This is a genomic window from Streptomyces sp. NPDC104581 (genome assembly GCF_055583685.1).
In genome coordinates this window covers 173,078-230,748 of record NZ_JBVJNN010000003.1, presented here as the reverse complement: position 1 = coordinate 230,748, position 57,671 = coordinate 173,078, and the positions used below count along the sequence as shown (strand labels likewise).

The 57,671-nt window shown below is 72.9% G+C and carries 41 protein-coding genes and 1 riboswitch (1 of these 42 cut by a window edge); of the genes, 13 read left to right on the top strand and 28 right to left on the bottom strand.

The window, feature by feature from the left end; translation table 11 throughout:
• The 5 genes from ACZ61E_RS04290 to ACZ61E_RS04270 form a co-directional block, all read right to left on the bottom strand.
• Nucleotides 1-987, bottom strand: the 5' portion of a protein-coding gene (locus ACZ61E_RS04290) for a DUF5954 family protein (RefSeq protein ID WP_469697421.1). Its footprint begins 192 nt before the window's first position; the window shows 987 of its 1,179 coding nt (coding positions 1-987); the start codon lies at nucleotides 985-987; its stop codon lies beyond the left edge, outside the window.
• Nucleotides 988-1,153: 166 nt separating this feature from the next.
• On the bottom strand, nucleotides 1,154-2,143 hold the full coding sequence (locus tag ACZ61E_RS04285; RefSeq protein ID WP_469697419.1) for a malate dehydrogenase: 990 nt from the start codon (nucleotides 2,141-2,143) through the stop codon (nucleotides 1,154-1,156).
• 379 nt (nucleotides 2,144-2,522) lie between these two features.
• Nucleotides 2,523-3,581 carry an XRE family transcriptional regulator gene (locus ACZ61E_RS04280; protein ID WP_469697418.1) on the bottom strand — a complete coding sequence of 353 codons (1,059 nt, stop codon included), beginning with the start codon at nucleotides 3,579-3,581 and terminating at the stop codon, nucleotides 2,523-2,525.
• Nucleotides 3,582-3,937: 356 nt separating this feature from the next.
• On the bottom strand, nucleotides 3,938-4,597 hold the full coding sequence (locus tag ACZ61E_RS04275) for a DUF3017 domain-containing protein (protein WP_469697416.1): 660 nt from the start codon (nucleotides 4,595-4,597) through the stop codon (nucleotides 3,938-3,940).
• 11 nt (nucleotides 4,598-4,608) lie between these two features.
• Complete coding sequence (locus ACZ61E_RS04270) at nucleotides 4,609-5,475, bottom strand: bifunctional methylenetetrahydrofolate dehydrogenase/methenyltetrahydrofolate cyclohydrolase (RefSeq protein WP_469697414.1); 867 nt, start codon at nucleotides 5,473-5,475, stop codon at nucleotides 4,609-4,611.
• A 278-nt stretch (nucleotides 5,476-5,753) separates the two neighbouring features.
• Here ACZ61E_RS04270 and ACZ61E_RS04265 point away from each other — a divergent pair, with 278 nt between their 5' ends.
• Nucleotides 5,754-6,350 (top strand): hypothetical protein, encoded by a 597-nt coding sequence (locus tag ACZ61E_RS04265; protein ID WP_469697412.1) that lies wholly within the window; start codon nucleotides 5,754-5,756, stop codon nucleotides 6,348-6,350.
• Nucleotides 6,351-6,629: 279 nt separating this feature from the next.
• On the opposite strand, the gene purH is transcribed toward ACZ61E_RS04265, so the two are convergent.
• Nucleotides 6,630-8,219, bottom strand: coding sequence for a bifunctional phosphoribosylaminoimidazolecarboxamide formyltransferase/IMP cyclohydrolase (gene purH / locus ACZ61E_RS04260; protein ID WP_469697410.1), 1,590 nt, complete (start codon nucleotides 8,217-8,219; stop codon nucleotides 6,630-6,632).
• Nucleotides 8,216-8,914 carry a phosphoribosylglycinamide formyltransferase gene (purN, locus tag ACZ61E_RS04255; RefSeq protein WP_469697408.1) on the bottom strand — a complete coding sequence of 233 codons (699 nt, stop codon included), beginning with the start codon at nucleotides 8,912-8,914 and terminating at the stop codon, nucleotides 8,216-8,218. Before purN ends, purH begins: the two co-directional genes overlap by 4 nt.
• 269 nt (nucleotides 8,915-9,183) lie before the next feature.
• Here purN and ACZ61E_RS04250 point away from each other — a divergent pair, with 269 nt between their 5' ends.
• Nucleotides 9,184-10,206 (top strand): hypothetical protein, encoded by a 1,023-nt coding sequence (locus ACZ61E_RS04250; protein ID WP_469697406.1) that lies wholly within the window; start codon nucleotides 9,184-9,186, stop codon nucleotides 10,204-10,206.
• 93 nt (nucleotides 10,207-10,299) lie between these two features.
• Here ACZ61E_RS04250 and ACZ61E_RS04245 read toward each other — a convergent pair whose 3' ends face one another.
• On the bottom strand, nucleotides 10,300-12,027 hold the full coding sequence (locus ACZ61E_RS04245) for a cell division protein PerM (RefSeq protein ID WP_469697404.1): 1,728 nt from the start codon (nucleotides 12,025-12,027) through the stop codon (nucleotides 10,300-10,302).
• Between the two features lie 116 nt (nucleotides 12,028-12,143).
• Between ACZ61E_RS04245 and ACZ61E_RS04240 the strand changes: the two genes are divergently transcribed.
• Entirely contained in the window at nucleotides 12,144-13,493 is a 1,350-nt protein-coding gene (locus ACZ61E_RS04240) for a helix-turn-helix domain-containing protein (RefSeq protein WP_469697402.1), read from the top strand.
• 267 nt (nucleotides 13,494-13,760) lie between these two features.
• Here the strand turns inward: ACZ61E_RS04240 and sucD are convergent, their stop codons facing one another.
• From sucD to ACZ61E_RS04215, 5 genes are all read right to left on the bottom strand, one after another.
• Entirely contained in the window at nucleotides 13,761-14,645 is an 885-nt protein-coding gene (gene sucD, locus ACZ61E_RS04235) for a succinate--CoA ligase subunit alpha (RefSeq protein WP_469697401.1), read from the bottom strand.
• 20 nt (nucleotides 14,646-14,665) lie between these two features.
• Nucleotides 14,666-15,841, bottom strand: coding sequence for an ADP-forming succinate--CoA ligase subunit beta (gene sucC, locus ACZ61E_RS04230; protein WP_469697399.1), 1,176 nt, complete (start codon nucleotides 15,839-15,841; stop codon nucleotides 14,666-14,668).
• 243 nt (nucleotides 15,842-16,084) lie between these two features.
• Nucleotides 16,085-17,302, bottom strand: a complete 1,218-nt coding sequence (locus tag ACZ61E_RS04225) for a VWA domain-containing protein (RefSeq protein ID WP_469697397.1) — start codon at nucleotides 17,300-17,302, stop codon at nucleotides 16,085-16,087.
• 14 nt (nucleotides 17,303-17,316) lie between these two features.
• Nucleotides 17,317-19,788 (bottom strand): DUF5682 family protein, encoded by a 2,472-nt coding sequence (locus ACZ61E_RS04220; protein WP_469697396.1) that lies wholly within the window; start codon nucleotides 19,786-19,788, stop codon nucleotides 17,317-17,319.
• Complete coding sequence (locus tag ACZ61E_RS04215) at nucleotides 19,785-20,921, bottom strand: ATP-binding protein (protein ID WP_469697395.1); 1,137 nt, start codon at nucleotides 20,919-20,921, stop codon at nucleotides 19,785-19,787. The genes ACZ61E_RS04220 and ACZ61E_RS04215 overlap by 4 nt, the downstream gene beginning before the upstream one ends.
• 118 nt (nucleotides 20,922-21,039) lie before the next feature.
• On the opposite strand from ACZ61E_RS04215, the gene ACZ61E_RS04210 reads away from it, so the two are divergent.
• Together ACZ61E_RS04210 and ACZ61E_RS04205 are read left to right on the top strand one after the other, a co-directional pair.
• Nucleotides 21,040-22,419 carry an SWIM zinc finger family protein gene (locus ACZ61E_RS04210; RefSeq protein WP_469697393.1) on the top strand — a complete coding sequence of 460 codons (1,380 nt, stop codon included), beginning with the start codon at nucleotides 21,040-21,042 and terminating at the stop codon, nucleotides 22,417-22,419.
• A gap of 196 nt (nucleotides 22,420-22,615) precedes the next feature.
• Nucleotides 22,616-24,274 (top strand): DUF5691 domain-containing protein, encoded by a 1,659-nt coding sequence (locus ACZ61E_RS04205; protein WP_469697391.1) that lies wholly within the window; start codon nucleotides 22,616-22,618, stop codon nucleotides 24,272-24,274.
• 58 nt (nucleotides 24,275-24,332) lie between these two features.
• Here ACZ61E_RS04205 and ACZ61E_RS04200 read toward each other — a convergent pair whose 3' ends face one another.
• Nucleotides 24,333-24,746 (bottom strand): cobalamin B12-binding domain-containing protein, encoded by a 414-nt coding sequence (locus tag ACZ61E_RS04200; RefSeq protein WP_469697389.1) that lies wholly within the window; start codon nucleotides 24,744-24,746, stop codon nucleotides 24,333-24,335.
• Between the two features lie 228 nt (nucleotides 24,747-24,974).
• Here ACZ61E_RS04200 and ACZ61E_RS04195 point away from each other — a divergent pair, with 228 nt between their 5' ends.
• Together ACZ61E_RS04195 and ACZ61E_RS04190 are read left to right on the top strand one after the other, a co-directional pair.
• Complete coding sequence (locus tag ACZ61E_RS04195) at nucleotides 24,975-25,886, top strand: esterase/lipase family protein (RefSeq protein ID WP_469697387.1); 912 nt, start codon at nucleotides 24,975-24,977, stop codon at nucleotides 25,884-25,886.
• Between the two features lie 296 nt (nucleotides 25,887-26,182).
• A complete protein-coding gene (locus ACZ61E_RS04190; RefSeq protein ID WP_469697386.1) occupies nucleotides 26,183-27,781 on the top strand; it encodes a M23 family metallopeptidase in 1,599 nt (532 codons plus the stop codon).
• Nucleotides 27,782-27,889: 108 nt separating this feature from the next.
• Here the strand turns inward: ACZ61E_RS04190 and pcrA are convergent, their stop codons facing one another.
• Nucleotides 27,890-30,373, bottom strand: a complete 2,484-nt coding sequence (gene pcrA / locus ACZ61E_RS04185) for a DNA helicase PcrA (RefSeq protein ID WP_469697384.1) — start codon at nucleotides 30,371-30,373, stop codon at nucleotides 27,890-27,892.
• Nucleotides 30,374-30,565: 192 nt separating this feature from the next.
• Nucleotides 30,566-30,726: riboswitch (cyclic di-AMP (ydaO/yuaA leader) on the top strand.
• Here pcrA and ACZ61E_RS04180 point away from each other — a divergent pair.
• The 3 genes from ACZ61E_RS04180 to ACZ61E_RS04170 all read left to right on the top strand — a co-directional run bounded on the left by ACZ61E_RS04180 (nucleotide 30,725) and on the right by ACZ61E_RS04170 (nucleotide 34,264).
• The gene (locus ACZ61E_RS04180; RefSeq protein WP_469697382.1) at nucleotides 30,725-31,894 is read left to right on the top strand and encodes a C40 family peptidase; all 1,170 of its coding nucleotides are present in this window, start codon (nucleotides 30,725-30,727) and stop codon (nucleotides 31,892-31,894) included. It overlaps the preceding riboswitch by 2 nt.
• Before the next feature lie 660 nt (nucleotides 31,895-32,554).
• On the top strand, nucleotides 32,555-33,613 hold the full coding sequence (locus ACZ61E_RS04175) for a C40 family peptidase (protein WP_469697380.1): 1,059 nt from the start codon (nucleotides 32,555-32,557) through the stop codon (nucleotides 33,611-33,613).
• A 267-nt stretch (nucleotides 33,614-33,880) separates the two neighbouring features.
• Complete coding sequence (locus tag ACZ61E_RS04170; protein WP_469697378.1) at nucleotides 33,881-34,264, top strand: hypothetical protein; 384 nt, start codon at nucleotides 33,881-33,883, stop codon at nucleotides 34,262-34,264.
• A gap of 61 nt (nucleotides 34,265-34,325) precedes the next feature.
• Here the strand turns inward: ACZ61E_RS04170 and ACZ61E_RS04165 are convergent, their stop codons facing one another.
• Nucleotides 34,326-35,048 carry a LuxR C-terminal-related transcriptional regulator gene (locus tag ACZ61E_RS04165; protein WP_469697376.1) on the bottom strand — a complete coding sequence of 241 codons (723 nt, stop codon included), beginning with the start codon at nucleotides 35,046-35,048 and terminating at the stop codon, nucleotides 34,326-34,328.
• Nucleotides 35,045-36,412: a PspC domain-containing protein gene (locus tag ACZ61E_RS04160; RefSeq protein ID WP_469697374.1), complete on the bottom strand. Its 1,368-nt coding sequence runs from the start codon at nucleotides 36,410-36,412 to the stop codon at nucleotides 35,045-35,047. Before ACZ61E_RS04160 ends, ACZ61E_RS04165 begins: the two co-directional genes overlap by 4 nt.
• Before the next feature lie 166 nt (nucleotides 36,413-36,578).
• Between ACZ61E_RS04160 and ACZ61E_RS04155 the strand changes: the two genes are divergently transcribed.
• Together ACZ61E_RS04155 and ACZ61E_RS04150 are read left to right on the top strand one after the other, a co-directional pair.
• Complete coding sequence (locus ACZ61E_RS04155) at nucleotides 36,579-37,886, top strand: PspC domain-containing protein (protein WP_469697372.1); 1,308 nt, start codon at nucleotides 36,579-36,581, stop codon at nucleotides 37,884-37,886.
• Nucleotides 37,873-38,136, top strand: a complete 264-nt coding sequence (locus ACZ61E_RS04150; protein ID WP_469697371.1) for a hypothetical protein — start codon at nucleotides 37,873-37,875, stop codon at nucleotides 38,134-38,136. Before ACZ61E_RS04155 ends, ACZ61E_RS04150 begins: the two co-directional genes overlap by 14 nt.
• Here ACZ61E_RS04150 and ACZ61E_RS04145 read toward each other — a convergent pair.
• The 5 genes from ACZ61E_RS04145 to guaA all read right to left on the bottom strand — a co-directional run bounded on the left by ACZ61E_RS04145 (nucleotide 38,043) and on the right by guaA (nucleotide 43,139).
• A complete protein-coding gene (locus tag ACZ61E_RS04145; RefSeq protein WP_469697370.1) occupies nucleotides 38,043-38,561 on the bottom strand; it encodes a DoxX family membrane protein in 519 nt (172 codons plus the stop codon). The genes ACZ61E_RS04150 and ACZ61E_RS04145 overlap by 94 nt on opposite strands.
• A 119-nt stretch (nucleotides 38,562-38,680) precedes the next feature.
• Nucleotides 38,681-39,931, bottom strand: coding sequence for a hypothetical protein (locus ACZ61E_RS04140; RefSeq protein WP_469697368.1), 1,251 nt, complete (start codon nucleotides 39,929-39,931; stop codon nucleotides 38,681-38,683).
• 107 nt (nucleotides 39,932-40,038) lie between these two features.
• Nucleotides 40,039-40,800: an SAM-dependent methyltransferase gene (locus tag ACZ61E_RS04135; protein WP_469697367.1), complete on the bottom strand. Its 762-nt coding sequence runs from the start codon at nucleotides 40,798-40,800 to the stop codon at nucleotides 40,039-40,041.
• A gap of 52 nt (nucleotides 40,801-40,852) precedes the next feature.
• Nucleotides 40,853-41,443 (bottom strand): Uma2 family endonuclease, encoded by a 591-nt coding sequence (locus ACZ61E_RS04130; RefSeq protein ID WP_469697573.1) that lies wholly within the window; start codon nucleotides 41,441-41,443, stop codon nucleotides 40,853-40,855.
• A gap of 115 nt (nucleotides 41,444-41,558) precedes the next feature.
• A complete protein-coding gene (gene guaA, locus ACZ61E_RS04125) occupies nucleotides 41,559-43,139 on the bottom strand; it encodes a glutamine-hydrolyzing GMP synthase (protein ID WP_469697365.1) in 1,581 nt (526 codons plus the stop codon).
• A gap of 307 nt (nucleotides 43,140-43,446) precedes the next feature.
• On the opposite strand from guaA, the gene ACZ61E_RS04120 reads away from it, so the two are divergent.
• Nucleotides 43,447-43,728, top strand: coding sequence for a chorismate mutase (locus ACZ61E_RS04120; RefSeq protein ID WP_469697363.1), 282 nt, complete (start codon nucleotides 43,447-43,449; stop codon nucleotides 43,726-43,728).
• Nucleotides 43,729-44,408: 680 nt separating this feature from the next.
• Here the strand turns inward: ACZ61E_RS04120 and ACZ61E_RS04115 are convergent.
• The 6 genes from ACZ61E_RS04115 to ACZ61E_RS04090 form a co-directional block, all read right to left on the bottom strand.
• On the bottom strand, nucleotides 44,409-46,238 hold the full coding sequence (locus ACZ61E_RS04115; RefSeq protein ID WP_469697361.1) for a GMC oxidoreductase: 1,830 nt from the start codon (nucleotides 46,236-46,238) through the stop codon (nucleotides 44,409-44,411).
• A gap of 18 nt (nucleotides 46,239-46,256) precedes the next feature.
• Nucleotides 46,257-47,861 carry a succinic semialdehyde dehydrogenase gene (locus tag ACZ61E_RS04110; RefSeq protein WP_469697359.1) on the bottom strand — a complete coding sequence of 535 codons (1,605 nt, stop codon included), beginning with the start codon at nucleotides 47,859-47,861 and terminating at the stop codon, nucleotides 46,257-46,259.
• Nucleotides 47,862-48,019: 158 nt separating this feature from the next.
• Nucleotides 48,020-49,750 (bottom strand): serine/threonine-protein kinase, encoded by a 1,731-nt coding sequence (locus ACZ61E_RS04105; protein WP_469697357.1) that lies wholly within the window; start codon nucleotides 49,748-49,750, stop codon nucleotides 48,020-48,022.
• An 84-nt stretch (nucleotides 49,751-49,834) separates the two neighbouring features.
• The gene (locus ACZ61E_RS04100; RefSeq protein WP_469697355.1) at nucleotides 49,835-51,577 is read right to left on the bottom strand and encodes a serine/threonine-protein kinase; all 1,743 of its coding nucleotides are present in this window, start codon (nucleotides 51,575-51,577) and stop codon (nucleotides 49,835-49,837) included.
• 193 nt (nucleotides 51,578-51,770) lie between these two features.
• Entirely contained in the window at nucleotides 51,771-54,974 is a 3,204-nt protein-coding gene (locus ACZ61E_RS04095; RefSeq protein WP_469697353.1) for a protein kinase, read from the bottom strand.
• A gap of 340 nt (nucleotides 54,975-55,314) precedes the next feature.
• Nucleotides 55,315-57,333, bottom strand: coding sequence for a serine/threonine-protein kinase (locus ACZ61E_RS04090; protein WP_469697351.1), 2,019 nt, complete (start codon nucleotides 57,331-57,333; stop codon nucleotides 55,315-55,317).
• Nucleotides 57,334-57,671 lie beyond the last annotated feature (338 nt).

The following is a 57,671-nucleotide window of genomic DNA, read 5'->3' as shown; positions in this document are numbered from 1 at the left end:
CTCGCGCAGTTGCCTCGTATGCGCCTCGATCGGCGGATCCGGGTCGAAGTCCGACGGCCTGGGCCCCTCGGGTCCGTCGGGCCCGATCCGTACCAGCTGCTCGACGCGCGCCACCCGGTAGCGCCGCCCGGCCACCGCGATTCCGGCCCCGCGCTTCTCGTCCAGCCGGTCCGCCGCCCGCGCGTACTCCTCGCGCTCCGCCTCGCCCAGCCGCTGCCGAATGGGCGTCATGACCCGGAAGTCCACCGCCAGCCGGTCCCGCGCGGCCTGCGGGCTCGGCGCGGCCCCCGAGTGCGGCTTCCACTGACCGTCCGCGCCGCACTCGGCGATCGCGAACTCCGCCGGCAGCAGCACCCCGCCCGGATGCGTCTCGACGGCCCGCAGCGAATCGCCGCGTACATCCGGCGGCGCGGTCCCGGCCCTCAGCACGAACTGCATCAGATCGAACTTGAGCAGCCCCTCCGCCATCCCCGTACCGATGCGGGGATCGATGACGAACCCCTTGATCCGGCTGGGCAGCCGGTGCGCCTCGCCCACCTCTCCCGGATCCGGGTCCGACGGCCGGGGCGGCTCGGGCCCGTCCGGACCCAGCCGGATGAACTGCTCGACCCGCACCACGCGGTACCGGGTGCCGAGCACCCGCAACTCGTCCACCGCGACCCAGTCGAGCTTCTCGTACGCCGCGCGGTACTTCTTGCGCTCCCCCGCGCGCCCGGCCCCCTCGGCCTCCTTGGCCAGCCGGCGGAAGTGCGAGCCGAGGGAGTCGCGGACGGCCTGCGGTGTGTCCCCGGCGGAGCCCAGGATCTCCCAGCCGCCGCGCTCCGACTCCGTCGCGGCGGCGAAGACCGGCATCCCCATGCCCACGATCGTGGGATACCGCTCCCGGGCCCGCCACGCCTCCTCGTCGGCGAATGCCGCGATCGGACCGTCCTGCACCGTCATGCGGATGGTCCGGTACGCGGGCAACCCCTCTCCGTATGCGTTCATGCACTCAGTGTGCTCGAACGGGTGCCGCCGGGGGCGCCGAACGTGAAATCAACACCCGGCGGGTGTACGGGGGTTGACCCGCCGCATCCCCCGGACACGACGGAGCTCCCGGCGGCCACGACGGCCGACGGGAGCTCCGTGAACTCCGACTGCGTACGCCTGCGGGTCAGAGCAGGCCGAGTTCGCGGACCGCGTCGCGCTCCTCAGTCAGCTCCTTCACCGAGGCGTCGATGCGCGCACGGGAGAAGTCGTTGATGTCCAGGCCCTGGACGATCTCGTACGCACCGTTCCTCGTGGTGACGGGGAAGGAGGAGATGATGCCCTCGGGGACACCGTAGGAGCCGTCCGACGGGATGCCCATGGAGGTCCAGTCGCCCTCCGGGGTGCCGTTGATCCACGTGTGGACGTGGTCGATCGCGGCGTTGGCGGCGGAGGCCGCCGACGACGCGCCGCGGGCCTCGATGATCGCCGCGCCGCGCTTGGCGACGGTCGGGATGAAGGTGTCGGCCAGCCACTGCTCGTCGTTGACCGTCTCGGCGGCGTTCTTGCCGGCGATCTCCGCGTGGAAGATGTCCGGGTACTGGGTGGCCGAGTGGTTGCCCCAGATCGTCAGCCGCTTGATGTCCGAGACCTGCGCGCCGGTCTTGGCGGCGAGCTGCGAGATGGCGCGGTTGTGGTCGAGCCGGGTCATCGCGGTGAAGCGCTCGGCCGGTACGTCCGGGGCCGCCGCCTGGGCGATCAGGGCGTTGGTGTTGGCCGGGTTGCCGACGACGAGGACCTTGATGTCGTCCGCGGCGTTGTCGTTGATGGCCTTGCCCTGCGGCTTGAAGATGCCACCGTTGGCGGAGAGCAGATCGCCGCGCTCCATGCCCTTGGTGCGGGGGCGGGCGCCGACGAGCAGCGCGACGTTGGCGCCGGAGAACGCGGCGTTGGCGTCGTCGGTGATCTCGATGCCGCGGAGCAGCGGGAAGGCGCAGTCGTCGAGCTCCATGGCGGTGCCCTCGGCGGCCTTCAGGCCCTGCGGGATCTCCAGCAGACGCAGGCTGACCGGCACGTCCGCGCCGAGCAGTTGACCGGAGGCGATGCGGAAGAGCAGCGCGTAGCCGATCTGGCCGGCTGCGCCGGTGACGGTGACATTCACGGGAGTGCGGGTCATGGCGGTCTCCGTTTGACAGCGGTGGAACGGCGGGCGGCAGGGGCCCTGCCCCTGGTGCGGGCCATCTCTCCGACGGCGGGTGAATCTTGTCTTGACGTGAAGAGACAACCGCCGGTCAGGCTATCCGACGGGGCCGGGGCGGGGCGCGACGGGGCGGGAGCCGTAGCCGGGGTGCGTCGAGTCGGCGTTCCAGTGGTGCGGGGGCGACGGCCGTCTTCACGCGGGCGGTGCCGTGCGCGTGACCGCGTGAGCGGGCCGGCCTGCCGGTCGTCCCGCGGGAGTCGGCGGTCGCGGGGTCGGAGCCACTCGACGCGGGGTTCCCGCCGGTGAGACGGCACTCGTCGTCGAACGGAACCGGGCCGCCGGGGCGGCGGCCCGGTCACTGGGACGTCGTCGTGCAGCCCTCCATGCCCGTCGTGAGCGTCGCGCACGCCTTCGCCTCGGCGGCGGTGGCCACCGCGACCATCGGGGTGTACGCGTCCTTGTCCGCGTTGACCGTGCCCGTCTGGGGCGCGCCCTCGCCCTGGTCGGCGGCTATCTCCACCGTGTCGCCGGGCGCCGCCTCGGTGATACGGGCCCAGGCCACCCCGCACGTCTCGCTGTAGCGGACCTCGACCACCGCGGTGCCGACCGTCGCTGTCGTCGCCGTCTCGGCGAACTCGCCTCCGCAGCCCATGAGTTCAGGATCCTCGCCCGTACAGTCGTCGCCCGCGCACTTGACTCCGGCGGGCAGTTCGGGCGCGCTCGTGGTCGGCTCCGCCGACGGGGTACGGGCGACCGGCTTCTTGTCGTCGCCACCGCCGAGGCCGGTCAGCAGGAAGGCGCCGGTGAGTACCAGCGCCGCGCCGACGAGTGCCGCCACGAAGATCGTGGCCCGGCGCTTGCCGCGCCCGCCTCCCCGGCCGGGCGCCACGGGCTGTCCGGGCTGTCCGGATGGGGTCGACGGCGGGAAGCCGGGGGGCGGTCCCTGGGGGGCGCCCGCCGGAGGGCGGTTCGCGCCGGCGTATCCCCCCGCGCCGCCCGGACCCGCGACCGGAGGCGTCGCCGTACGGCCGCCGGGGCGGCTGCCCCCGGACCGGCCGGGGCCGGCGTCGCCGCCGAACTCGCCCAGCGCGTCGCGCGCCTGGGTGATGCGGATCGCTTCCATCGTCATGTCGTGGCGCATCTCGGAGCGGCTCCACGCCCGCTCCGACAGCTCCCACATCGTGGTGAGATGCAGCGGATTCGTTCCGGTCACCTCGGCGAGGGCCATGATCGCGCCCTTGGGCGGGAGCAGCCGGCCGTTGAGATACCGCTCCCACGACGTCTTGCTGTAACCGGTGCGGTCCGCCACCGCGGCGATGCTCAGTCCGCTCTTGTCCACGAGCCGGCGCAACTGCGTGGCGAACTCCCTGACCTGTGGGTCGAGCTCCTCCGGTAGTGCCTTCCAACGAGGCATTGCCTCCCCCTTGTCCCCCCGCACGCGATCCTGATCGTGCTCCGCCTTCGCCGCGCCCCCACGCCGGCCACCGACTACCCCGAGGGATGCGCGGAGTCGGGGTGTCAGTTCCAGGAACGGGGGTGCGCCGGAGCATCCGGGACGGCCCCGCGCCCCCTCGCGCGCCGCCCGCGAATTCCGCCCCCAAGTCTCGCATCCGTTGCCCGACGATCACACCATGGCGGAATGGTCACTTCCGTGCCACAGGCACCTGCCGGACCTTGAAGCGGAACGGCGCGTCCGTGACGCTGGCCACATGCCGACGGCGCCCGTCCCGACTCGGGGGAGGGGATGGGCGCCGTCTCTGTTCGAGTGGACTACGGGACCGTGGAGTGGACCACGTCCTCCAGGAACGGGATCTCCAGCCAGGGCTTCGGCTGCGTCATCAGCGAGAGCAGCACGATCGCGACTCCGAGCAGGCCGTACGTCACCATGTCGGTGAAGCGCGACCGTACGGCGAGCATGCCGACCGACGGCATGATCCGCCGCAGGATCGCGCCGGTGACCAATGCCACACCGATCAGTATCGTGCCGATGCGGAACGACTGCTCGAACGGCGCCAGTCCGACGATCAGCAGCCCCAGACCGGTCGCGCCGAGCACCGTGAGCAGTGGCCACTGACGGGCGGGCGCGGGGGCGTCGCCGGGAGCGGCACGGCCGCCGCCCTCGGGGCGCGCGGTGTCCTGCGTGACGGTCGGGAAACGCCGCGAGGTGCTGTGCGCCGCGGGGGCCTCCGTGTCGCCGCCCGCCCCGCCCTCGTCGCGCCCCTTCTCCGTCTGTCCGTCCCCGCCCGCGCCGGTCTTCTTCTCATCGGGTCCGGCGGGCTCGGCGGCCTTCTCGCCGGTCTTCCCGCCCGCCTTCTCGCCGGCCTTCCCGTCCGCCTCCGGGGCCGCCACGGCCTCGGCCACCACCGGCTCGCTCACGGCGGGGACACCCTCGTCGCCGGGCTCGGCGACGGCACTCGTACCAGCACCCATGGGTGCCCCTTTCACGTTCCGCTTCCGCTTCCGGCGCGCTCCGCCGCCTCGACGACGTTGACCAGCAGCTGCGCGCGGGTCATCGGGCCCACTCCGCCGGGGTTCGGGGAGATCCAGCCTGCCACCCCCGCGACGTCCGGGTGGACGTCGCCGGCGATCTTGCCGTGCTCGTCGCGGCTGACGCCGACGTCGAGGACGGCGGCGCCCGGCTTGACGTCCTCCGCCTTGATGATGTGGCGCACACCGGCGGCCGACACGATGATGTCGGCCTGCCGCAGATGCGCGCCGAGGTCCCGGGTGCCGGTGTGGCACTGCGTCACGGTCGCGTTCTCGGACTTACGGGTGAGCAGCAGCGGGATCGAGCGGCCCACGGTGATCCCGCGACCGACGACCACGACGTGCGCGCCCTTGATCTCGACACCGTGCGCGCGCAGCAGCTGGATGATGCCGTACGGGGTGCACGGCAGCGGCCCCGTCTCGTTCAGCACCAGCCGGCCGAGGCTCATCGGGTGCAGCCCGTCGGCGTCCTTCTCGGGGTCCATCAGCTCCAGGACACGGTTGGTGTCGATGCCCTTGGGGAGCGGGAGTTGCACGATGTAGCCCGTGCAGTCGGGGTTGGCGTTCAGTTCGCGTACGACCGCCTCGATCTCCTCCTGGGAGGCCGTGTCGGGCAGCTCGCGCTGGATGGAGGCGATGCCGACCTGGGCACAGTCGCGGTGCTTGCCGTCGACGTACCAGCGGCTGCCCGGGTCGTCCCCGACGAGCAGGGTCCCCAGGCCGGGGGTGATGCCCTGCGCCTTGAGGGCCGCCACGCGGGCGGTCAGGTCGGACTTGATCGCGGCTGCGGTGGCCTTGCCATCGAGAATCTGGGCGGTCATGCGCCCATCTTCGCGGATGACCCCACCGCTGTTCCAATCCAAGGTCATCCATGAGATCGGCGCGGGCCCCGGCACAAGATCGCGGGGCCAAGATCAACGGCGCCCGGCCAGGTTGCACTTGGACAACACATAGGAATACCGACTGGACAAAAAGCCCTTGTGAACCGCACGATGACCGCGCAGTACGCGGTCAGTGTTGGGGGGCAAACCGCTCGGTTCCATGACGTTCCTCCCCCGGATCCGCGATGTCCCCGCGTTACCAACGGAGGAATCCCGCCATGAGTTTCGGCGACCCGAACAACCCTTACGGACAGCAGGGCCAGCCGCAGGGCCAGCCGGGGTACGGCTACCCGCAGCAGGGCCAGCCCCAGCAGCCGCCGGCCAACTACGGTTACCCGCAGGCTCCCCCGGTCCAGCCCGGCTACGGCGGCTACCCCGGCGGCCCGATGGGCGGTGTCCCGCAGTCCATGCCCGGACTGATGACCGCGGCCCGTGTCCTCATGTACATCATGGCCGGGTTCCAGATCATCGCCGCCATCATCTTCGCCATCGCGCTCGCCGCCGTCTCGGACGCGGCCGACTCCGACGCCGGTGACGCGCTGGCCGGTATCGGGTTCGTCGGCGTGGTCCTCCTGCTGGTCATCGCCGGTGTATCGATCCTGCTCGCCGTCAAGTTCTCCAGCGGCGGCACGGCGATCCGCGTCTGCACCATCGTCTACGCCTCGCTGATCATCCTGGGCTCGCTCGCCAACTTCACGTCCGGTGAGGCGACCGGCGCGGTCGGCGGTCTCATCAGCCTCGCCATCGGCGGGATCATCCTCGCCTCGATGGTGAACTCGCAGGCGTCGGCGTGGTTCAACCGCCCGCGTTACTGAGCGGTGCCCGCGCGCACGGGCGAGCCCGCGCGCATGCCAGAAGGCCGTAACACCCGTCGTGGCGACGTGGTTTACGGCCTTCTGGCGTTCGGTCGCCGTACCGCCCCCGGCGGCTGCTCGCCGGACGGCTGACGGCGCCCGCGCGGCAGTCGCACGAGGGCGGCGTACGCGGGTCGGCGTACGCGGGTGTGGAACCCGGAAGGCGCCGGGGGCACGGCGCGTGGAACGCACGGTGGCCGCCCCCGGCACCACGGGGGCGGCCGTCTCCGCGCCGGGACCTCAGTGGAAGAAGTGCCGTGTCCCGGTGAAGTACATGGTCGCGCCCGCCTTCTTCGCCGCCTCGACCACCAGCTCGTCACGGACCGAACCACCCGGCTGCACCACGGCCTTGACCCCCGCCTCCAGCAGGATCTCCAGACCGTCGGGGAACGGGAAGAACGCGTCCGAGGCCGCGTACGACCCACGGGCCCGCTCCTCGCCCGCGCGCTCCACGGCGAGCTTCGCCGAGTCCACCCGGTTGACCTGGCCCATGCCGACACCGACGCTCGCGCCGTCCTTGGCGAGCAGGATCGCGTTGGACTTGACCGCGCGCGACGCCTTCCACGCGAAGGCCAGTTCGCGCAGCTCGGCCTCCGACAGGGCCTCGCCCGCCGCGAGGGTCCAGGTCGAGGGGTCGTCGCCGTCCGCCTGGAGGCGGTCGGCGACCTGGAGCAGGGCACCGCCGTCGACGGGCTTCACCTCGACGGGGGCCGAGGGACCGCCGGCGCAGCGCAGCACCCGGATGTTCTTCTTGCGGGCCAGCACCTCGACGGCGCCGTCCTCGTAGCCGGGCGCGACGACGACCTCGGTGAAGATCTCGGCGACCTGCTCGGCCATCTCGACGGAGACCGGCCGGTTGACGGCGATCACTCCGCCGAACGCGGACAGCGGGTCGCAGGCGTGGGCCTTGCGGTGCGCCTCGGCGATGTCGTCGGCGATCGCGATGCCGCACGGGTTGGCGTGCTTGATGATCGCGACGCACGGCTCGGAGTGGTCGTACGCGGCACGGCGCGCGGCGTCGGTGTCCGTGTAGTTGTTGTAGCTCATCTCCTTGCCGTGCAGTTGCTCGGCGTCGGCGAGGCCCCCGCCGGAGCCGGCGGTGTAGAGCGCGGCGGGCTGGTGCGGGTTCTCGCCGTAGCGCAGGACGTTCTTGCGCTCGTAGGTCGCGCCCAGGAAGTCCGGGAGGCCCGAGGTGTCGGCGGCGGCGTAGTCGGCGGCGAACCAGGAGGCCACGGCCACGTCGTACGCGGCGGTGTGCTGGAACGCCTCGGCGGCGAGCCGCTTGCGGGTCGCCAGGTCGAACCCGCCGTCCTGTACGGCCGCGAGGACGTCCCCGTACCGCGCGGGGCTGGTGACGATGGCGACCGACGGGTGGTTCTTGGCCGCCGCGCGGACCATGGAGGGGCCGCCGATGTCGATCTGCTCGACGCACTCGTCCGGGGTGGCACCGGACTCGACGGTCTCGCGGAAGGGATAGAGGTTCGAGACGACCAGCTCGAAGGGCTCGATGGAGAGTTCGGCGAGCTGCTCGCGGTGCGCGGCGAGGCGCTGGTCGGCGAGGATGCCGGCGTGGACGCGCGGGTGGAGCGTCTTGACGCGGCCGTCGAGGGTCTCCGGGAAGCCGGTCAGCTCCTCGACCTTGGTGACGGGCACACCGGCGGCGGCGATCCGCCCGGCGGTGGATCCGGTCGAGACGAGTGTGACGCCGGCCGCGTGCAGTCCACGGGCGAGCTCTTCCAGACCTGTCTTGTCGTAGACGCTGACCAGCGCGCGGCGGATCGGCCGCTTGGTACCTTCGACGGCCTGTCCGGCGGTCTCTTCGACGCTCACTGGATTGTTACCTTTCGTCCCTCAATGCGGTAGCCGTGCCGGGCGATGCGCCCCACGACATCGACGAGCAGCCGTCGCTCGACGTCCTTGATGCGCTCATGGAGAGCGACGCCACCGTCCGCGTGGTCCTCGTCCCGCACCTCGACCACGCCTTGCGCGATGACCGGGCCGGTGTCGACGCCGTCGTCGACGAAGTGGACGGTGCAACCGGTGACCTTCGCCCCGTACGCGAGCGCGTCACGCACCCCGTGGGCACCGGGAAAACTGGGCAGCAGAGCGGGGTGGGTGTTGATGACCCGTCCGCCGAAGCGGGCGAGGAACCGCTTCCCGACGATCTTCATGAAGCCCGCCGAGACGACGAGATCGGGCTCGTACGCCGCGGTGGCCTCGGTGAGCGCCGCGTCCCACTCCTCGCGCGTCGCGTGGTCCCGCAGCCGGCAGACGAAGGTCGGCACCCCCGCGCGCTCGGCACGTTCCAGACCGGCGACGGAGGCCCGGTCGGCCCCCACGGCGACGACGCGGGCGCCGTAGGCCGCCGGATCGTCGGCGATGGCGTCGAGCAGGGCCTGGAGATTCGTACCGGAGCCGGAGACGAGGACCACGAGCCGGGCCGGGGAGCCGAATTCGACCGGGCGGCCCGGTTCCGTCGGGTCGGCCGGGGTGTCGGGGGCGGGCGGGGACGGCGGGGAGGCCACGGCGGAACGCCTTTCTGGAAGCGAGCACAGCCTCGCGGGTCGTGCGGGTCCTGCGGCTTTGTGCGGTCGTACGAACGGATCGTGTCTGCCGTATCGGGGAACTCTACGAAGGAGCCGACCGTCAGCAACGATACCGGCACACCGAACAGCCCCCGGGGGACGGGGGCGCGGCCGGGAGGTAGCGTCGGGGGACACGGATCCGTCTCCGGGACGGTCCATACGACACAAGACCCCTTGCGCCAAGGGTCTGAGGGGAAGACGTTCACCAGATGCCGGACCGACGACACCGCACGGCACTCCATGTCCCGCAGCCCACCGGGCCGGTGCTCCTGCTGCGCGAACGCCAGTCCTCGTCCGCGGGTTCCACCGGGCCGCAGGGCCCTACGGGATCCTCCGGGAGTCCGGGCGATTCAGGGGGTCCGGGGCAGTCCGGATCCTCCGGGGCGTCCGGGACCCCGGGGACCTCGGGGTCGTCCGGATCCCCGGGTTCGTCCGGGTCCTCCGACGACAATCCGTTCGCGCCGCCGCCCGAGGACAGGCCCGACCAGCCGTGGCGGCCGCGCCACCCCCAGAGCGGGGACGGGACGCCGGACGACCAGTCGTCGGGCGGTGACCGTTCGTCCTGGGGCAGTCAGTGGAGCAGCCGTCAGCCGGGCCGTTCGTCGGGCGGTTTCGGCGGCAGGCCCGGCGGCCAGAACGGGCCGGGCGGCGGGCAGAACGGCCCCGGTGGCCGCCAGGACGGTCCGGAAGGACAGCCCGGCAAGGGCAGGGGCGGGCTGCGCTGGGACCCGACCGACCCGTTCCAGCGCCGCGCGCGGTACGCGCTGCTCTCCGGCATGTGGGCCTTCTTCTTCGCCCTCTTCGACTTCTCGGAGATCGCGCTGCTCCTCGGCGCGCTCGCGCTCTACTGGGGCATCAGTTCGCTGCGCGCCAAGGCGCCGGTGTCGCGTACGCAGGCCGACGGCACGGCGGCGGGCGGTACGGACGGGCGTACGGCTTCGGGCCCGGGCTCCTCGGCCCCGGCCACGACGGGCGCGCCGCCGGCCCCGGGCACGCCTCCGGGCGCCCCGGCCCAGGGCACGGCGGCGCACAAGCCGCAGACGACCGCCGCGGTGAGCGGGATCGTGACGGCGGGGATCGCGCTGCTGATCGTGGCGGCGACGTTCACCGTGCAGCTCGTCTACCGCGACTACTACACGTGCGTGAACGACGCGCTGACGAAGACGGGCCAGCTGGCCTGCAACGACAAGCTGCCCGACTCGCTGGTCCCGATCTTCGGCGTCCAGAAGTAACCGGGCAGCGCACGGCGGACACGACGGCGGCCCCGTCCCTCCCGGCATCGGGAGGGACGGGGCCGCCGCTCGTTCGAGTGGTGTCGGCGCCGGTCAGTCGGCCTTCTCCGCCTCCGGACCGGGCGCGGGCGACGGCGCGGGCGACGGCTCCGGGGCCGGGGGTGGGGGCGGGGGCGGGGTCTTCGCGGCCGGCGTGCGGCCCGTCGTCCGCGCGTCCCGGTCGTGGAACGCCTCCCGCCGCAGGAAGTCGTACGGCTCCTGCGCGGAGGCGGCGCCGACCGGCAGGGGCGGACCGTCCGTCCCGCCTCCTCCCGCGCCGTCCCCCTTCTCGTGGTCCACGGACCCCCCGTCCTCGGCCTCCTCCGCCGTGGCCCCGCCCCGCCACCACCACGGCACCCGCCGCCACCAGACGGTCTCCGTCGCGGCGGTCCCGTCGACCGGCGCGTCCACCGATGCGTCCGCGCGGGCGCCGACCGCCGCGCCACCCGCCGCCGGCGCCCCCGCCACCTCGTCCGCCCCGCGCCGCCCCCTCAGCCGCCAGGCCCGTACCGTCAGCGCCGCCGGTACGCCGACGGCCACCGTCCAGACCAGCGCGGCGGCACCGGTCAGCCACCACACCGGCCCGAACTCGGCCAGCCGCCCCGTCCCCATCGGCCCGCCCGCCACCGCGGCCAGGGCCGCCGTCAGCACCGCGCACCCCGCGCCCGCGAGCGCCGTGACGAGCGCGGTGTCGCCCGCGCCCCATGCCTCGTCCCGCTCGGCGTAGGGCGGGGCGGCGACCCGCAGCGTGAACCAGGCGATCACCAGTCCGGCCGCCACGGGCACGGCCCCGGTCGCCCATGTCACGACCATGCCGGGTCCCTCGCCGGGCACGGCCGCCAGCAGCGGGAAGGGCGGCAGCGCGGGGCTGCCCGTGACGGCGAGCGGGGTGACCGTGGCCGACGTGCCGAGCGCGAAGCCGGGGCCGAGGGCGTACGACGCGCCCCAGACGGCCGCGTTCGGGAGCAGCGCGACGGAGAGCAGCAGCACGGCGATCCGTCCGGACCAGGCGGCCGCCAGCTGGGGGAAGGTTCCCTGGGCGGCGTCGGCGTGCCACACCAGCGAGCAGAGCACGAGGAAGGCGCCGCCGCCCAGCAGCGCCGCCGTCCCGGCGGTCGCCGACCGCATCACGACGACCGCCCGGCGGCGTCTGCCCGCCGCCCCGGACGCCGGTGCCGCCGGCGTGTCCGGCCGGGTGCGGCGGGGCAGCCGGTCGAGCAGCGGGCTCAGCGGGCGGCCGCTCGCCACCCATACCCCCGCGGCGGCCGACAGCACTGGCAGGAGGGGCAGTTCGAGCGCCGTGCCGAGGGTGTTCGTGGAGAGCGCCCCGCCTCGCGCGTAGAGCGCGACAGCGCCGCCGACCAGCAGATACCCGCCGGCGACGGTGCACAGCCCGCCGAGCGCCGTGAGCTGGGGCCGGCCCTCGTCCGGCTCCAGCGCGTCGCGCGCCGACCGGTAGACCAGCCACACGGGCAGCGCCATGACCAGCAGGGGTACGACTCCGACGGGCGCGGGCACCCCGGAGAGCGTGTCGGGCCGTACGAGTTCCGCGCCGTGGGCCAGCAGCCACAGCGCCGCCGCGATGCGCAGGGCGCCACCGGCGCCGCTGTCGGGATAGGGGGAGCTGATCCACGCGGCGATGACCAGTGCGGCGAGGGTGCCGAGGCCGAGGGCCGCCGCGAAGGCCCCCCGGAGGAACGCGGCGGTCAGCGCGGCGGCCCTGCCCCGCTCGGTGGCCGAGGCCGAGGACAACGTGGTGCCGCGCTCGCTCACTTGGGTCACGGCGCCATGCTGCCAACGACACGCGCTCAAACCGCGTAACAGGCGGATAGCCGTTGTGTCGCTCAATATACGTTTATGTACTTTTTCGGCCAGTACAGTGCTGCGGGGAGTTCTTCATGACGCAGAGCACCACTCGTTCCCCTTCGGTGCCTACGCTTCCCTCCCCGAAAGAGCGCCGCAGACTGCGCGAGGCCATGGACATGACCGAGAAGCAGGTCGCGACGGCGGTGGGGGTCACCCGAAGGACCGTCAGATCCTGGGAGACGGGACGTACGACACCGCTGGGGCGCAAGCGCGAGGTGTACGCGCGGCTGCTGGCCGCGTACACGGCGGAACTCGGCGAGAGGAAGCAGCGCACGAAGGGCGGGCGCGGGCCCGGGGATTCGGGGAAGCCGCCGGCGGGGAAGGCGGCACCGGCTCCCGCTGAGGCGCCCGCACCCCCGGCTCCACCGCCGGCGGCGGAACCCCACGCCACGGGCACCTCCCTCAAGGACGCCCTCCCCGGCGAGCCCCCGCCCGCGTCCCGCCCCACGCCCTCGCGTAAGAGGCCGCTCAACCGCCGCCCCGTCCGCACGGTCGAGGAGGACAGCCGTTCCCGGCAGAGCGCACAGCGCCGCAAGGAGAAGGCCGAGGCCATGGCCGGGGCCGCCGCCGCCGAGGCCGCCCGGCTGACACCCGCTCAGGCCTTCGACGAGCTGTACGCGCACGCCGCCCCCGCGCTCGTACGCCAGACCTATCTGCTCACCGGGCGTCGCACGCTCGCCCAGGAGTCCGTCGAGCGCGCCTTCCAGCTCGCCTGGCACCGCTGGCCCGAGGTCGCCGTCGACGCCGACCCGGCGGGCTGGGTGCGGGGGGCGGCGTACGACCACGCGACGGCGCCCTGGCACCGGTTCCGGCGCACCTGTCGCCATCCGGACCCGTTCACCGGTGAACGCGACGGGCGCGCGCTGCGCCGGACGCTGCTCGACCTGCCCCCGGTGTACCGGCGCACGCTGCTGCTCCACGACGGACTGGGGATCGGCCTGCCCGAGACCGCCGCCGAGACGGAGGCCACCACGACGGCCGCCACGAACCGGCTGGCGCACGCGCGTGAGGCCGTCGTCGCGCAACTGCCCGACCTGGGCGAGGAGGCGGTGCTGCACGAGCGGATGCGGGAGCTGACGAGGTCGGTGTCCGCGCCGGCCGTCGCGTCCGCGTCCGCCGTGCGGCTGGCGAGCGAGCGCCGTGCCAAGTTCTGGACGCGGGTCGCGATCGCCGTCACCGTGCTGATCATCGGGGCGACGGCCTTCACGGTGGTCACGGCGCCGACGCGGTACGAACCGACGCCCGCGCCCGGCCAGCGGGTCGGCGGTGTCCCGGCCCCGAAGGGACCGCAGAAGCTCGACAAGCAGGACCTGAAACTGCGGGACACGCTGCGGACCGTGCCGCTGAACGGACCGGGGCGGCTGCTGCCCAGAATCCCCTGACCCCCGGTCCCCCGGCACGGCGTGTCCCGGGCACGGGGGGGGGGGGGGGGGGGGGGGGGGGGGGGGGGGGGGGGGGGGGGGGGGGGGGGGGGGGGGGGGGGGGGGGGGGGGGGGGGGGGGGGGGTGACGGCGCCCCCCCCCCCCCCCCCCCCCCCCCCCCCCCCCCCCCCCCCCCCCACCCCCCCCCGCCCCCCCCCCCCCCCCCGCGTTGTGCGGCAGTACGACCGCCGTACTCGTTACGACCGTACCGCCAAGAGTCGATCCGCGTCAGCCCGCGAGGATCGACCGGGCGAGACCGGCCGTCTCGGTCGGCGTCTTGCCGACCTTGACACCCGCCGCCTCAAGGGCTTCCTTCTTGGCCGCCGCGGTGCCCGACGAGCCGGAGACGATGGCGCCCGCGTGGCCCATGGTCTTGCCCTCGGGCGCCGTGAAGCCCGCGACGTAGCCGACGACCGGCTTGGTCACGTGCTGGGCGATGAAGTCGGCCGCGCGCTCCTCGGCGTCGCCGCCGATCTCGCCGATCATCACGATCAGGTCGGTGTCGGGGTCGGCCTCGAACGCCTTGAGGGCGTCGATGTGCGTCGTACCGATGACCGGGTCGCCGCCGATGCCGATGGCGGACGAGAAGCCGATGTCACGCAGCTCGTACATCATCTGGTAGGTCAGCGTGCCGGACTTGGACACGAGACCGATCCGGCCGGGCTTGGTGATGTCGCCCGGGATGATGCCGGCGTTGGACTGGCCGGGCGTGATGAGACCGGGGCAGTTGGGGCCGATGATCCGGGTCTTGTTGCCCTTGCTCGACGCGTACGCCCAGAAGGCGGCGGAGTCGTGCACCGCGATGCCCTCGGTGATCACGACGGCGAGACCGATCTCGGCGTCGATGGCCTCGACGACCGCGGCCTTGGCGTGGGCCGGCGGCACGAAGAGCACGGACACGTCGGCGCCGGTCTTCTCGATGGCCTCCTTGACGGAGCCGAAGACCGGGACGTCGGTGCCGTCGAAGTCGACGGACGTGCCGGCCTTGCGCGGGTTGACCCCGCCGACGATGTTGGTGCCGTCAGCGAGCATGAGCCTGGTGTGCTTCATGCCGGTGGCACCGGTCATCCCCTGGACGATGACCTTGCTTTCCTTGGTCAGGAAAATAGCCATGGTGTTGGTGACCTTTACCTTTACTTCGCAGCCGCGAGCTCGGCGGCCTTGTCGGCCGCGCCGTCCATGGTGTCCACGCGCTGTACGAGCGGGTGGTTGGCGTCCGACAGGATCTTGCGACCCAGCTCCGCGTTGTTGCCGTCGAGGCGGACGACCAGGGGCTTGCTGACGGTCTCGCCCTTGGACTTGAGCAGCTCGAGGGCCTGCACGATGCCGTTCGCGACCTCGTCGCACGCGGTGATGCCGCCGAAGACGTTGACGAAGACGGACTTGACGTCCGGGTCGCCGAGGATGATCTCCAGGCCGTTCGCCATGACCTCGGCGGAGGCGCCGCCGCCGATGTCGAGGAAGTTGGCGGGCTTCACGCCGCCGTGGGCCTCGCCCGCGTACGCGACGACGTCGAGGGTGCTCATGACGAGCCCCGCACCGTTGCCGATGATGCCGACCTCGCCGTCGAGCTTGACGTAGTTGAGGTTCTTGGCCTTGGCGGCGGCTTCGAGGGGGTTGGCCGCGGCCTTGTCCTCGAGCGCCTCGTGCTCGGGCTGGCGGAAGTCGGCGTTCTCGTCGAGCGAGACCTTGCCGTCCAGCGCGATGATCTTGCCGTCACCGGACTTGATCAGCGGGTTGACCTCGACGAGCAGGGCGTCTTCCTTGATGAAGACGGTCCACAGCTGCTGGAGGACGTCGGCGACCTGGCCGGCGACGTCGGCCGGGAACCTGGCCGCGGCGACGATCTCGGCGGCCTTCTCCGGGGTGCAGCCCTCGTTGGCGTCGACCGGGATCCTGGCGAGCGCGTCGGGGTTCTCCTCGGCGACGACCTCGATCTCCACGCCGCCCTCGACGGAGGCCATGGCCAGGAAGGTGCGGTTGGTGCGGTCGAGGAGGAAGGAGACGTAGTACTCCTCCGCGATGTCCGCCGTCTGGGCCAGCATCACCTTGTGGACCGTGTGGCCCTTGATGTCCATGCCCAGGATGGCGTCGGCCTTGGCGACCGCGTCGGCCGGGTCGGAGGCCAGCTTCACGCCGCCCGCCTTGCCCCGGCCGCCGACCTTGACCTGCGCCTTGACGACGGCCTTGCCGCCGAGACGTTCGGTCACCTCGCGCGCCGCCTCAGGCGTTTCGATGACTTCACCGGCCAGCACCGGTACACCGTGCTTGGCGAAGAGGTCCCTCGCCTGATACTCGAACAGGTCCACGCGCGTCCGTCCCTTGTCTGTCTTCTGAGATTCGCAGTGATCGCGGTTCGTAATCTGCGTGGGCGTGCCGCGATGGGCAACGTGACTGCACTTGTCACAAGGAAGGCGCAAACGGAGGCCCGGAGCGCGGCATGTCCGTCTCGCAGGTTATCCCCGTGGGCCGTGGACCCCTAAATCACAGATCACCCCTGAGCGGTGATACCTGTCACAGACACATGGATGCCCGGGGTGTCGAGACGCTCCCTAGGTCGTGGTGTCCGGTATCGGGAGGGGGCGCTTCTCGATCGCCGCCGCCATCACCTCCGGGAACAGGTCGGGGGTGCAGGCGAAGGCCGGGGCGCCGAGTGCGGCGAGGGCCGCCGCGTGATCACGGTCGTAGGCGGGCGCGCCCTCGTCGGACAGCGCGAGCAGCGCCACGAACTCCGTGCCCGACGCCTTCATCGCGGCGACCCGCTTCAGCATCCCGTCGCGGATCCCGCCCTCGTACAGGTCGCTGATCAGGACGACGACGGTGTCGGCGGGCCGGGTGATCCGCGACTGGCAGTAGGCGAGCGCCCTGTTGATGTCCGTGCCGCCGCCGAGCTGGGTGCCGAACAGGACGTCGACGGGGTCGGCCAGTTGGTCGGTGAGGTCGACGACCGCGGTGTCGAAGACGACGAGGCGGGTGGAGATCGAGCGCATCGAGGCGAGGACGGCGCCGAACACGGAGGCGTAGACGACGGACGCCGCCATCGAGCCCGACTGGTCGACGCAGAGGACGACCTCCTTCTTCACGGACTGTGAGGCACGGCCGTATCCGATGAGGCGTTCGGGGACGACCGTGCCGTACTCCGGCAGGTAGTTCTTGAGGTTCGCGCGGATCGTGCGGTCCCAGTCGATGTCCCGGTGGCGCGGCCGGCTGATGCGCGCGGAACGGTCGAGGGCGCCGGTGAGCGTGGCGCGGGTACGGGTGGCGAGCCGCTTCTCGATGTCCTCGACGACCTTGCGGACGACGGCGCGCGCCGTCTCCTTGGTCGTCTCGGGCATGGCCTTGTTGAGTGACAGGAGCGTGCCGACGAGATGGACGTCCGCCTCGACCGCCTCCAGCATCTCCGGTTCGAGCAGGAGCGTGGAGAGGCCGAGCCGCTGGATCGCGTCGCGCTGCATGACCTGGACGACGGAGCTGGGGAAGTAGGTACGGATGTCGCCGAGCCAGCGGGCGACGGAGGGGGCGGAAGCGCCGAGCCCCGCGGAGCGGTTGCCGGTGCTCCTCCTGGCCGTGCCGGTGTCCCCGCCTCCGTACAGGGCGGTCAACGCGCCGTCCATCGCCGCGTCCTGGCCGGTGAGCGCGCGTCCGGTGCCGTCGGCCGCGTCGCCGCCGAGCACCAGCCGCCAGCGCCGCAGCCGCTCGTCGGCCGCGTCGTCAGCGGTGCCGTTCGCGCCGGTCCCGCCGTTCGTGCCGTTCGTGCCGTTCGTTGTCATCGGGCCGTTCGTTGTCATCGGGCCGCCCCCGCGAGGTCGTTGTCGTCGTCGTGCTCAGGGCCGGGCGGCGGAAGCTCCCGGGGTGCCCCTGCGCCGAGGAGGAGGCGCACGACCGGGAGGACCGCGTCCGCGCGGGTCTCGTCGACACCCGCTCCGAAGCCGGGGATTCCCGCCTCGGCGCGGTCGGTCCGCGCGCCGTCTCCCGCCGGTCCGCGCCGGAGCAGCTCGCCGAGCGTGCGGCGCACTCCCGGTTCGTACGCGGAGAACGTACGGCGCAGCAGGGGCAGTACGTCGGTGAAGGAGCCGTCCGGCACCCCGGTCAGCCAGGTGTCCACCAGGCCGAGCAGCCGTTCGTCGTGGACCAGGAGCATCCCGCCGCCGGACGCGCCTCCGACGAAGCCCTCGATCCAGGCCGCCGCGTCGGCGGGCGGTGCGGCGGGCGACAGGGCGAGGCCCATGAGCCGCGCGGCCTCGTCCTCGGGGAGGCGCCCGTCGTCCAGGAGCAGCCGGGTGGCTCGGCCCCGGAGGACACCGGGCACGGTGTCCCGCGCGGCCAGTTTGCGCAGCACGGCGCCCCAGCGGCCGGCCAGGTCCCCGGCGGGGCGGCCGGGGACGTCGGGCAGCAGGCGGATCGCGGTGTGGACGCCGTCGAGATGGCCTCTCATCCCGGCGGCGCCGTCGGCGTCGAGGCCGGCGCACGCGGGCGGCAGTCCGACGCAGATCCGCTCGGCGAGACCGGCGGCGACTTCGCCGAGCGCCGCCGTGTCGGTGGACCGTACGTCTCCGTAGCGCAGCGAGCGGGCGAGTGCGGGCAGGGCCTGGGCGAGGTGGGCGACGTCCGCGTCCAGCGCGGCCCGGTCGGCGAGGGCCCTCATCACCACGGGCAGGGCGTCGGTCAGTTCGGCCAGGAGGCACTGCTCGGCCAGGGCCGTGACGTCGGCGAGCGCGGTCGCCGACACCGCCCGGGACTCGGCTTTGGCGGTGGCCGCCGAGAGGACGGTGGTGCCCCAGACCCCGGCCTCGGCGACCCGTACGTACAGCTCGGGCTCCCAGCGCAGCCGCCAGCTCTCGCGGAAGGTGCCCGTGCTGCCGCGGCCGGAGGCCGGTTCGCCCCAGCCGATGTTCAGCAGCCGCAGCCGGTGCAGCATCCTGCTGCGGCTGGCGTCGGTCTCCTTGCGGAGGTCGAGGTCGAGCTCGCGCTCCAGCGCCTCCGGTTTCAGCCGCAGTGCGCGCTGGAGCCGGGTCAGGTCGCGCTGCAACGGCACGGCGGGGGCGGAGTCGGGCACCTCGCCGAGGACCTCCCCGACGACGAGCCGGTCCCTGATGAGTCCGAGCGGTACGTCGGACCCGTCGCACATGACGGCACGGACGGCGTCGGTCGTCTCGGTCAGTCCGGCGAGGGGCCGGCCACGCAGGGTGGCCAGGGTCTCGGCGAGCCGCACGGCCTCGATGACATGGGCGGAGGAGACGGGCCTGTCCTCCTCGCGCAGCAGACCGGCGACCTTGGTCATCCAGCGTTCCACGGGGCGGTCGGGCGCGCCGAAGAGGTGGCCGTACCAGCCCGGGGAGTCGATGCCCGCGCCGTATCCGCTGTGTCTGGCCAGCCGGTGGTGGGTCCACGGCACCCAGGTCATCTCGGACTTGACCTTGGGCAGTCCCTTGAGGAGGGCCCGGTCGGCGGTGGCCGTGGTCCTCGCGCCGAGTGCGGGCACGTGCCACGCCCCGCAGACGACGGCGACCCGGTCGTCGCCGAACTCCTTGCGCGCGGCGCGGAGTTGGATCCGCATGTACGCCTCGCGGACCAGGTCGCGGCGGTGCCCGCCGTCCCCGTACTCCTCACGCAGGGCTGTCATCGCCTCGGCGACGGCGGCGAACGGCGCGAACGGGTCGGTGGCGGCGCCGCGGTGTTCCACGACGTCCTCCCACCAGCGCTCGGCGTCGTCGTAGCCGGCGGCCTCGGCCAGGACGGCGAGCGGATCGATGCGCAGGGCCCGTGCGGGGGCGTCGGGGCCGGGGACGGCCAGCGGGCCGGGACCGGTCCCGTCGTCCGGCGTTCCGTCCCCGTCGGAGTCGCTGTCGGTTTCGGTGAGCGCCAGGGAGTGCGTCGCGGGGAGGTCGATGAAGCGCACCGGGACACCGCGGGCGAGCGCCCAGCGGATCGCGACCCACTCCGGGGAGAACTCGGCCAGCGGCCAGAACGCCGCGCGTCCCGGATCGTCCACGGCGTGGGCGAGCAGCGCGACCGGCGGGCGCATCCCGGGGTCGTCCGCGAGCGGCACCAGCGCGTCGCCCTCGGGCGGTCCCTCGATCAGGACGGCCGACGGCCCGGCCGCGTCGAGCGCCGCCTGTACGGCGCGGGCCGAACCGGGCCCGTGGTGCCGGACTCCGAGCAGCAGCGGGCCGCTCCCGGCAGGCCGCGCGGGGGCCGGCCGGTCCGCCGGGGCCGTGGCGGGCGGCGTGTCCGTGTCCCGGACCGGCGTCGTCACGCGCCGGCCTCTCGGCAGGCGCGGTAGAAGTCCTTCCAGCCGTCCCGCTCGCGCACGACCGTTTCCACGTACTCCTGCCAGATCACCCGGTCCGCCGCCGGGTCGCGGACGACGGCGCCGAGGATGCCCGACGCGACGTCGCCGGGGCGCAGGACGCCGTCGCCGAAGTGCGCGGCGAGCGCGAGGCCGTTGGTGACGACGGAGATCGCCTCGGCCGTGGAGAGCGTCCCGGAGGGGGACTTGATCTTCGTACGCCCGTCGGCCGTGACGCCGTCGCGCAGTTCGCGGAAGACCGTGACGACGCGTCGGATCTCGGCGATGCCTTCGAGGCCGCCCGGCAGATCCAGCGAGCGCCCGATCTGGTCGACGCGCCGCGAGACGATGTCGACCTCCGCCTCGGCGGTGGCCGGCAGGGGCAGGACCACGGTGTTGAACCGGCGGCGCAGGGCGCTCGACAGTTCGTTGATCCCCCGGTCGCGGTCGTTGGCCGTGGCGATCACGTTGAACCCGCGCACCGCCTGGATCTCCTGCCCCAGCTCCGGAACCGGCAGTGTCTTCTCGGACAGGATGGTGATGAGCGAGTCCTGCACGTCGGCCGGGATGCGCGTCAGCTCCTCGATCCTGGCGGTCATGCCCTCGGCCATGGCCCGCATGACGGGACTGGACACGAGCGCGTCCCGGCTGGGGCCGTGGGCGAGCAGCTGCGCGTAGTTCCACCCGTACCGGATGGCCTCCTCCGGCGTGCCCGCCGTGCCCTGCACCAGCAGCGTCGAGTCACCGCTGACGGCCGCGGCCAGATGCTCGGAGACCCACGTCTTCGCGGTGCCGGGAACGCCGAGGAGCAGCAGCGCCCGGTCGGTGGCGAGTGTGGTGACGGCGACCTCGATGATCCTGCGCGGGCCCACGTACTTCGGGGTGACCACCGTGCCGTCGGGGAGTGTCCCGCCCAGGAGATACGTCGCGACCGCCCACGGCGAGAGCCGCCACCGGGCCGGCCGGGGCCGGTCGTCGGCGGCGGCGAGCGCCTTCAGTTCGCCGGCGAACGCGTCCTCGGCGTGCGGTCGCAGGACCTCGGCGCCGGCGGCCTCGCCGACCGTCCCGTCGGTCGTCGCACTCGTCTCGGGCATGGTCATGGATCCCCCTCCAGATCGTTCGACCGGGTGTGGGACCCACCGTGCACCATGCCACTGACAATCGAGCGTTTCCGCAGGTCGGAGCCGATTGTCAGTGGGGCGGCCTAACGTCGTGGGCATGGATGAAGCGGGGGTGCGCTGGACGGTGGAACAGGTGCTGGCGCTGGCGCCTGACGCCGCGTCACGCAAGGCGGGCGCCAGGCTCAGCGAGGCCGGGCCGTGGTCGGACACGGGCAGCAGCGGTGAGGGGGCCGTCTGGGGACTGTGCAAGGGGAGCGGGAAGAAGCCGTATCGGACGGTCATAGATACGAAGGGCCCGGCGTACACGTGCAGTTGCCCGAGCCGGAAGTTCCCGTGCAAGCACGCCCTGGGTCTGCTGCTGCTCTGGGCGGACGACGGGACACCGGCCGTCAGGCAGGTCGAGGACGCCGAGGACGGGGCCGTTCCCGACTGGGCGCAGGAGTGGCTGGGGGGCCGCCGGGAGCGGGCCCACGCCAAGGAGCGGAAGGCGGAGGACGAAGCGGGCGGGGCCGCCGGGCAGGCCGACCCGGAGGCGGCGAGGCGCCGGGCGGAGCGCAGGGCGGCCCGGATCACGGGCGGGGCGCGGGAGTTGGAGCAGCGGCTGGCGGATCTGCTGCGCGGGGGCCTGGCGGCGGCCGAGCGGTCGGGCTACGGGCTGTGGGAGGAGACCGCCGCCCGCATGGTGGACGCCCAGGCGCCCGGACTGGCCGCGCGGGTGCGGGAGTTGGGCGCGATCCCCGGTTCGGGGGCGGGCTGGCCGGTGCGGCTCCTCGAAGAGTCGGCGCTGCTGCGGCTGCTGGTCGTGGCCTGGCTGGGGATCGACCGGCTGCCCGCGCCGCTGGCGACGACGGTCCGTACGCGGGTCGGTCTCCCCTCCCCCGCCGACGGCACGCCGGTCAAGGACCGCTGGCTGGTCCTCTCGCAGTACGACAGGCCGGACGGCAGGATCACCACACGCCGGATCTGGCTGTACGGACGGGAGTCGGGGCGTACGGCACTGGTGCTGGGGTTCGGCGCCGCCGGGCGTTCTCCGCAGCCGGCGCTGCCTGTCGGCCGGGTGATCGAGGCCGAGCTGACCCCGCACGCGGGGGCGGGGCAGTTGCGGGCCGACCTGGGCGAGGAGACGGGCATCGGGGAGCCGGGCGGGCCGCCGCCACCGGGCGGCACGATCACGGCGGCGGTGGAGGCGTACGGCACGGCGCTGCGGGACGATCCATGGCTGGATTCCTGGCCGGTGACCCTCACCGACGTCGTCGCCGTCCCCGCCGGGGACACGGGCAAGGGCGAGTGGCAGCTCGCCGACGCGGGCGGGGAGTCGGCCCTGCCGGTCGCGCCCCTGTCGTGGTCCGGTCTGTGGAGACTCGTCGCGCTGACCGGCGGCGGACCGGTCACGGTCTTCGGTGAGTGCGGCCACCGCGGATTCACACCGCTCGCCGCGTGGTCCGCGGACTCCCCCGAAGCGGTCGGGCTGACATGACCGGCCGTCGCCGTCCGGTCCGTCCCCGGCCGCGAGCGCTCGGCATGGGCGCCGGAGGGGCCGGGTCCGCGCCGTCCGGCGGCCGAGGCCCGGAACGGCCCACGAGCAGCGCACCCCGGCCGGCGCCCCGAGCCGGAATCACCGGGTCCGGCCGTCCCCGCGGCCGACCCCCTGTCCCTGTGTACGGAGGCACCCGATGACCGGCACCACCCTCTGGGAAGAACTCGTCACCTCGGCCCTGCTCGGCACCGACCGGCGCACCCCGCCGGCGGACGTCATGGCTCCCGGGCAGGACGCGCCCGGCGCGCTGCTCGACGCCGCCGCGCTCCACACGCTGCGCCGCCGGGCGGGTCTGCTGCCGGCGCGCGCCGCGGCCCGGCCGGACCCCGCGCCGCACGACGACCGCCGCGAGCTGCCCGGGCCCGCCCGCAGGCGGCTCACCCAACTGCTGGCCGACCGCACGGCCCCCGCCGGCACGGGCCGCGGTCGCGGTACGGCCCCTGATCTCACCGAGCTGCTCCCGCAGTGGCTCACGACCGCGAACGAACAGGGCTACCGTGCCCCGGCCGCCGCGCTGCCCGCGCTGCTCGACGCCGCGCGCGGGCGCAACGACCTGCGTCCGCACGCCCTGGCGTTCGCCGGCCCGCGGGGGCTCTGGCTCGCCCGCCTCAACCCGGACTGGAAGTTCGCGCTGCGCGGCGCGTCCGGCGGCGCCGTCCTGCCCGGCGCCGGAGACACCGAGGCCGTGCGGCGGCTCTGGGAGCAGGGGCTGTTCGCCGAGCGCGTGGCCCTGCTGGCGGCCGTACGCGCGCGGGACGCGAACGCGGCGCGGGCGCTGCTGGCCACGACCTGGCCGACGGAGCGCGCCGAGGACCGGCTGATGTTCCTCGACTCGCTGCGCGCCGGACTGTCCGGCCTCGACGAACCCTTCCTTGAGGAGGCGCTCTCGGACCGCAGCCGCAACGTCCGCGCGACCGCGGCGGAGTTGCTGTCCGCGCTGCCGAACTCCGCGCTGGCCGCGCGGATGGCGGCGCGGGCGGCCACCTGTGTGAGCCTGGACCGCACCGGCGGCCCCACGGGGCCTACCGTCGTCGTCGAGGCGCCGCACGAGTGCGACGCGGACATGCAGCGCGACGGGGTGAGCCCGACACCGCCCAGCGGCCGGGGCGAACGGTCCTGGTGGCTGGGCCAGTTGGTGGAGGCGACGCCTCTGTCGCTCTGGCCGGAGCGGCTCGGCGACCGTACTCCCGAGGAGATCGTGGCGCTCCCGGTCCTCGACGGCTGGACGGACGAGTTGCACGCGGCCTGGTGCCGCGCCGCCGTCCGGCAGCGAGACCCCTACTGGGCCCGCGCCCTGCTGGGCCCGCCGGCCGCGTCCCCGGCCACCGGGCCGGGCACGTCGTCGCTCGCGGAGCGGGCGAAGCTGCTCGCCACCCTGTCCGCGGCCGAACGGGCCGACTGGGTGGCCGGGTTCATAGCGGCGCACGGCCTCTCGGAGGCGTTCCAGCTCCTCGGGGTCTGCGCGGTGCCGTGGTCCGGACCGCTGGGCCGCGCGGTGGTCGACGCGCTCGACATCGCACGGGACGGCGGCAGTTACCCGTGGAGCTTCAGCGGGGTGATGGGCCTGGCGGAGCGCTGTCTGAACCCGGCGGAGGCGTCCCGTCTGGAGATACTCACCGCGACCCCGGACGAACCGGAGGGCGCGTCGCCGGGGGCGGGCGGCTACTGGTCGGAGGCGTTCCAGCGCCTGGTCTCCACGCTGCGGCTGCGCGCCGCGATGCTGTCCGAACTGACGGCCGGTGCCGAGACCGAGGCGGACGGCTCGACGGGGACGGACGGCCCGTCAGGCGGCTGAGGACCCGGCGCGCCCCGGCCACCGCACCACGCGCCCGCCCCTCCGCCACCCCCTCGCGCTACGTCCCCGCGGGCTGCCGGACATTCGCGTTCACCCAGTCGACGATCGATGTCGTCGTCGCACCGGGTGTGAAGATCTCCGCCACGCCCTTCGCCTTGAGGGGCGCGATGTCGGCCTCCGGGATGATGCCGCCGCCGAAGACCTTGATGTCCAGCGCGTCGTGCTGGTCGAGCAGATCGATGACCTTCGCGAACAGCGTGTTGTGCGCGCCGGACAGGATCGACAGGCCGATCGCGTCGGCGTCCTCCTGGAGCGCGGTGTCCACGATCTGCTCGGGCGTCTGGTGCAGCCCGGTGTAGATGACCTCCATACCGGCGTCCCGCAACGCCCGCGCGATGACCTTGGCCCCGCGATCGTGGCCGTCGAGACCCGGTTTCGCCACCACCACTCGGATCGGACCGGTCACACCCATCACTGCCTCCACATACCGACTTCGTCGTCATTGGCACGGGTCCCCGTACCGGCGAGGGACGGAGAGGTGAACGAACGTTATCTCCAGCATCTCTCACGCGGCTGTTTCGCGGTGGCCGGGGAGGGGGAAATCACACCTTGGGACATGTTCACTCTGCGTCGTGCCGGCCCCACCCGGCACGGGAGCCGCAAGGGAGCCGCTTCCCGTGTGGCGTAGGGAGGTAGGTCAATGAAGATCCCGCCTTTCTCCGAGCTTTTCTCGCCCTTTCCGTCCGTGGTGCGGCGGCCCGGGGCCTGGGAGCTGCCCGTCACACTCCTGCGGGCCTCGGCCCTTGAGCTGGCGATCCTCGCCGGGCACCTGGTCCTCTATCCGGGTGGTATCGCCAAGGAGCGGCCCGCCCCCGAGCTGCCCCCCGGGGCGGCGGCACTTCCCACGGAGGGCCGCGCACGGCCGCCGGTCCTGCTCCTGCACGGTTTCGTGGACAACCGCTCCGTCTTCGTCCTGCTGCGCCGTTCACTGGCCAGGCACGGCTGGCGGCATCTCGAATCCCTCAATTTCTCGCCGCTGACCAGCGACATCCGGCTCGCCGCCGAGGTGCTGGGCCGGCACATCGAGGAGATCTGCGCCCGTACGGGGCACCGCGAGGTCGACATCGTCGGCCACAGCCTCGGTGGCCTGATCGCCCGGTACTACGTACAGCGACTGAACGGTGACGCGAAGGTACGGACCCTGGTCACCATGGGCACCCCGCACGCCGGCACGGCCGCCGTCCCGCTCGCGAGCGCGCACCCCGTCGTCCGGCAGATGCGCCCCGGCTCGGACCTGATCGAGGAGCTGCGGCAGCCGGCGCCCGGCTGCCGGACCCGGTTCGTCAGCTTCTGGAGCGATCTCGACCAGGTCATGTCGCCGGTGGGCGCGGCCCGCGTCGAGCACCCCGACCTCGTCGCGGAGAACGTGGGCGTGACCGGTATCGGCCATCTCGCGCTGCCGGTCCATCCGGCCGTCGCCGCCGGGATCCGTTATGTCCTGGAGCACGACGGCGACGACGACCTCGCGGGCCTCATCGAGTCCGCCGAATGGGCGGGGAGCGGCGCGGAGGGCACGGAGGACCAGACCGGCGGGGCGATACCGGTGGCGTGACGGCGTAAACGCGTACGTCGAAATTTGGTTGCGCCCACGCCCGATTCGATGTCGGTTCGACACCTCACCGACACCGTAGAAATCGAACAAACCTCGAACGTAGTACCAAAGCTGCGCCCGCAGTTCGCCGAAAGACGGCCGAATGCCCGTTTCCAGAGCGCCCGGAAGCCGCCGAAGATTGTCGCCGTCGCATACCGCCGGGTACAGTCGCGGCCACTGCTTTCCCTTCTGGGTCCCACCGTCCGTCAAGGCGGCCCCAGGAGCCTGGTCCTGCTGCCGAGGCGAGAGAGAAGTTGGTGAACGACCAGCACCCCCACGCCGGATACGCCGCCCATGACGGCTACTCCACAGGCAGCTTCGACAGTGACCCGCTCTTCGGCGCGCTTCCGGGCACGAGCCCGGTGGGCACGGTCACTTACGAGACGGACCACAGCGGTCAGTACGACTCGGCGCAGTGGAACGCGGGTTACGAGGGCTACGACCCTTACCCGGCACAGGCACAGGCGCCCCAGGCCCCGTACGAGGCGTACGACACCTACGCGGCGGTGCCGCAGCAGCAGTCCCACCAGACACAGCAGTCGTACGACGCGACGGGCCAGTGGGACGCCAACGCCTGGAACGAGGCGAGCCAGGCGGCCGGTTACGGATACGACCAGACCGACCAGTGGGCGCAGCCCGTCGCCGACACCGGCGCCTATGACGCCACCGCCTGGAACGCGGCGGAACCGGCGGCCCAGCCGGACGCCCCCTTCCAGGCCGATACGCACACGGCCGCGTACTACGGCGACACCGCCGTGTACGACTCCCACGCGTCGGCGGCCTACGAGGCGCACGAAGCGGCTTACGAGCCCGCCCCCCACGAGTCGGCCGCCTACGGCCTCGATGTCGAGCAGCAGCACGAACTCGCGTACGGCCAGGCGGAGTTCACGCAGGCCGAGTACGCGCCCGCCGAGTACGAGAGCGGCCACGAGCACGACTACGACACGCCCGGTCCGGAACCTGAACAGGTGTCGGAATCGGATTCGGCCCCCGAGTGGGACCACTCCGAGCACGTGGACCACCCGCACACGGACCATCTCGTCGGGGCCGCGGCAGGCGCCGCCGGTGCCGCCGCGGTGATCACCCCCCGCCCGGTCCGCAGGGCGGCCGGCGGCAGTCGCGGCAGGCGCCGTACACCGGCGAAGCGTTCGGCCCTGCTGAGCGTCGCCGTCCCCTCCGCCTGTGTCATGGGTGTCGCCGGTATCGCCGCCGCGTCGGTCGGCGGACTCGGCGCCGAGGACCCCAAGAACGACTCGACCGCGGTCACCGCGTCGGACGCGACAGCGGTCAAGCCCGCCGCGGTCAACAACAAGCTCGACACCCAACTCGCCGCTCTCGACGCCGACGCGCGTGACTTCGGGGACCGCGCCAGCCGCACCCAGGAGCGCATCGACCTCAAGGAACGCCAGGCGGCGGAGAAGAAGAAGCGCGAGGAAGAGGCCGCGGCCCGCGAGGCCGCCCGCCCCAAGTTCGCCATCCCCGTCGCGAATCACGCCCTCAGCGCCTACTACGGCCAGGCCGGTGTCAACTGGATGTCGATGCACACGGGCATCGACTTCCCCGTCTCGTACGGCACCCCGGTGATGGCCGCGACGGACGGCACCGTCCGGACGCAGTGGAACGGCGCCTACGGCAACATGGCGATCGTGACCGCCCCCGACGGCACCGAGACCTGGTACTGCCACCTCAGCAGCACGAAGATCCGCTCCGGAACGGTCAAGGCCGGGGACGAGATCGCGTACTCCGGGAACTCGGGCAACTCCACCGGCCCGCACCTGCACTTCGAGGTACGGCCGGGCGGCGGCTCCGCGATCGACCCGCTGACCTGGTTCCGCAGCCACGGACTGGAACTGTAGACGGCCCCGTCCGCGTTCGACCCGCGCCACTTCCCACCCGGCGCCGGGCGGCGGGCCCGTCGGCCCGCCGCATCCCTCCGCCCGTGCGTCCCGCGCCCGCGACGACCGTTACAGCTTGTCGACCGGCGCGTACCGCAGCAGCAGCCGCTTCGGCTTCGAGTCGCCGAAGTCGATCGTCGCCTGCGCGTCGGCGCCGGACCCCGTGACCGCGACGACCGTCCCGAGCCCGAACTGGTCGTGTGTGACCCTGTCCCCCACCGCGAGCGAGATGACCGGCTTCTCGGTCGCGCGCCGCGTGGCGAAACCGGCGGGGCCCGACCGGGAGCGGGACGTGGACAGCGAGGACGTGATCCCCGACGTCGGCCCGGCGGGGGCGGCCATCGGGCCGGTGCGCTTCCACGCCAGATGCTCGCCCGGAATCTCCTCCAGGAAGCGCGACGGCGGATTGTACGAGGGCTGGCCCCACGCGCTGCGCATCGACGACCGGGTCAGATAGAGCCGCTCGCGGGCGCGTGTGATGCCGACGTACGCCAGCCTGCGCTCCTCCTCAAGCTCCTTCGCCTGGCCGAGCGCGCGCATGTGCGGGAAGACGCCGTCCTCCATGCCCGTCAGGAAGACGACGGGGAATTCCAGACCCTTGGCGGTGTGCAGCGTCATCAGTGTGATGACTCCGGAGCCGTCCTCCTCCTCGTCGGGGATCTGGTCGGAGTCGGCGACCAGCGCGACCCTCTCCAGGAATTCGGCGAGCGTCCCGGACGGGGCCGCGGCGGGCGCGTCGGCACCGGCGTCCGCACCGGTGTCCGCACCGGCCGCCTGCGCCCGCTCCTGCTCGAACTCCAGCGCCACGGCGGCGAGTTCCTGCAAGTTCTCGATCCGCGTCTCGTCCTGCGGGTCCGTCGACGCCTGCAACTCCGCCAGATAGCCGGTCCGTTCCAGCACGGCCTCCAGGACCGTCGCCGGACCGGCGCCGGACTCCACGACCGTACGCAACTCCTCCATCAGCGTGTTGAAGCGCTTCACCGCGTTCGACGAGCGGGCCGCCATGCCGTACGCCTCGTCGACCCGGCGCAGCGCCTGCGCGAAGGAGATCTTCTCCCGCACCGAGAGCGCGTCGATCATCGCCTCGGCCCGGTCGCCGATGCCGCGCTTGGGCACGTTCAGGATCCGGCGCAGCGGGACGCCGTCCTCCGGATTGGCGAGCACACGCAGATAGGCCAGCACGTCGCGGACCTCCTTGCGCTCGTAGAAGCGCACACCGCCGACGACCTTGTACGGCAGGCCGACGCGGATGAAGATCTCCTCGAAGACACGCGACTGCGCGTTCGTCCGGTAGAAGACGGCGACGTCGCCCGCCCTGGCCTCGGACGCGTCCGTCATCCGGTCGATCTCGTCGGCGACGAACTGCGCCTCGTCGTGCTCGGTGTCCGCCACGTACCCGGTGATCAGGGCGCCCGCTCCCGCGTTCGTCCACAGATTCTTGGGCCGCCGGCTCTCGTTGCGCTCGATGACCGCGTTGGCCGCGCTGAGGATCGTCTGCGTGGAGCGGTAGTTCTGCTCCAGCAGGATCGTCGTCGCGTCCGGGTAGTCCTCCTCGAACTGGAGGATGTTGCGGATCGTGGCACCGCGGAACGCGTAGATGGACTGGTCCGCGTCGCCGACGACGCACAATTCGGCCGGGTCCTGCCCCTCGCCCGAGAGGCCGACCAGTTCCCGCACCAGGGTGTACTGCGCGTGGTTGGTGTCCTGGTACTCGTCCACCAGGACGTGGCGGAAGCGGCGGCGGTAGTGCTCGGCGACGTCCGGGAACGCCTGGAGCAGATGGACCGTCGTCATGATGATGTCGTCGAAGTCCAGCGCGTTGGCCTCGCGCAGCCGCGCCTGGTACATCCGGTACGCCTCGGCGAGCGTCTTCTCGAAGGGGTCCGTGGCCTGGCCGGCGAAGGTCTCCTCGTCGATCAGCTCGTTCTTCAGATTCGAGATCTTGGCACTGAACGCCTTCGGGGGGTGCCGCTTGGGGTCCAGGTCGAGATCGCGGCAGACCAGGGCCATGAGCCGCTTGGAGTCGGCCGCGTCGTAGATCGAGAACGAGGACGTGAAGCCGAGCCGCTTCGACTCCCGGCGCAGGATACGCACGCAGGCGCTGTGGAACGTCATCACCCACATGGCGTTGGCGCGCGGTCCGACGAGCTGTCCGACGCGCTCCTTCATCTCGCCCGCGGCCTTGTTGGTGAACGTGATCGCCAGTATCTCGCCCGGATGCACACTGCGGGTCCCCAGCAGATGCGCGATCCGGTGCGTCAGCACCCGGGTCTTGCCGGAGCCCGCCCCGGCCACGATGAGCAGCGGTGACCCGGTGTGCACGACGGCGGCGCGCTGCTCGTCGTTCAGCCCTTCGAGCAGCGCCGCCGGGTCCACGACCGTGCGCGGCGCGCCGTCTCGGTGGTACGCATCCCTGGGCGGGGGCACGTCGAACTTCCCTCCGAAGAGATCGTCGGGCACCTGTTCCGGAGCGGTGTCCTCGGGTGGCGGCGGGGGCTCCTCGGCCGAGGGCTGGAGGTCCGCCAGGAAGCTGTCGTCAAAGAGGCTGCTCATCGCTTCCTGAGTCTAGGGTGCCGCACTGACAGCCCGCCGCCACATGGCCTCGCGGGGTCACCGCCGAGTGCGTGCGGCAAAGGTCACGGAAATGTATCGGGCATATCGGCCACCAACCTTCACAGCGGCACCACGAATTGGCTAGCGTGCACGCCGAGGCCGTCCGTACTCCACCGGCGATCAGCGCCAAGCGGGCTGCCTGCGCCGAATCCGGGCTTCCCGAAGGGGGTCCGGAACCGGGGACCCACCATGTTCCACCGGGGTGAATCGGGCCGTGTTCCCGGCCCGTAGGGCAGCCTTCCGTTCCGCCCGAACCCGACAGCTAACCCGGTAGGCGGTCCACGGAAGGAGATGCCTGCCTTGGCATCGCACCGCAAATCGCGCGGCCGTACCGGCGTGCGCGCGAACACACCGGCCGTCGGTTTCACGACGGCCGCCCTCGCCTCGGTCACGCTGCTGTCGACGCAGAGCGCCACCGCCGCGCCCGCGGAGCCCAAGCCCTCCATAGAAGAGGTGCAGAAGAAGGTCGACGACCTGTACCGGCAGGCCGGTACGGCGACGCAGCAGTACAACAAGGCGAAGGAGGCGACCGACACGCAGCGCAGGTCGGTCGACCGGGTCCTGGACGATGTCGCCAAGAGCGCCGAGAAGGTCAACGAGGCGCGGCGCGCCCTCGGTACGTACGCGGCGGCGCAGTACCGCGCCGGTGCGGTCGGCCCCACGGCCGCACTGATGTTCGCGGACAGCCCGGAGTCGTACTTCGAGCAGACCCAGCTGATGGGCCGGCTGACCGACCGCCAGCAGGAGGCCGTCGAGGACTTCCAGAAGGAGCAGCGGTCCGCGGCCGAGCAGCGCGTCGAGGCGACGAAGGGCCTGGAGGCGCTGACGGAGTCGCAGGCGTCCCTCAAGGCCGGCAAGCAGAAGGTCCAGAACAAGCTCGCGGCGGCGCGTTCGCTGCTGTCGGACCTCACGGCCGAGGAGAAGGCGCGGCTCGCCGCGCTGGAGCGGAAGAAGGAGGAAGAGGCGCGCCGCAAGGCCGAGGCGAAGGCCAAGGAGGAGGCCGCGGAGCGCAGGCGTCAGGAAGAGGCGCGGCAGCGGGAGGCGCCCGCGACCGGAGGCGGCGCGGACACGGGCTCGGGCGGCGGTTCGGGTGTCACGGACGGTACGTACGCGGCCAAGGCCGAGAAGGTCCTCGCGTTCGCCCGCGCGCAGATCGGCAAGCCGTACGTGTGGGGCGCCACCGGCCCCAGCTCCTACGACTGCTCGGGTCTGACGGGCGCCGCGTGGAAGGAGGCGGGCGTCCAGCTGCCGCGTACGACCTGGGACCAGGTGAAGGTCGGCACGCGCGTCGCCACGGCGGACCTGCTCCCCGGCGACCTGGTGTTCTTCTACGACGACATCAGCCACGTCGGCATCTACCAGGGCGACGGCAAGATGATCCACGCGCCGAAGCCGGGGGCGAACGTGCGTGAGGAGTCCATCTACACGATGCCGATCTACGGCAGCGTGCGCCCGGCCTGAGCCGCCCGCCGGGGTGGCGGCTCGGCGCCCGGCCGTCCGGGGGAAAGGCGGCGGCGCCCGGCCGTCGTCCCCGGAGGGGACGTCACGGGCGGCGTCCCCTCGACGCCATGCACACGAGCGGTCCACACCCCACGCGCGGTGATCACCGAGAGCGGGCCGGTGGCGCCATGCCGTCGGGCTCGCGGTCCGGGCGTACCGGCGAGGCGCCCCCCTGGCCGCCATGAGACCCGGTGCCGACGCCCCTGAGCGCGGCGGGGGCGCGGCGACGGTGCGCCCACCGGGTCGTCCTCGCCGTCCGCCCGGACGGGCGGGCACCGCGCCGCCGTCCACCTCGCGCACGACCTGCCGGCTGCCGCGAGCGTCGCCCGGCAGCCGCCCGGCAGCGGCCGGGCGACGTGGGCCCGACCCCTCCGGTCCGGGCCCGCGCCCCGGCCTCCGTACCACCGCTCGTACGCCGCGCGTACCGGTGTCGTCGGATCGGTCAGGTTCTGTCCGGGACTGTCGAATCCGGTGGGAAACCGGTGGCCACAATCCGTCACCGAGCAACCGGCTCCGGGCAATTGCGGCCATGGCGCCGCGCTGCCGTGACGACCGCGCCTAGCGTCCTCCCGTCAGGAACCCGCACGGAACAGAGCCGGAACGAAGGATGTGGACGCCCCCGTGGCAGCGCACCGCCGACCCCGATCGAAGCACCGGCCGTTCAGCGGCCCGTACGGCCGTACGGCGGCCACTCTCGCCCTCGCGGGGGCCGCGACGGCCACCGGGCTCGAAGGCTCCGCACACGCCGAACCGCGCCTCACACCGGCTCAGGTGAAGGCGAAGGCCGACAGGCTCCACCACGAGGCGGAGGCCGCCACCGAGAAGTACAACGGGGCGAAGGAGAGGGCGGACGACGCGCGGACCGCGCTGGACAGGCTGCGCGACGAGGCCGCCCGGCGGACGGAACGGCTCAACGCCTCGCGCAACGCGCTCGGTTCGATCGCCACCGCCCAGTACCGCGCGGGCGGTCTGGACCCCGCCGTACAGCTCGCCCTCAGCTCCGACCCCGACGGTTATCTGCGCGGGGCGGAACTCGCCGAACGGGCCGGCTTCCAGCAGGCCGGGGCCGTCAGCAGGATGCGCGCGCAGCTCGTGGACATCGGCCACCTCCGTAAGAAGGCCGATGGAAAGCTCACCGACCTGAAGAGTCGTCAGGCCGAGCTGGCCTCGCACAAGTCGACCGTGCGCGGGAAGCTCGCCGACGCCCGGAAGCTCCTCGACCGGCTCACCGCCGACGAGCGCGCGCGGTACGAGGGGGGCGCCGGGGCGGGCGCCCCGCGCGCCGACCGCTCGCGCCCCGGCGCCGCCACCGCGGGCGTGGCCGCGCCCAACGCCCGCGCCGCCGCCGCGATCGCCTACGCGCGCGGAGCGATCGGCAAGCCCTACGTGTGGGGCGCGACGGGCCCCGACGGGTTCGACTGCTCCGGGCTGACCCAGGCCGCCTGGCGGTCGGCCGGAGTCGCCCTCCCCCGCACCACGTACACGCAGATCAACGCGGGCCGGCGGGTCTCCCGCTCCCAGCTCGCCCCGGGCGACCTGGTGTTCTTCTACTCGGGGATCTCGCACGTCGGGCTCTATGTCGGCGGCGGACAGATGATCCACGCCCCTCGGCCGGGCGCCGGTGTGCGGTTGGCCCCGATCGACCAGATGCCGTTCGCGGGCGCCGCCCGCCCCGCCTAGGGCCTGTCGTGTCATCGAACCGGCGCCGTCCGCCCGAGGGGCGGGTCCCACGGCGTCCGGTGCGTGCGCTCGCCAGGCGGGGGATCGCCCTCGTACCGGGCGTACTCGGGCGGCTCACGGCAACGCGGCGGGGCCGCGTGCCAGGCACCGTGTGCCGGACGCCGCGTGCCGGACACCGGCCCGAAGACAGTCCTGGGGGTGCCCGTGAGGCGCCCACCCGGCCCAGGCGCGGATGCCGTGCCGCGCCCGCCGCACGACGATGACGCCATGGGACACGCAAGGGCCCGCGCGGCGGCGCTCACTCTCGGCGCGGCACTCGTCCTCGCACCGGTCGGCGTCACCCCCGACGGCTGCGGCGACCTCTCCGGCGGCCGGCTCTGCGTCGAGGGCCCGGTGGGCGGCCGGGGGACTTTCACGACCCGCTACGTGCGGCACGACACGGAGAGCGGCCACCCGCCGACCGTCCGACTCGGTTACCAGCGCAAGGACGCGCGGATCACCGCGTTCCCCGGCTGGTTCGGCGTCCTCCGTACGGAGGGCGGCTCGGCCGCGCTGACCGGCACGCTCGACACGGAGCCCGGCGAATGCGTCCGGGGGCTGCTGCACCACGACGGCCGGGAGTACGTCACCGAGTGGCTCTGCCGGGACTGAACGCCCCCGCCGGCGCCGCGGCCGGAACCCCCTGCGACCCCCGCCTTCCGACGAGGCGGAGTCACACCAGCCTGCGCGCCGTGGCCCACCGGGTCAGTTCGTGCCGGTTGGAGAGCTGGAGCTTGCGCAGCACCGCCGAGACGTGCGACTCGACCGTCTTCACCGAGATGAACAGCTGCTTCGCGATCTCCTTGTAGGCGTACCCGCGGGCGATCAGCCGCAGCACCTCGCGCTCGCGCTGGGTGAGGCGGTCCATGTCCTCGTCCACCGGCGGCGCGTCCGTCGAGGCGAACGCGTCGAGGACGAAGCCCGCCAGCCTCGGCGAGAAGACCGCGTCGCCGTCCTGGACCCGGAAGACCGAGTCCACCAGGTCCGTACCGGTGATCGTCTTGGTGACATAGCCGCGCGCACCGCCGCGGATCACACCGATCACGTCCTCCGCGGCGTCGGACACCGACAGCGCCAGGAAACGCACCGGGTCCTCGGCCGCCGCCATCAGCGGCGCGCAGCGGCGCAGGACCTCCACGCCGCCGCCGCCGGGAAGGTGCACGTCGAGCAGGACGACCTCGGGGCGGGTGGCGGTGATGACCGAGACGGCCTGGTCGACGTCGGCGGCCTCGCCGACGACCTCCACGCCCGTGGTCGCGGTCTGCCCGATCTCGGCCTGGACACCGGTGCGGAACATCCGGTGGTCGTCGACCAGCACCACCCGCACCCGCCTGCCCCCGGGCTCTCCCCCGCCGCCGTCGCCACCCGTGCCGGTCGTCCCGCTGGTGTCGGTCATGCCTCCGCCGCCCTCTCCATCTCAAGCTCCACTTCCGTGCCCCCGTCGGGCGCCGAACGGACCCGCGCCGTACCGCCGTTGCGTTCCATCCGGCCGAAGATCGACTCCCGTACGCCCATCCTGTCGTCGGGCACCGCGTCCGGATCGAACCCGGGCCCGCGGTCCCGTACGGAGACGAAGACCATCCGGCCCTCGACCTCCGCGTAGACCTGCACCGCGCCGCCCTCGCCACCGTACTTGGCGGCGTTGACCATCGCCTCGCGTGCCGCCTGCATCTGTGCGGCCAGTTTCTCGTCGAGCGGGCAGTCGCCGACCACCACGACCTCGATCGGCACGCCGTGGTAGTCCTCCACCTCGGCGGCGGTCGCCTTCACTGCCTCGGCGAGGGTGTCGGGCTCGTTCTCCTCGTCCTTGCCGGTGCCTTCGGGCTTGTAGAGCCAGGCGCGCAGCTCGCGCTCCTGCGCGCGGGCGAGCCGCCGGACCTCGCCGCCGTCGTCCGCGTTGCGCTGGATCAGCGTGAGCGTGTGCAGGACGGAGTCGTGGACGTGCGCGGCGACCTCGGCGCGTTCCTGGGCGCGGATGCGCATCAGGCGCTCGTCGGACAGGTCCTGGGTCATCCGTACGAGCCAGGGGCCGCCGAGCAGCGCGACTCCGGCCACGACGGCGATGGCCGCGGTGAGGACGTTGCCGAGCTGGGCCGCCGAGCCGCGTACGACCATGAAGACGGTCAGGCCCATGCCGACGAGGGCGACACCGGCGAGCCCGCGCGCGATCTGGAAGACCCTGCGGCGCCTGCTGTCGGTCGAGAGCGAGGCCCACTGGGCGCGGCGGGCGTTGTCCGCCTGGCGCCAGACCAGGACGACACCGGCGCCGATGAGCAGCGTCGGCCAGATGTAGTTGCCCGCGCCGCCGCGCCCCAGGTCGGCGCTTGCGACGAAGACGGTGCCGACGACGAAGAGGGCGATGATCGCGAAGGTCTGTCCCCGGTCGGGTTTACGGAGCCTTCGCCGTCCGTCGCCCGTCGTCTCGAAGAGCGGGCGCGTCTCGGTGGGGGTGCCGCCCACACCGAGCGGTACGACGATCCAGAAGATGGCGTACAGCAGCGCCCCGAGCCCCTGCGCCAGGAACAGGGCGAGGAAGACGAGCCGCACCCAGCCGACCGGCAGTCCCAGATGGCCCGCGAGCCCGCGGGCGACGCCGCCCAGCAGTCTGCCGTCCGCGCTGCGGTAGAGCTTGCGCAGGGGCTGGTCGTCGGCCCCCGGCGCCGTCCCCGACGCCCGGCTCCGGCTCCGGGGCGCGCCCGAGGGCCCCGCGCCCGGGGACGACGGGGAAGACGGGGGCGGGGTTGGCGTGGCGACCGGCATGCCACTGATGGTCACACGGCGGTGCGGGCCCTGGCATCAGGGCTGCGCCCTGAGAGCGGCCCCGAGAACGCCCCTGACGCCAGCCGGCCGGCCCCGGCCGAATATCAGGGGCGGGCCAGGGTCGGTGCGGGTGGAGACCGGGCGGGCGGGCGGTCACCATGGAGCCATGACTCGGTCCGCCCCGCACACCTCGACCCAGCCGCCGCAGCCCCGGCCCCCTCAGCTGGTGCGCGCGCCGCGGCAGAAGGTCGTGGCGGGCGTCTGCGGCGGGCTGGGGCGGTACTGCGACCTGGACCCGGTCATCTTCCGGATCGTGATCGTCGTGCTCACGCTGACCGGTGGCATCGGGCTGATCTTCTACGGCTTCGCCTGGCTGCTCGTCCCGCTCGACGGTGAGGTCGAGAACGAGCTGCGGCGGCTGCTGTCGGGCCGCGTCGACGGCGCGTCCCTGATCGCCGTGCTGCTCGCGCTCGTGGGCTGCGGCCTGTTCCTGTCGATGCTCAACAACGGCGAGACGCTCGGTTTCGCCACGCTGCTGTCGATCGCCGTGATCGGCGCGGCGGTCTGGTCGCAGCGGCGGTACACGACCGCCCAGGAGGGCGGCCCGCTCGATCCGGGTACGGCGGCGGCGGTGGCCGAGGCACCCCCGGAGACGAAGGCTCCGCCGACGCCGGGCAGTCCGTCGTGGTGGCGCGACCCGATCGTCAAGGACGGTACGACGGGGCCGTCACCGTCCGGGTATCTCTGGGGCCCGGACGACGAGGCCGACGACGCGGGGCGCGGCTCCGGGCGCCGGGGCGCGGGCAGGCGTAAGTCGTCCGGGGGCCCGTGCGGTCGGCAGGGTCCGCGCGGGATCGGCGGGCGGATCTTCCTGCTGGCGCTGCTCGCGGGCGGTCTCGCGCTGCGGCTGTCGTGGGACACCCGTCCGCTCGGTACGAGCCTTCAGACCGGCCTCGCCGTCGCGCTGGGTGTCTTCGGTCTCGGGCTCGCGGTGAGCGCCTTCCTGGGACGTACGGGCTTCGGCACGATCTTCCTGACCGTCGTGACCGCGGGTCTGCTGGCGGGCTCGTCGGCCGTCCCGAAGGACATCGGCACGGAGTGGGTCCGCAAGACCTGGAGCCCGGCGGCGGTCGCGTCGGTGGCGCCGGCGTACGAACTGGGCACCGGGGTGGGGAAGCTCGACCTGACCGCCGTGGACGTCCCGGCGGGCGGCACCCTCCGTACGAAGGCGGAGGTCGGCGCCGGACAGCTGAAGGTCGTGGTGCCGCGCGACGTGACGCTGAGGGTCCACGCGGAGGCGGGGCTCGGCGACATCCGGCTCCCCGGTGAGCCGCCGAACGACATCGACCTCTCACCGGCACAGGAGCGGACGCGTACGGTGGCCCCGCCCAAGGGCGTGAAGCCGGCGGGCACACTGGACCTCCGGCTGGAGGTCGGTGTCGGACAGGTGGAGGTGACCCGTGCCGCTGCATGAGTTCAAGCCGGGCAAGCTGGTGGCCGGCCTGGTCGTGATGGGCGCGGCCACCGTCTTCGCCGGTGACGCGGAGGGCTGGTGGGACGCCCCCTGGTACGTGATGGTGCCGATCATCTGTGGCGGCCTGTCCCTGGCAGCCGTGGTGTCGCTGGCGGACTACCGCATCCGGCGCCGTCTGTCGGCCAGGGCCGCGTCCAGGGAGAGGACCGACGCGCCCGCGAGTACGAGCGGCAGCCAGGCCATGAGGTAGGCGAGGTCGTTGCCGTAGTAGTAGGGCTCCGACTGCCAGCTCACTGTCAGCCACAGGCTCAGTGAGATCAGCGCGCCGCCGAGCGCCGCGAGCCGGGCCAGCAGCCCGGCGAGGGTGCCGAGGCCGACGGCCACTTCGCCGATGCCGATGGCGTAGCCGAAACCCTCGGGGTTCTTGAGGGAGAGGTCGACGAGCGCGGGAACGGCGGAGCTGTCCCGCACGCTTCTCATCAGCTCGCCGACGGAGCCGGGCCCGGTCGCCGACATGAAGGCGCTGTCGGTGAGTTTGTCGAGTCCCGCGTAGATGAAGGTCACTCCGAGGAAGATCCGCAGCGGCACCAGGGCGTACCTGGTCGCCGTGGCCTTCCAGCCCTGCCGCTCACCGTCGGTCGTCCCGAAGGTGTCTGTCCGGTATCCGTGCGCCATCGCGCGCCCGCCCTTTCCGCCGCCCACGTCGCTCGCAGAGCTTGATTGTGCCCGCGTGCCTCGTACATGCATACGGATGGGACGGAGCCGGTGCTCAGTGGACGCCTCCGGCGCGCGGATCAGTCCAGGACGTCGATGGGCATCCGGTTGGTCTCGACGCCCGCCGCGGTGACGACCTGCACATCGAGGCGGCCGGGTTCGACGTCCACCGGCACGGGCACGGTGAGCACCGTGTCCGACGGGTTCCGGAAGCCGCCGGGGACGGGGACGAGCGGTACATGGACATGCACGGGCCCGATCCGTACGACCATCGCGCCGAGCCGGTCCGGCGTGCCCGCGCCGGGCGGCACGAAGCCGGTCCCCCTGATCTCGATGTCGTCACCGGTGCGGATCGGCGCGTCCAGGTCCCCGGCCTCCCTGGCCCGTACGACCGACAGCACCACCGGACGGCCGCCCTCCGCCCACTTCGCGGCGAAGTACGTGGCGGCCGAGACCGTCACCAGCAGGGCGAGCGCCCATGGCAGATCGGGCAGTTGCTCGGGGCGGCGGGCCAGGCGTACGGCCGAGAACAGCACGGCGACGGCCGTCACCAGCGTGTACTGGACGTCGGCGAAGCTGCCGCGTCCGGCGTCGTCGCAGAGCAGGTCGGCGAGGCGGGGGCGCTCGGCCCGTACCTTCTGGAGGCGCCGGTCCGCGACGCGTACGCCCACCACGCGGCGGACGGTGACGGCGATCGCGCACACCACGGCCAGCACGGTCAGCATGCCCGCGCCACGGCCGAGTTCGAGCCCGGCGATCAGTTCGTCGCGGGCACCGTGGTCGGACGCGCCGGCGAGCTGGAGCGCGAGCACCAGCACGGCGAAGACAAGCAGCAGCACCCACGCGGAGGCGACGGTGCGGGAGGTCGACAGCCGGTTGTCCTCGCCGATGACCGGGGCGAGGAGGCCGCCGCGCGTACGGTGCAGCCTGGCCGCGCCGGTCAGCAGTCCGGCCACGGCGAGGCCGGCGACGAGCCCCGCCGTACGGGCGACGGTCCAGCCCGCGCCGATCGCGGTCCCGGCCAGCGCGAGGGCGAACACGGCGAGGCCGCCCCACACCACGATCAGCGTGTGCCGCCAGACGGCGAGCAGCCACGCCTCGCCCGCCTCGCGGCTGCGGTCGGCGACGGCGCGCGCCGACTGGGTGAGTTCGTCGGACACCCACTGCCTGGACGCACCCGGGGAGTGCGCGAGCGCGGCGGGCAGGCCGTGCCCGGCCGCGAACTCCTCGCGTTTGGCGACGAACGCCGCGACCGCCAGCCGGTGCCCCTCGGGGGCACCGACCGGACAGTTCCCGCACGTACAACCCCCGCCGTGGGTGCCTTGTCCCACCACTTGCACCGTCACGCCGAACGCCGCCTTCCCCGCCCCGCACCCATGGCTCTCGCCGGGTGAACTTCCTTGCTGTGACTGGGAATTGTGCCGTATCCGGGAGGGTGTCAGACGCCGAGGACGAGATACGCGAAGCCGAGATACCCCCGGTAGCCGCCGAGATAGCCCTCCCGGTGCCGGGCGGCGGTGGCACGGGCTTCCGCGTGCAGCGGATGGTGCGGGTTCTCCATGGCCCAGCGCTCGCCCCAGCCGGCCCGGCCGTTGGACTCGAAGACATCCCATTCACGCTGGTCGGCGACGGTCGTACGGAGCGGGGCGAAGCCCGCGTCGGCGGCGGCCCGGACCAGGTCGTCCAGCGAGCCGACGAGTTCGTCCTCCTGGCCGCCGAGTCCCGTGAGGGCGGCGGGGGTCGGCTTCCGCGTCCAGAATCCGTCGCCGAAGAGCACCCGCCCGCCGGGCTTGACGGTCGCGCGCAGGGCGCGCAGCGCCTCCCGGGTCGAGCCGGGCCAGGCGTGGACGGCCCCGATGCAGACGGCGAGGTCGTAACCGGTCCCCGGCCACCCCTCGGCGGAGCGCTCGTGGAACGTCACGCGACCGTCCAGCCCCCGCTCGCCGGCGAGCCGCCGTCCCCGCGCCACGGCGGCGGGGTCCTTCTCCACACCGTCCCCGGTGCTGCCGGGAGCCCTTTGGACCAGCCTCAGCAGCAACTCACCCCAGCCACACCCGAGATCGACCACCCGCCCGCCCTCGGGCACGGCACAGGCGTCGATCAGCGAGCGGGCGTGCTCTTCGGAGAGAGGGGCGTTCCAGGTCAGGAGGGGGTTGTTGGGGGCGGCGAGGACGGCGTGGAGTGCGTCGTGGTCGGACATGGCGGAGACGTTCGCACACGTGGCCGGCGCGGTGCGAGCCAATTGCGACGGCCTACAGGTTGTCGACGTCCGCGAGGTCGATGTCGATGTCGAACGGGACGGAGAGCTTCAGCCGCTCGTGAAAAGTGCCGACCAAGGCGTACGACCGCGTGACCTCGGCCAGTTCGTACACCTGGACGACCGGGTGGTCGTTCGCCCCCGCCATCTCCACCAGCCAGAAGTTCTGGATGCCGGCCCGCGCGTATTTGTGCGGCTTGGTGTCGCGGTCACGAGACTCGGAGTCGGGCGAGACCACCTCGACCGCGAGGCGGACGTCCGCCACGTCGAAGCGAGTCCGCTGTCGGCTGGTCACCGCCTCGGCCCGGACGACACAGATGTCCGGCTCGGGGCCGTTGTGTTCATCGAGCCGGACGGTCATCTCGCGCCGGACACGCAGTTCCGGTGGAGCGGTGCGACGCAGTCCGGCCACCAGCATGTCGATCACGATGCTGTGGAAATCTCGCTGCGGACTCGCGAAAACCAGGCTTCCGTCGATCAACTCTGTATGCGGCGGGAGGCCGGGCAGCGTATCCAGGTCATCCACGGTGCAACCGTCCTGCGGCGGCACCGGCCACGAAGTGGTACGCAGCGGCTCAGCGGCCATGGTGGTTCCTCCCATGGATGGGATTCTGCTCCGTACGGAGCCTACCCAGGGCATATGCCAATGCCGCCACCCAAACGAATGAGCGACGGCATCGGCGTTGACCCGGGGGAGATGGTCACTCCCACTCGATCGTGCCCGGCGGCTTGCTCGTCACGTCCAGGACCACGCGGTTCACGTCCGAGACCTCGTTCGTGATGCGGGTGGAGATCTTCGCCAGTACGTCGTACGGCATCCGCGTCCAGTCCGCCGTCATCGCGTCCTCCGACGACACCGGGCGCAGCACGATCGGGTGGCCGTAGGTGCGGCCGTCGCCCTGGACGCCCACGGAGCGGACGTCCGCGAGGAGGACCACCGGGCACTGCCAGATGTCGCGGTCGAGGCCCGCCGCCGTCAGCTCCTCGCGGGCGATGGCGTCCGCCTCGCGCAGCAGGTCGAGCCGCTCGCGGGTGATGTCGCCGACGATGCGGATGCCGAGGCCCGGCCCCGGGAAGGGCTGGCGCTGGACGATCTCGTCCGGCAGGCCCAGCTCCTGGCCCACCATCCGGACCTCGTCCTTGAACAGCTGGCGCAGCGGCTCGACGAGGGAGAACTCCAGGTCCTCGGGGAGCCCGCCCACGTTGTGGTGCGACTTGATGTTGGCGGTGCCGCTGCCGCCGCCGGACTCGACCACGTCCGGGTAGAGCGTGCCCTGGACGAGGAACTCCACCGGCTCGCCGGGCTCGGCCTCGGCGATGATCTCCGCCTGGGCCTGCTCGAAGACCCGGATGAACTCACGGCCGATGATCTTCCGCTTCTGCTCCGGGTCGGAGACCCCGGCCAGCGCGGCCAGGAAGCGCTCCTGCGCGTCGACGACCTTGAGCTGGACGCCGGTCGCGGCGACGAAGTCCTTCTCGACCTGCTCGGTCTCGCCCTTGCGCATCAGACCGTGGTCGACGTAGACGCAGGTCAGCTGTGAGCCGATCGCCTTCTGTACGAGGGCGGCGGCGACGGCTGAGTCCACGCCGCCGGAGAGACCGCAGATCGCCCGGCTGCCGCCGACCTGCTCGCGGATGGCGGCGACCTGCTCCTCGATGACGTTGCCGGTGGTCCACGTGGGCTCGATGCCCGCGCCCCGGTAGAGGAAGTGTTCGAGGACCTGCTGGCCGTGGGTGGAGTGCAGGACCTCGGGGTGGTGCTGGACGCCGTAGAGCTTCTTCTCGTCGTTCTCGAAGGCGGCGACCGGCACCACATCGGTGGAGGCGGTGACGGTGAAGCCCTCGGGGGCGGCCGAGCAGGCGTCGCCGTGCGACATCCAGACCTGCTGCTCGGCCGGGGTGCCCTCGAAGAGGGTGGAGCCCGTCTTGGAGACGTGCAGCACGGTGCGGCCGTACTCCCGCGAGCCCGTGTTGTCGACCGTTCCGCCGAGGGTCGTCGCCATCAACTGGAAGCCGTAGCACATGCCGAAGACCGGGACCCCGGCCTCGAAGAGCGCGCGGTCCACGGTCGGGGCGCCCGGCGCGTACACGGAGGACGGGCCGCCGGAGAGGATGATCGCCTTGGGGTTCTTGGCCAGCATCTCGGCCACCGGCATCGTCGAGGGGACGATCTCGCTGTAGACCCGGGCCTCACGGACGCGGCGGGCGATGAGCTGGGCGTACTGCGCGCCGAAGTCGACGACGAGTACGGCGTCGGGGGCGGCGGGGGGTACTGCTGGCACGGGCGCGGCCTTCCGGCGGTGAAGGGGTTCTGTACACCGATTCTAGCGGCGCCCGGAGACAGCTTTCCGTCTCGGCATCCGAACCCCGTGCGGGGCCGCCCGCCCTCTCGGGCATACTGGCCGCCATGCGCGAGTACTCGACCTTCTTTACCTATGGCACCGGCCCGTCCGGCTGCCATGGTCGTGCCGCTTGAGCTGACAAGCGACTTCCCAGGCGCCCCGGGCCGGCAAGGCCCGGGGCGTTCTGTGTCGTCCGGGCCGGAAGTCCGCCGCCCGGGGCCTCCCCCTTCGTAAAGAGGAGCCCTTCATGACCGTCACCGACCGCACCGGCGCCCGCACCGACGAGGCCGCCACCCTGATCGACGGCGCGCGGGAGCGGATCGACGCGCTCGACGACCGGATCATTGGTCTCGTGCAGGAGCGGATGGCCGTCTCGGCGGTGATCCAGGACGCCCGTATCACCTCCGGCGGACGCCGGGTGAATCTCTCCCGTGAGAACGAGATCCTGGGCCGCTTCCGGGACGCGCTCGGCACGCCGGGCACCTCGCTCGCGATGACGCTGCTGGAACTCTCGCGCGGCCGGATCTGACCGGACCCGGCCTACGGACATGGGTTCGGGCGCATCCTCACCCGTACGGCGCGTGACCGGACCCACCGGGCCTTCGTTGGTCCCGATGTCCGTGTCAGCCAGGGGCGGGCCCGAACAAACCACGCGTGGCTTCGCTGGGGCGTGTGGCGTACCGCAGGTACGTCGTGGGACCTCACTCCAGCGCGAGTGGCCGGTCGGCAGGGGACAGCATGCCCGGTCACCCCAAGAGCGGTCGGCACCGGGGACGCCCGGCGCCGGCCGCATACGGATACGGCTCCCTCCCGTGTCCAGCCGTTCGCCCGACCGCTTCCCCGCTCCGTCCGTCCACTCGTCCACCGTCCCGTACTCGCGGCGCCCACCCCCCCCGGCGCCGCGTTCCGGCACCGCGCGCCGCCCTGACGCCACGGTGCCGGCGACATGGGCCCCGCAGGCGCCCGTCCGACTCGGTTCGGACCGGGCCCGCGGGGCCCTTGCCGCGCTCGGCCGCACACCGCGACCGGCCCATGTGACGCGCGCCACATAAAGATTCCGTGAGGGAATGGGCAACCATCTGTTCAGGCCACACGTCCACCATGAGACACAGCGGACTCCTCTGCGCATCGGTGGAGCGGGACCGCGGGAGCGGAGGCGCTGCACTCGGAGGGGGGTGCAGCGCCTCCGCTCCGTCGGGGCACCCGCCGCTACGGCTTCTTCTTCGGCGGGACCGCAGGCATCCCGAGGAACGGCAGCTTCAGCGCCCCGAAGGCCGAGGCCGGGACCGCCGGCGACTTCGGCGCCACCGCCGCCGTCCGTACGTACGCCGCCCCGGCCGACTGCTCCGGACGCGGGTCCTCCTCCCCCTTGTTGGGCCAGAGGGACATCGCGCGCTCGGCCTGCGCGGTGATCGTGAGCGAGGGGTTGACGCCGAGGTTGGCCGAGACCGCCGAGCCGTCGACGACCGAGATGCCCGGGTGGCCGTAGAGCCGGTGGTACGGGTCGATGACACCGCGCTCGGCGTCGGCTCCGATGGGGCAGCCGCCGAGGAAGTGGGCGGTGAGCGGGGTGCCCATCAGCTCACCGACGTTCGAGCCGGCGAAGCCGTTGATCTCCTCGGCGAGCAGGGTCGCCGTCCGCGTGCCCTCGGCTATCTGCTTGGGGTTGGGCGCACCGTGCCCCTGACGTGCCGTCAGCAGTCCCTTGCCGACGCCGCCCCGCTTGCGGTACGTCGTCAGCGAGTTGTCCACCGACTGCATGACCAGTCCGATGATGGTCCGCTCCGACCAGTGCCGGTTGGAGAGTGAACGGGCGGCCATGACGGGGTGTCTGACCATGCCGCCCAGCCAGCCGGCGATGCGGCGCCCGTTCTCGCTGTAGGGGACCTGGAGGATCGAGAGCGAGCCCATCGCGTTCGATCCCTTGCCGTAACGGACCGGTTCCACATGGGTGTTGGCGTCGGGGTGGAAGGAGGAGGTGATGGCGACACCACGGGTGAAGTCCGCCCCGCTCCCCCGGCCGAGCGCGGCCCCGTGCTTCTTCCGGTAGCGCCGGTCGGTGGTCTGGGCGCCCACCAGGGCCTCGGAGTTGGTCCGGGTCAGCTCACCGAGCCGGTCGGAGAGCCGGGGCAGCCGCCCCTGGTCCTTCATCGTGTGCAGCAGCGTCTGGGTCCCGTAGGTCCCCGCCGCGAGCACGACGTGACGGGCCCTCAGCACCCGTGGCGCCGACTTGCGCCGGTGGGTGGGGACGGTCGCGACGCGGTGGCCGCCGTCCGGGTCCTCGGAGACGCCGACGACGGTCGTCATGGGGCGGATCGACGCCCCGGCCTGTTCGGCGAGGTGGAGGTAGTTCTCGTTGAGGGTGTTCTTGGCGCCGTGCCGGCAGCCGGTCATGCACTCGCCGCACTGGGAGCAGGCTCGGCGGGACGGACCGGCGCCGCCGAAGTACGGGTCGCCGACGGACGCGCCGGGCTCGGCCACCGCCGTACCGTCGGCGTCCTGGCCGTCACCGAAGAAGACGCCGACCGGTGCCAGACGGAAGGTGTCACCGACGCCCATCGCCTGCGCGGTCGCCTTGAGATGGACGTCCGAGGGCGTCATCGTCGGGTTGAGCCTGACGCCGAGCATCCGTCGCGCCTGGTCGTAGTACGGGGCGAGTTCGGCCTGCCAGTCGGTGATGCCGGCCCACTGCCGGTCCTCGAAGAACGGCTTCGGCGGTACGTACAGCGTGTTCGCGTAGTTGAGCGAGCCGCCGCCGACACCGGCGCCCGCGAGGACCATCACATTGCCGAGCAGATGGACCCGCTGGATGCCGAAGAGACCGAGGGCCGGGGCCCAGAGATAGTTCTTGATGTCCCAGGAGTTCTTGGGGAGGGTGCCCGGTGTGAAGCGGCGGCCGGCCTCCAGGACACCGACGCGGTACCCCTTCTCGGTCAGCCGCAGCGCGGAGACCGCGCCGCCGAAGCCGGACCCGACGACGATGACGTCGTAGTCGTACCCGTCGTCGGGGTCGTGGTCGGCATGGGTGTCCCGTGACATCGGCTCTCCTTCGTCGGATCAGCGCAGCCGGAAGGTCTTGAGCGCGCGCAGGCTCCTGGTCATGAACGCCGCGTACTTCTCGTCGTCCATGCCCATCGACGGGGCCATCGGCAGTACGCGCTGCTGCGCGACGGTCTGTACCTCGGTGAATTTGAGAATGCCCTCGGAGCCGTGTCTGCGGCCGAGGCCGGACTCCTTCATGCCGCCCATCGGCGCCCGGACACTGCCGTACGCGGGGGCGAATCCCTCGTTGATGTTGACGGTGCCGGTGCGCAGCCGGGCGGCGATCGCGTGCCCGCGCCCGCCGTCGCGTGTCCACACGCTCGAATTGAGTCCGTACGGGGTGGAGTTGGCGAGCTCGACGGCCTCGTCCTCGTCGCCGAAGCGGTAGACGGAGACGAGCGGCCCGAAGGTCTCCTCCGTGCAGACCGACATCGGCGCCTCGACGCCCTCCAGGATGGTGGGCTCGTAGAAGTACGGTCCGATGTCCGGCCGCGCCACGCCGCCGGCGAGGATCCTGGCGCCCTTGGCGACGGCCTCCTCGACATGGCTGGTGACGGTCCTGAGCTGGCGTTCGCTGACGAGCGAGCCCATGTCCGCGCCGTACGCGAGCGCGCTGCCGAGCCGCATCGCCTTCGTACGGGCGACGAATCGCTCCACGAACGCGTCGGCGACCGACTCGTGGACGTACAACCGCTCGATGGAGATGCAGAGTTGACCCGCGGTGGAGAAGCAGGCGCGCACCGCGCCGGCCGCCGCCTTCTCGATGTCGGCGTCGTGCAGGACCAGCATGGCGTTCTTGCCGCCGAGTTCGAGGGAGGCGCCGACCAGCCGGCCCGCCGCGCGCTGGGCGACCTCGCGGCCGGTGCGGGTGGAGCCGGTGAACGAGATGTAGTCGCCGCGCTCGACGACCTCGGGCCCGATGACGGGCCCCTCGCCGAGCACCACCTGGAAGACCCCGGCAGGCAGTCCGGCCTCGATCAGCAGATCACGCGCCCACAGCGCGGTGAGCGCGGTCTCGGTGTCGGGCTTCATGACCACGGCGTTGCCCGCGACGAAGGCGGGCAGGGCGTCGCCGACGGAGAGCTCCAGGGGGTAGTTCCAGGGGGCGATCTGTCCGACGACACCGCGCGGCTGCCGCAGCTCGGTGACCTTGGTCAGCAGGGGCATGGCGCCGGTGTGGCGCCGGGGCCTCAGATACGAGGCGGCCTTGCGCCCGTAGTGGCGCGCCGCGACGGCGACGGCCTGGACCTCCTCGTGCGCGTGCAGCCTCGCCTTGCCGGTCTCCAGCTGGACGAGGTCGAGCACCTCGGCCTGGCGCTCCAGCAGCAGGTCGTGGAAGCGGAGCAGGACGGCGGCCCGCCGCCGTACGGAGGTCGCCGCCCAGACGGGCTGCGCGGCGCGGGCACGGGCGAACGCCTCGGCGACGTCCTCGGGGGTGGACTCGGGCAGATCGGCCAGCTTCTCGCCGGTGGACGGGCTGTGGTTAGCGGTGAGCCCGGAACCCACGACGCCTCTGACGAGCTGGGCGAGCACTTCGGGAGTGACCACGTCGGCGGCGGTGCGCACACCTGCGGGCACCGGAGCCACCGGATTGGTCGTGGGGGCCTGTGAGTCCGTCATGAGGGCGAGAGTATGCCGCCTGCCGTGACTTTGGGTACCCGCCGGTAACACCTTTTCGCGCGTCGCCCTCCGAGGCGTCCGGCGGGTCGCCGAGCCCCGCCCGCCGACCCGCCCCGAACGCGCCAGTGATCACTGGCACATAAGCCCTGATCAGGTGCTCAGGGCAGGTAATTGCTCTCGATCTCCAGATGCTCGACCACGGTCGAGAAGAGTTCCTCGCCGTCCGTCACCGCGTCCCCCTCGGCCGGCATCGCCACCCGCAGCCGCCAGTGCACGTCGTCGGTTCCCGGGACGATCAGCTCGTGGTAGCGGTAGCGGATCGGGTCCTCGGAGGAGTCCCCGTACGGCACGAAGTCGACGACGTTGTCGAACGCCTTGTCCGAGCCCGCGAACGACGAATCCCCGCTCTTGTACTCCGCCTCCTTGATCTCCGTACCGCTCTCGCCGCCGTCTTCGTAGTACTTCTGCCAGGCCGACTTCTCGGCGGGCAGGACCTCGTTGTCCGGCTTCTTCTGCACCTGGTCCATGGAGACGGTGAAGACACCGCTCGGGTCCCGGAAGGTGACACGGCTTTCCTCGGTCACGCTCTCCTGGGAGCGCCGGTACTCCTCCGGTACGGCGATCTTGGCGTCGAGGATCTCCACCTCGGAGCGGACCTCCCAGCCCTCCGGCAGCTCGTCGCCCCCGAACGGGTCGAAGACGACCAGCCCCACCACGAGGGCCGCGGCGAGGACGCCGGCGCCGAGCCCGTACTGCGCCGGCCGGTTGCGGTGCAGCACCGGCGGGACCCATCTGCTGCCGCTCGTTCCGCCGCCGGTACCCGCGCTCCGGTAGAGCCGCGTCGCCTCGGGGGAAAGCTGCGGCGGACGCGCCACCGACTCCAGCACCGCCCTCACCTCGGCGGCGGTGGGACGCGCGGCCGGGTCCTTCCGCAGGAGCTGCATCACGATCGTGCCGAACGCGCCGGAACCGCGGGCCGGCATCTGCGGCTCGGCGGAGAGCACGGCCTGGAGCGTCGCGGGTATGTTCGAGCGGCGGTACGGGGACATCCCCTCGACCGCCGCGTACAGCACGACCCCCAGCGACCAGAGGTCCGACTCGGGCCCGGGGCGCTGACCGAGCACCCGCTCGGGCGAGATGAACTCCGGTGAGCCGACGAACGCCCCGGTCTCGGTGAGTCCCTGCTGCCCCTCGACCTGGGCGATGCCGAAGTCGCTGAGTACGACGCGGTCGGCGCGCCCGAGCAGGACGTTGTCCGGCTTCACGTCGCGGTGCAGCACACCCGCCTCATGGGCGGCGTTGAGCGCGTTGAGCACGTCGAGCCCGATCCTGGCGGCCTCGCGGGGATCGAGCGTGCCCTCCTGAAGACGGTCGGCGAGCGACTGGCCGCGTACCAGCTCCATGACGATCCACGGCCTGTCGTCCTCGACGACGACGTCGTGCATGGTGACGACCGAGGGATGGTCGATCCTGGCCGCCGAGCTGGCCTCGCGGCGCATCCGCCGGTACACGGTGTCGCGCTCCTGCGCGCCCAGATGCTCGGGGACGCGCGGCTCCTTGACCGCGACGTCGCGGTCCACGATCTCGTCGTGCGCCAGCCAGACCGTTCCCATGCCGCCGTGCCCGAGCCGTGAGACGAGCCGATAGCGACCGCCCACCAGACGGCCCACCGACGGGTCGGGCTCGGCCGGGGTGTGCTGGTTCGACTGCGTCGGCCGGTACGGGGAGCCGTGGGGGACCTGGGGCGGCACCTGCGGCTGCGGCGGCTGACCGTGGTGCGGCGGCTGGTGCGACCGCGGCGGCTGCTGTCCCGGCGGCTGCGGCTGCGGCTTCGGCGGGCGGAGTCCGTAGCTGGTGGGCTCGTTCGCCCGTCCCCCATCGTTCGTCATGGGCACATCCTTACGGAAAGCGCGTCGCGATAGCCACCGGGGGACGGCAGCGGGTGCAGAGCCGTGACATCGGCCCCTCCGGCGTCAGTCGCCCGCGCCGCCGGCCTGCCAGCCGCCGAGCATGGTGTCGAACTGTGACCGGGTGGTGGACCAGTCCCGGGCGGGGCCGGACATGTAGAGCGCGTACTCGGTCGAGCCGTCGGCGGAGAAGTACATCTGGTCGATCGCGCGGCGCGGGCCGACGTACACCTGCTTCTCGTCCGTCTCGGTCCAGGTGAACTCCCACAGCGCGGCCTTGGTCTGGCCCCGGAAGGTGTTGGGTCCCAGTGAGATCCGCTGGTATCCGGGCAGGCCGTCGACGTTCTTCTCCATGTCTTTCATATGGTGGTAGGGGTCCTGGAAGTCCGGTGAGGTGTCCACGGCGATGCGCAGGAAGTGGACGCCGTCGTCGGGCGTGTAGTCGATCTGGTCGCCGTTCATCCGCCGCTCCCAGCCGTCGGGGACGATGAGGCTGAAGCCCGCGGGATCGTCCACGCGCTTCCACCCGTCCGGCACGGACGAGGACTCGGTCCCGGACGGGTCGGCCTCCCCGCCGGAGCCGGAACCGCCGTCCGGGTTCGTGTCCTTGCCGCCGTCCCCGGACGAGCCGCCGGGGTCCGGGTTCGCGCCGGCGCTCGTGCCGGGACCGTCCTTGTCGTCCGACTGCTGGAGCGCGTAGTAGCCCAGGCCACCGCCGATCAGAGCGGCGGCGACGACCGCGACGAGCACCGCTCTCCAACGGCCGCTCCCGGCGCGCGGGTTGGCCGGCTGCGCGCCGGTGACCTGCGGGTAGGCGTTCGGGGGCGTGTGCCCGTACGGCGAAGGGTACGGCGCCGGGGGCTGCTGGTGCACCGGGTACCCGCTCCCCGGATGCGGTGTGGGGGACGGGGCGGGCACGGGGCCCGCGGCCTGCCGCCGCTCCCCCTCCGCCACCTGCGCCGTCGACGCCTCGGGCTCCCGCCCGTCGAGCACGTCCCGCAGCATCCGCTCGGTCCCGGCGGCGTCCGGGCGGGCCTCGGGGTCCTTGTGGAGCAGCGCGGCGATCACCGGGGTGAGCGGCCCGGCGCGTACGGGAGCCGGCGGGTCCTCGGTGACCACGGCCTGCATGGTGGCCACCGCGGAGGTACGGCGGAAGGGGGACGTGCCCTCCACCGCGGTGTGCAGCGTCGCGCCCAGCGCCCACAGGTCGGAGGCCGGTCCGGGTTCGTGGCCGCGCACCCGCTCGGGTGCGAGGTAGTCGATGGAGCCGACGATCTCGCCGGTGCGGGTGATGGCCGAGTCGCCCTCGATGGCCGCGATCCCGAAGTCGGTGAGCAGCACCCGGCCGTCCCGCGCGAGCAGCACGTTGCCGGGCTTCACGTCGCGGTGCAGGACCCCGGCCGCGTGGGCGGCGCGCAGCGCGTCGAGCACCTGGAGGCCGATCCGGGCCGCTTCCCGCACCACGACGGGGCCCGTGGCGACGGCTTCGGCGAGCGAGGGGCCGTCCACGTACTGCATGACGATCCAGGGCCGGCCGCCGTGGTCGAGCACGTCATGGACCGTGACAACGGCGGGGTGGCTGATCCGGGCCGCGGCCCTGGCCTCTTTCTGGGTGCGGGCGTGCAGCACGGCGCGGTCGGCGGCGGTGACGTACAGGGCGGCGGTCAACTCCTTGATCGCCACAATTCTGTTGAGCAACTGGTCCTCGGCGCGCCACACTTGGCCCATACCGCCGCTGCCGATCGGCTCGGCCAGCTTGTAGCGCCCGGCGAGCACCAGTCCCTCGCGTGCTTCCACAGACTCTTCCACGTGCCCCCGCCCGTTCCTCGGAATCACAGGTTACGGAGCGGACGCGCCCACGCGGAACCTGGGCTCGCGCCTGAAACCTCACCGTGACACAGACGGCGGGGCGTGCGCGGGTTCCGGAACGGGGCGTGTCCGGCCGGTCGCCCTGCGCCCTGTCGGCCCGTCAGCCGGTCGCGGTCCGTGGGCTTTCGGCCCGTCAGCCGGTGATCCGGTAGGAGCCGATGGCCTGTTCGTAGATCTCGGAGACCTTGTCCCGCTCGCCCTCCGGTCCGATGACCTGGATGATGTGGTAGCTGTCCTTGACGATCATGGCGAGGTTCCGCACGTAGACCTCCTGACCGCTGCTGTTCTGCCAGGTGAACTGCCCCTCGGCCATGGGCTGCTGACCGACGTCGATGCGGCGCAGACCCGAGGAGGTGGCCCAGGAGGAGTCGCGGAAGGGCTGCAACTCCCGCTCCTTGTCCCGCTGGTAGGCCAGCGGGTCGTCGCCGTTGTCGGCCACGGTGTCCCGGCCCGGGACCACGATGAGTGTGTAGTCGCCCCGCCCGAAGCGGATTTGCCCGCTGTCGTTGATCGGACGGCGCTGCCAGCTCTTGTCCACGCCGATCTCGAAGCCCTCGGCGTCCTTGCGCAGGACATAGCCGTCCGCGAGGTCGGCCGACGGCCCGGACGTCGGGGAGTTGGGGTCGGCCGGCTTGTCGCCGCCGCTGTCCGGGGTGGTGTCGGGGTCCCGCGGTTCCGGCGTACCCGGCGCGCTCGGGTTCGCGCCGGCGCCGTTGCCCGAGCCCTCCTCGCCGGCCTTCGGCAGGAACAGCACGGCGAAGGCGATGGCGGCGACCATCAGCGCGAGGATCACGACGAGCAGGATGCGGCCGAGCGAGCGCGGCCCGCGTGACCCGCCGCCGCCCGGCCTCTCGCGCGGCTCGCGGTACTCCCTGTCGCCGAAGTCGTCGTCGCGGTGGTCCCGTTCGCCGTAGGGGCGTTCGGTGTGCTCGCGGTGCGGCTCGACGTATGTCTCCCCGTGCGAGGCACGCGCGACACCGCGCTGTTCGGCGGACCTGCCGCCCCTGTCCCTGCGCTCCTTGCCCTTCTTGTGGCGGTGGCGGCCGTCGCCGCGGCGGCCACGCCGCTTGCGGACCAGCTCGCCCCTGCGGCGCACGATGGGCAGGCGCTCGTCGACCGAGGGCACGGCGACCACGTCGAGACCGGCGTCGGGCTCGGGCGCCGAGCGCACCAGCGAACGCAGCCAGCCGCGCAGCTCCTCGAAGTCCGGCCGCTCCGTGGGGTCCTGACGGAGCAGGGACTCCACGACGGGGCGCAGCGGACCGCACTCCTCGGCGAAGGCCGGCGGCTCGGCGCAGACGAGCTGGACCAGCTCGGCCGCGCTCTCCTCCGGGTACGGGGCGTGGCCCTGGACGGCGCGGTAGAGCAGCGCGCCCAGTGCCCACAGGTCGGTGGACGGGCCGATGGGCGGGGCGAGCTGCCAGTTCTCGTGGACCGGGCCGGCCTGCTCGGGCGCCCAGCGCTCGGTGACGGCGCCGACGACGGCTATGCGTGCCTGGCGGGCGCGCTCGGCGGCGAGCGGGGTCGCGGGGCCCCGGTACGCGGGGGTCGTGGCGCCCGCGACGACATCGTCCCAGCGGCCGGCCGGTACGGCGGATCCGGGGACGGCGGGCAGGTTCGAGGACTGGCGCTGGGCGTCGGCGCGCATGGCGTCGCCGGTGCCCGAGCCGTGCCAGCCGCCGCCGCGCGGTCCGCCGGCGGCGTTCTCCTGGCGGAGGTACGGGGAGGAGCCGCCGGCCGGGGGCAGCGCGGGTGCGTCGTGGCCGCCCGGCGTCCGGCGGTACGGGTCGCCGCCGCCCGCGGACAGCGGGCGGGAGCCGTCCCCCGGGCCGCTGGGGCCGTCGTGCCAGGTGCCTGACAGCTGGACGCGGCGGGGCGGCCGAGGGTCGTCGTCACCGTGGTCTCGGTCGGTGTCGGTGTCGGCCCGGTCGTCGTACGCCGGGCGGCCCGCGGGGTCGCTCTCGCGGGGAGGCATCGCCCACCAGTCGGGGTCGCGGCCCTCGCCCTGCGTGGGCCCGGCGGCGTCTGCCGGGGGACCGCCCGGCGAGTCGCCCCGGGAACCGCTGCGGCCCGCGGGGGCCGAGGGGTCCGACAGATGCACGGGGCGCTGGACGGGCAGGGTGCCGGTGTCGCGCTGCTGGTCCTCGGTGACCCGGGCGGCGGCGCGCGCTCCGGCACGGTAGGCGGCGATGGCTCCGGCGCGGGCGGCGCGGGTGTCCGCCGGGCCGCCGCGGGAGGGGTGGGAGGGCAGGGCGGGCGGTCCGGCGTACGGGACGACGGGGGCCGGTCCCGTACCGCCGCCGTGCCCCTCCCGGCCGTCCCGGCCGTCCTCGGTGCCCGCGTCCGGGTCGTCCGTGTCCGCGCCGCCGGCGCCCGGCCCGTGGTCGGCGACGGGCCGCCCGAACGCGTCGGTGCCGTAGGGGACTTCACCGTACGAGCGGTCACCGTAGGGCCCGTCACCGTACGACCCGTCGGCCGGGCGGGCCGTCTCCAGCGCGGCGCGGCCCGGCGACCCGGGGCCCACCGGCACGCCCAGCGCGCCGGTGCCCGGCGGCAGCACCTCGGAGGTCCCCGTACGCCCGGCGGGGATGCCCACGGCACCCGGGCCGGCGCCCGGCAGGCCCGCCGTCCCGGCGCCGCCCGCGACCGGGCCCAGTTCGGGACCGGGCGCGTGCGCGGCGCCCGGTACGGGGCCCGGGATCTCGCCAGCGGGCCGGAACCCGGCTTCGAAACCGCCCTCCCCCGAGGAGGGCGGTACCGGCATGTACCCGCAGAGCGCTTCCTCGGCGGCGCCCGCCGCGAGGCCGGTGAGCACCACGCGTCCGTCGTCGCAGACGAGCACCGTGCGGACGGTGATGTTCCGGTGGGTCCAGCCGTGGGCGTGCAGCACCCGTACGGCGGTGAGCACGTCCGAGGCGATCTCGGCCGCGCGGTAGGGGTTGAGCGGCCTCTCCGCGAGCAGGGCCGCCAGCGGTCTGGCCGCGACCAGTTCGCTCACTATCCAGAGCGAACCGCCCTCGGCGAACACGTCGAAGACCTGGTCGAGCCGTGGGTGGTCGGGGATCTGGGCGGCGCTCTGCGCGGCGTCGATGGCGCGCCGGACCGCCGGGTCGGTGGGCCTGCGGGTCGTACGGCCGGAGACCCGCCGCGTGGCGGCGGCGCCGTCCGGGTCGACCATCTCGGCGTCCACGACCTCGGGCAACGGCACCTGCCTGACGAGGACTTCCTGCCCGCTGTACGTGTCGAACGCACGCGTCTCGACGAGATCGAACTCGTCGGACGGAGGCAGGGGCAGGCGGTAGCGGTCGGCAAGCACCCGTCCCGCGTAGTCGTCCACGACGCCTCCCACAAGCGCGCTGTCCCTGGGTCTCCGGGTCGTCGGAGACCTCGCGAAACCGCCAATTCCGGTCGTTTACCGGCCCATTGTGACTGCGTACGGTCCGCGAGTTCTCACGATACGTGGCCGCACCCAAGTATGCCGCCGGGTCACCGCAACACAGGTCCTAACCTTCCCGGCAACCCGGGCCCGTACGCCCCGGCGTCCCGGGCCGGTACCGGCCACGTACCGTCCCGGCCCATGGCGCGGCTCTCTCACAGAGAGTCGCATCAATCACCGGAACGGGTTGCACCGCCCATGAGTTCTCGCCATCGCGGCGCTTTCACGCCGCGATCCGCCGTCAGTCGATCGGCTTGAAAGTGCTGTACGCCGTCTCGCGGAGCGTCCGGCACTCGTCGTCGTCCCAGTCGCTCGCCTTGCAGGTGATCATGATCGCGTAGCCATGGGTGGCGTCGGCCTTGAAGCCGCGGTTCAGCACCCGCACCCGCTCGCCGCCCTGGTCGCGCTCGAATCCCCAGTCGGCGACGGTGGGATAGCCGTTGAACTCGACGGACTCGATGCCGAGCCGCTTGTAGTTGCCGAGGCTGCCCTTGATCTGGGTTTCGAGCTGCTCCCAGGCGCGCTTGGCGTCGTCGCTCGGCTTGGCGTTGAAGTCCACCTGGATACGGGGGAATTCACCGTCCTCGCTGTAGATGGCGCCCGAACTCTGCCCGGCCGTACCGGTCCGCCTGAAGTCCTCGGGCATCGCCATCGAGAAGTGGAACTGACTGTCGGTGACCGTCTTGAAGTCCTCGGGCACACCCTTGCCGTCCGAGCCGGAGTCCGGGTCGCCGGAGCCCTGACCCGAGTTGTCCTTACCGGAATCGCCCTCGGCCGACCCGCTGTCCGACGGCTTGTCGCCACCGTTGTCCTTGGCCGAATCCTGCTGCTCGTCCGTGCCCTGCGTGTCACCGGTGCCGCCCTTGGCGTCGTCACCCGCGGTGGCACCGGCCGAGGCGGCTGTGTCGTCCTTGCCCGCGCCACCCTTGGCCCCGCCGTCCGAGTCACCGTTGAGGGCGACCACCAGCACGACGGAGAGGATCGCCAGCACGACCACCGCGGCGATGATCACCATCGTGCGGCGCGGGACGACGTCGGTGAGCGAAGCCCGCGTGGCCGTGGTCCCGGCCGGGCCCGTGGACGGTGCCGGCGCGGCGCCCGAGGCGGATCGCGTTGTCGCGGCGGACGAAGTGCCCGTCCCGGCTCCCGCGCCCGGCCCCCTGCCCGGCTCCGGCCCGGCGGCGGACGCGCCCGCGGCACCGGCGGCGGCTGCCGCGGCGCCCTTCCTGGTCCGCCCCTTCGACCGGGGCCGGTCCGGCTCGGGCTCCGGGGGAAGCGGCGACAGCGCCACCACCCGGGTCGCGTCGGGCGCGGGCTCCGGCAGTGCGGAGGGATCGGGGGTGTCGATGACGTCCTGGAGCAGCGCCCGCGCGCCCGCGTCGTCGAGCCGCAGCGCCGGGTCCTTGGCCAGCAGGCCGTAGATGACCTCTTCCAGCGCGCCCGCGTTCTTCGGCGGGTCGAGCGGTTCGGTCATGACGGCGGTGAGGGTCGCGATGGCCGACCCCTTGTCGTAGGGCGGGCAGCCCTCGACCGACGCGTAGATCAGCCCGCCCAGCGACCACAGGTCGGCGGCGGGTCCGGGCTTCTTGCCCCGGGCGCGCTCCGGCGAGATGTACGAGGGGGCGCCGACGAGCATGCCGGTCGAGGTGACCGAGGGGTCGCCCTCCACCTGTGCGATGCCGAAGTCGGTGAGGACGACGCGCCCGTCCTCGGCGATGAGCACGTTGGACGGCTTCACGTCACGGTGCAGGATGCCCTCGCGGTGCGCCGAGCGCAGCACGTCGAGGATCGCGAGCGCGACCTCGGCGGCGCGCTTCGGGGTCAGGACCCCGTCCTCGCGGACGACCTCGGCGAGGGACTTGCCCTCGACGAGTTCCATGACGATCCAGGGCCGGTCGTCCTCGTCGACGACGTCGTAGACGGTGACGGCCCCGTTGTTGCGGATACGGGCGATCGCCTTGGCCTCGCGCAGTGTGCGCGTGATCAGCCGGCGCTTCTCGTCCTCGTCGATGCTGGTGGGGAAGCGCAGCTCCTTGACGGCGACCGTACGGCCGAGTGTCTCGTCGACGGCGCGCCAGACCGTGCCCATGCCGCCGCGGCCGAGCACCTCGCCGAGCCGGTACCGTCCCGCGAGGAGGCGTCCCTCACCGCTCGCGTCGGCCCCGCTCCCGGTGTCGTCCGTGGTGTCCGCACCGTCGGTGCCGTCGCTGCCGCTCCGGGGCTCTCGCACCGTGTCCCGTGACTGCTCCGCCTCCGCCATGCGTCCCCTCTGCGATCCCTGGTGTCCGCCCGCGCCTGACGCCTGCCCGCGCTCGGCGCGATAACGCGCCCTGACAGAGCCTCCATTGTCCCTCACTCCGGCGTATGCGATGGTCCCGGGTCGGCCATCCGCCGGGACGAAGGCCCACGCGGGGCGCGCGGAGGGGCCGTTGGGCGCGGCCCGGGGGATCGCACCGCTGGTCATGCCCCTGTTCGGGGTTCGAACAGGGGCGGGGGGGGGGGGGGGGGGGGGGGGGGGGGGGGGGGGGGGGGGGGGGGGGGGGGGGAGGGAGAGACAAGCGAGCGAAACTACCCACCCGACCACCCCCGACTGAGCGC

Bases quoted from the DNA above. Each gene is read 5' to 3' on its own strand.
- ACZ61E_RS04285 (WP_469697419.1), bottom strand. From the start codon at position 2,143: ATGACCCGCACTCCCGTGAATGTCACCGTCACCGGCGCAGCCGGCCAG.
- ACZ61E_RS04280 (WP_469697418.1), bottom strand. From the start codon at position 3,581: ATGCCTCGTTGGAAGGCACTACCGGAGGAGCTCGACCCACAGGTCAGG.
- ACZ61E_RS04275 (WP_469697416.1), bottom strand. From the start codon at position 4,597: ATGGGTGCTGGTACGAGTGCCGTCGCCGAGCCCGGCGACGAGGGTGTC.
- ACZ61E_RS04270 (WP_469697414.1), bottom strand. From the start codon at position 5,475: ATGACCGCCCAGATTCTCGATGGCAAGGCCACCGCAGCCGCGATCAAG.
- ACZ61E_RS04265 (WP_469697412.1), top strand. From the start codon at position 5,754: ATGAGTTTCGGCGACCCGAACAACCCTTACGGACAGCAGGGCCAGCCG.
- ACZ61E_RS04250 (WP_469697406.1), top strand. From the start codon at position 9,184: ATGCCGGACCGACGACACCGCACGGCACTCCATGTCCCGCAGCCCACC.
- ACZ61E_RS04240 (WP_469697402.1), top strand. From the start codon at position 12,144: ATGACGCAGAGCACCACTCGTTCCCCTTCGGTGCCTACGCTTCCCTCC.
- sucD (WP_469697401.1), bottom strand. From the start codon at position 14,645: ATGGCTATTTTCCTGACCAAGGAAAGCAAGGTCATCGTCCAGGGGATG.
- ACZ61E_RS04225 (WP_469697397.1), bottom strand. From the start codon at position 17,302: ATGACAACGAACGGCACGAACGGCACGAACGGCGGGACCGGCGCGAAC.
- ACZ61E_RS04215 (WP_469697395.1), bottom strand. From the start codon at position 20,921: ATGACCATGCCCGAGACGAGTGCGACGACCGACGGGACGGTCGGCGAG.
- ACZ61E_RS04210 (WP_469697393.1), top strand. From the start codon at position 21,040: ATGGATGAAGCGGGGGTGCGCTGGACGGTGGAACAGGTGCTGGCGCTG.
- ACZ61E_RS04205 (WP_469697391.1), top strand. From the start codon at position 22,616: ATGACCGGCACCACCCTCTGGGAAGAACTCGTCACCTCGGCCCTGCTC.
- ACZ61E_RS04200 (WP_469697389.1), bottom strand. From the start codon at position 24,746: ATGGGTGTGACCGGTCCGATCCGAGTGGTGGTGGCGAAACCGGGTCTC.
- ACZ61E_RS04195 (WP_469697387.1), top strand. From the start codon at position 24,975: ATGAAGATCCCGCCTTTCTCCGAGCTTTTCTCGCCCTTTCCGTCCGTG.
- pcrA (WP_469697384.1), bottom strand. From the start codon at position 30,373: ATGAGCAGCCTCTTTGACGACAGCTTCCTGGCGGACCTCCAGCCCTCG.
- ACZ61E_RS04180 (WP_469697382.1), top strand. From the start codon at position 30,725: ATGCCTGCCTTGGCATCGCACCGCAAATCGCGCGGCCGTACCGGCGTG.
- ACZ61E_RS04170 (WP_469697378.1), top strand. From the start codon at position 33,881: ATGGGACACGCAAGGGCCCGCGCGGCGGCGCTCACTCTCGGCGCGGCA.
- ACZ61E_RS04165 (WP_469697376.1), bottom strand. From the start codon at position 35,048: ATGACCGACACCAGCGGGACGACCGGCACGGGTGGCGACGGCGGCGGG.
- ACZ61E_RS04160 (WP_469697374.1), bottom strand. From the start codon at position 36,412: ATGCCGGTCGCCACGCCAACCCCGCCCCCGTCTTCCCCGTCGTCCCCG.
- ACZ61E_RS04155 (WP_469697372.1), top strand. From the start codon at position 36,579: ATGACTCGGTCCGCCCCGCACACCTCGACCCAGCCGCCGCAGCCCCGG.
- ACZ61E_RS04145 (WP_469697370.1), bottom strand. From the start codon at position 38,561: ATGGCGCACGGATACCGGACAGACACCTTCGGGACGACCGACGGTGAG.
- ACZ61E_RS04135 (WP_469697367.1), bottom strand. From the start codon at position 40,800: ATGTCCGACCACGACGCACTCCACGCCGTCCTCGCCGCCCCCAACAAC.
- ACZ61E_RS04130 (WP_469697573.1), bottom strand. From the start codon at position 41,443: ATGGCCGCTGAGCCGCTGCGTACCACTTCGTGGCCGGTGCCGCCGCAG.
- ACZ61E_RS04120 (WP_469697363.1), top strand. From the start codon at position 43,447: ATGACCGTCACCGACCGCACCGGCGCCCGCACCGACGAGGCCGCCACC.
- ACZ61E_RS04115 (WP_469697361.1), bottom strand. From the start codon at position 46,238: ATGTCACGGGACACCCATGCCGACCACGACCCCGACGACGGGTACGAC.
- ACZ61E_RS04110 (WP_469697359.1), bottom strand. From the start codon at position 47,861: ATGACGGACTCACAGGCCCCCACGACCAATCCGGTGGCTCCGGTGCCC.
- ACZ61E_RS04105 (WP_469697357.1), bottom strand. From the start codon at position 49,750: ATGACGAACGATGGGGGACGGGCGAACGAGCCCACCAGCTACGGACTC.
- ACZ61E_RS04090 (WP_469697351.1), bottom strand. From the start codon at position 57,333: ATGGCGGAGGCGGAGCAGTCACGGGACACGGTGCGAGAGCCCCGGAGC.